Source organism: Rhodococcus sp. YH3-3 (assembly GCF_001653035.1).
GTDB classification, from domain to species: domain Bacteria; phylum Actinomycetota; class Actinomycetes; order Mycobacteriales; family Mycobacteriaceae; genus Rhodococcus_F; species Rhodococcus_F qingshengii.
On the sequence record NZ_BCWH01000002.1, the window covers coordinates 2299190 to 2356860 of the forward strand.

General features: G+C 62.2%; 56 protein-coding genes, 3 tRNA genes and 1 other RNA gene (2 of these 60 running past the window's edge). 37 read left to right on the plus strand and 23 right to left on the minus strand.

Annotation, left to right across the window (positions count from 1 at the left end):
• Positions 1-85, minus strand: the start of a protein-coding gene (locus YH3_RS23695; RefSeq protein WP_154100324.1) for a TPM domain-containing protein. The gene continues 1937 nt to the left of window position 1, outside the view; only the first 85 of its 2022 coding nucleotides appear in the window; it begins with the start codon at positions 83-85; the stop codon falls past the left edge of the window.
• 180 nt (positions 86-265) lie between these two features.
• Here YH3_RS23695 and YH3_RS23700 point away from each other — a divergent pair, with 180 nt between their 5' ends.
• Together YH3_RS23700 and YH3_RS23705 are read left to right on the plus strand one after the other, a co-directional pair.
• The gene (locus YH3_RS23700) at positions 266-844 is read left to right on the plus strand and encodes a YdcF family protein (protein ID WP_128638009.1); all 579 of its coding nucleotides are present in this window, start codon (positions 266-268) and stop codon (positions 842-844) included.
• 5 nt (positions 845-849) lie between these two features.
• The gene (locus tag YH3_RS23705; RefSeq protein WP_007731110.1) at positions 850-2148 is read left to right on the plus strand and encodes a deoxyguanosinetriphosphate triphosphohydrolase; all 1299 of its coding nucleotides are present in this window, start codon (positions 850-852) and stop codon (positions 2146-2148) included.
• Positions 2149-2161: 13 nt separating this feature from the next.
• Here YH3_RS23705 and YH3_RS23710 read toward each other — a convergent pair whose 3' ends face one another.
• The gene (locus YH3_RS23710) at positions 2162-3700 is read right to left on the minus strand and encodes a serine/threonine-protein kinase (protein ID WP_371595318.1); all 1539 of its coding nucleotides are present in this window, start codon (positions 3698-3700) and stop codon (positions 2162-2164) included.
• Between the two features lie 84 nt (positions 3701-3784).
• On the opposite strand from YH3_RS23710, the gene dnaG reads away from it, so the two are divergent.
• Positions 3785-5704: a DNA primase gene (gene dnaG, locus YH3_RS23715; RefSeq protein ID WP_007731115.1), complete on the plus strand. Its 1920-nt coding sequence runs from the start codon at positions 3785-3787 to the stop codon at positions 5702-5704.
• Between the two features lies 1 nt (position 5705).
• Here dnaG and YH3_RS23720 read toward each other — a convergent pair whose 3' ends face one another.
• On the minus strand, positions 5706-5957 hold the full coding sequence (locus YH3_RS23720; RefSeq protein ID WP_003941570.1) for a hypothetical protein: 252 nt from the start codon (positions 5955-5957) through the stop codon (positions 5706-5708).
• Between the two features lie 136 nt (positions 5958-6093).
• On the opposite strand from YH3_RS23720, the gene YH3_RS23725 reads away from it, so the two are divergent.
• Positions 6094-6166: transfer RNA gene (locus YH3_RS23725), tRNA-Asn, on the plus strand.
• A 56-nt stretch (positions 6167-6222) separates the two neighbouring features.
• On the opposite strand, the gene YH3_RS23730 is transcribed toward YH3_RS23725, so the two are convergent.
• Complete coding sequence (locus YH3_RS23730) at positions 6223-6846, minus strand: HAD family phosphatase (protein WP_037126494.1); 624 nt, start codon at positions 6844-6846, stop codon at positions 6223-6225.
• Between the two features lie 131 nt (positions 6847-6977).
• Complete coding sequence (locus tag YH3_RS36840; protein ID WP_003941659.1) at positions 6978-7175, minus strand: hypothetical protein; 198 nt, start codon at positions 7173-7175, stop codon at positions 6978-6980.
• Positions 7176-7352: 177 nt separating this feature from the next.
• Between YH3_RS36840 and YH3_RS23740 the strand changes: the two genes are divergently transcribed.
• A tRNA-Ile gene (locus YH3_RS23740) sits at positions 7353-7426 on the plus strand.
• A 580-nt stretch (positions 7427-8006) separates the two neighbouring features.
• Here YH3_RS23740 and YH3_RS23745 read toward each other — a convergent pair.
• Complete coding sequence (locus YH3_RS23745) at positions 8007-8975, minus strand: HTTM domain-containing protein (RefSeq protein WP_030536588.1); 969 nt, start codon at positions 8973-8975, stop codon at positions 8007-8009.
• Positions 8972-9463 carry a hypothetical protein gene (locus tag YH3_RS36175; RefSeq protein WP_020969946.1) on the minus strand — a complete coding sequence of 164 codons (492 nt, stop codon included), beginning with the start codon at positions 9461-9463 and terminating at the stop codon, positions 8972-8974. The genes YH3_RS23745 and YH3_RS36175 overlap by 4 nt, the downstream gene beginning before the upstream one ends.
• A gap of 366 nt (positions 9464-9829) precedes the next feature.
• Between YH3_RS36175 and YH3_RS36180 the strand changes: the two genes are divergently transcribed.
• From YH3_RS36180 to YH3_RS23770, 4 genes are all read left to right on the plus strand, one after another.
• Positions 9830-10546, plus strand: a complete 717-nt coding sequence (locus tag YH3_RS36180) for an SGNH/GDSL hydrolase family protein (RefSeq protein ID WP_024487644.1) — start codon at positions 9830-9832, stop codon at positions 10544-10546.
• A 158-nt stretch (positions 10547-10704) separates the two neighbouring features.
• Positions 10705-10857 (plus strand): hypothetical protein, encoded by a 153-nt coding sequence (locus YH3_RS36185; protein ID WP_155277928.1) that lies wholly within the window; start codon positions 10705-10707, stop codon positions 10855-10857.
• Between the two features lie 313 nt (positions 10858-11170).
• A complete protein-coding gene (locus YH3_RS35055) occupies positions 11171-11518 on the plus strand; it encodes a hypothetical protein (protein ID WP_082920650.1) in 348 nt (115 codons plus the stop codon).
• A 710-nt stretch (positions 11519-12228) separates the two neighbouring features.
• Positions 12229-12747, plus strand: coding sequence for a DinB family protein (locus YH3_RS23770; RefSeq protein WP_039973216.1), 519 nt, complete (start codon positions 12229-12231; stop codon positions 12745-12747).
• Here YH3_RS23770 and YH3_RS23775 read toward each other — a convergent pair whose 3' ends face one another.
• On the minus strand, positions 12748-14220 hold the full coding sequence (locus YH3_RS23775) for a mannitol dehydrogenase family protein (RefSeq protein ID WP_064444127.1): 1473 nt from the start codon (positions 14218-14220) through the stop codon (positions 12748-12750). It abuts the gene before it with no gap.
• A 7-nt stretch (positions 14221-14227) separates the two neighbouring features.
• A complete protein-coding gene (locus YH3_RS23780; RefSeq protein WP_064444266.1) occupies positions 14228-15238 on the minus strand; it encodes an NAD(P)-dependent alcohol dehydrogenase in 1011 nt (336 codons plus the stop codon).
• 139 nt (positions 15239-15377) lie between these two features.
• On the opposite strand from YH3_RS23780, the gene YH3_RS23785 reads away from it, so the two are divergent.
• The 13 genes from YH3_RS23785 to YH3_RS23845 all read left to right on the plus strand — a co-directional run bounded on the left by YH3_RS23785 (position 15378) and on the right by YH3_RS23845 (position 30217).
• The gene (locus YH3_RS23785) at positions 15378-16376 is read left to right on the plus strand and encodes a sugar-binding transcriptional regulator (RefSeq protein WP_054827191.1); all 999 of its coding nucleotides are present in this window, start codon (positions 15378-15380) and stop codon (positions 16374-16376) included.
• 63 nt (positions 16377-16439) lie between these two features.
• Positions 16440-17792 (plus strand): sugar ABC transporter substrate-binding protein, encoded by a 1353-nt coding sequence (locus YH3_RS23790; protein WP_030536581.1) that lies wholly within the window; start codon positions 16440-16442, stop codon positions 17790-17792.
• Entirely contained in the window at positions 17789-18739 is a 951-nt protein-coding gene (locus tag YH3_RS23795; RefSeq protein ID WP_019748978.1) for a carbohydrate ABC transporter permease, read from the plus strand. Before YH3_RS23790 ends, YH3_RS23795 begins: the two co-directional genes overlap by 4 nt.
• Positions 18739-19605 carry a carbohydrate ABC transporter permease gene (locus YH3_RS23800; protein WP_064444267.1) on the plus strand — a complete coding sequence of 289 codons (867 nt, stop codon included), beginning with the start codon at positions 18739-18741 and terminating at the stop codon, positions 19603-19605. Before YH3_RS23795 ends, YH3_RS23800 begins: the two co-directional genes overlap by 1 nt.
• Positions 19606-19632: 27 nt before the next feature.
• A complete protein-coding gene (locus YH3_RS23805) occupies positions 19633-20727 on the plus strand; it encodes an ABC transporter ATP-binding protein (protein ID WP_042450146.1) in 1095 nt (364 codons plus the stop codon).
• Between the two features lie 47 nt (positions 20728-20774).
• Positions 20775-21692, plus strand: a complete 918-nt coding sequence (locus tag YH3_RS23810; protein ID WP_007731141.1) for a carbohydrate kinase — start codon at positions 20775-20777, stop codon at positions 21690-21692.
• A gap of 95 nt (positions 21693-21787) precedes the next feature.
• Positions 21788-24004 (plus strand): MMPL family transporter, encoded by a 2217-nt coding sequence (locus tag YH3_RS23815; protein WP_058039427.1) that lies wholly within the window; start codon positions 21788-21790, stop codon positions 24002-24004.
• Between the two features lie 18 nt (positions 24005-24022).
• Positions 24023-25225 (plus strand): sensor histidine kinase, encoded by a 1203-nt coding sequence (locus tag YH3_RS23820; protein ID WP_030536577.1) that lies wholly within the window; start codon positions 24023-24025, stop codon positions 25223-25225.
• Positions 25222-25896 carry a response regulator transcription factor gene (locus YH3_RS23825; RefSeq protein WP_030536576.1) on the plus strand — a complete coding sequence of 225 codons (675 nt, stop codon included), beginning with the start codon at positions 25222-25224 and terminating at the stop codon, positions 25894-25896. The genes YH3_RS23820 and YH3_RS23825 overlap by 4 nt, the downstream gene beginning before the upstream one ends.
• Positions 25897-25960: 64 nt before the next feature.
• Positions 25961-27265, plus strand: a complete 1305-nt coding sequence (locus YH3_RS23830) for an HNH endonuclease signature motif containing protein (protein ID WP_064444128.1) — start codon at positions 25961-25963, stop codon at positions 27263-27265.
• 310 nt (positions 27266-27575) lie between these two features.
• The gene (locus YH3_RS23835; protein WP_003941638.1) at positions 27576-28703 is read left to right on the plus strand and encodes an NDMA-dependent alcohol dehydrogenase; all 1128 of its coding nucleotides are present in this window, start codon (positions 27576-27578) and stop codon (positions 28701-28703) included.
• Positions 28704-28739: 36 nt separating this feature from the next.
• Entirely contained in the window at positions 28740-29579 is an 840-nt protein-coding gene (locus YH3_RS23840; protein WP_007735479.1) for a serine hydrolase, read from the plus strand.
• A 128-nt stretch (positions 29580-29707) separates the two neighbouring features.
• Positions 29708-30217 (plus strand): DUF3145 domain-containing protein, encoded by a 510-nt coding sequence (locus YH3_RS23845; protein ID WP_042445731.1) that lies wholly within the window; start codon positions 29708-29710, stop codon positions 30215-30217.
• 110 nt (positions 30218-30327) lie between these two features.
• Here YH3_RS23845 and YH3_RS23850 read toward each other — a convergent pair whose 3' ends face one another.
• From YH3_RS23850 to aceE, 6 genes are all read right to left on the minus strand, one after another.
• Positions 30328-31761, minus strand: coding sequence for an acyl-CoA carboxylase subunit beta (locus tag YH3_RS23850; RefSeq protein ID WP_003941597.1), 1434 nt, complete (start codon positions 31759-31761; stop codon positions 30328-30330).
• 108 nt (positions 31762-31869) lie between these two features.
• A complete protein-coding gene (locus tag YH3_RS23855; protein ID WP_003941591.1) occupies positions 31870-33120 on the minus strand; it encodes a KasA/KasB family beta-ketoacyl-ACP synthase in 1251 nt (416 codons plus the stop codon).
• A 7-nt stretch (positions 33121-33127) separates the two neighbouring features.
• Positions 33128-33403, minus strand: coding sequence for a meromycolate extension acyl carrier protein AcpM (gene acpM, locus YH3_RS23860; protein WP_003941649.1), 276 nt, complete (start codon positions 33401-33403; stop codon positions 33128-33130).
• A gap of 84 nt (positions 33404-33487) precedes the next feature.
• The gene (locus tag YH3_RS23865) at positions 33488-34396 is read right to left on the minus strand and encodes an ACP S-malonyltransferase (RefSeq protein ID WP_064689135.1); all 909 of its coding nucleotides are present in this window, start codon (positions 34394-34396) and stop codon (positions 33488-33490) included.
• A gap of 127 nt (positions 34397-34523) precedes the next feature.
• Positions 34524-35852 (minus strand): CdaR family transcriptional regulator, encoded by a 1329-nt coding sequence (locus YH3_RS23870; RefSeq protein ID WP_003941635.1) that lies wholly within the window; start codon positions 35850-35852, stop codon positions 34524-34526.
• A gap of 99 nt (positions 35853-35951) precedes the next feature.
• Positions 35952-38807 carry a pyruvate dehydrogenase (acetyl-transferring), homodimeric type gene (aceE, locus tag YH3_RS23875; protein WP_042445740.1) on the minus strand — a complete coding sequence of 952 codons (2856 nt, stop codon included), beginning with the start codon at positions 38805-38807 and terminating at the stop codon, positions 35952-35954.
• A 233-nt stretch (positions 38808-39040) separates the two neighbouring features.
• On the opposite strand from aceE, the gene YH3_RS36845 reads away from it, so the two are divergent.
• The 6 genes from YH3_RS36845 (at position 39041) to YH3_RS23905 (ending at position 42198) form a co-directional block, all read left to right on the plus strand.
• Positions 39041-39601, plus strand: coding sequence for a hypothetical protein (locus YH3_RS36845; protein ID WP_228401081.1), 561 nt, complete (start codon positions 39041-39043; stop codon positions 39599-39601).
• 177 nt (positions 39602-39778) lie between these two features.
• Positions 39779-40204 carry a DUF3052 domain-containing protein gene (locus YH3_RS23885; protein WP_003941575.1) on the plus strand — a complete coding sequence of 142 codons (426 nt, stop codon included), beginning with the start codon at positions 39779-39781 and terminating at the stop codon, positions 40202-40204.
• 35 nt (positions 40205-40239) lie between these two features.
• A complete protein-coding gene (locus tag YH3_RS23890) occupies positions 40240-40704 on the plus strand; it encodes a peroxiredoxin (protein ID WP_003941619.1) in 465 nt (154 codons plus the stop codon).
• Positions 40705-40736: 32 nt separating this feature from the next.
• A tRNA-Val gene (locus YH3_RS23895) sits at positions 40737-40808 on the plus strand.
• 92 nt (positions 40809-40900) lie between these two features.
• A complete protein-coding gene (locus tag YH3_RS23900; RefSeq protein ID WP_003941648.1) occupies positions 40901-41125 on the plus strand; it encodes a hypothetical protein in 225 nt (74 codons plus the stop codon).
• Positions 41126-41190: 65 nt separating this feature from the next.
• Positions 41191-42198 carry a cobalamin biosynthesis protein gene (locus tag YH3_RS23905; RefSeq protein ID WP_080961201.1) on the plus strand — a complete coding sequence of 336 codons (1008 nt, stop codon included), beginning with the start codon at positions 41191-41193 and terminating at the stop codon, positions 42196-42198.
• Here YH3_RS23905 and YH3_RS23910 read toward each other — a convergent pair.
• Genes YH3_RS23910 through YH3_RS23920 form a run of 3 tightly spaced genes read right to left on the minus strand, consistent with a single transcriptional unit; the run spans position 42139 to position 44299 of the window.
• On the minus strand, positions 42139-43077 hold the full coding sequence (locus YH3_RS23910; RefSeq protein ID WP_042445745.1) for an SURF1 family protein: 939 nt from the start codon (positions 43075-43077) through the stop codon (positions 42139-42141). The two genes, YH3_RS23905 and YH3_RS23910, sit on opposite strands and share 60 nt — an antisense overlap.
• A gap of 48 nt (positions 43078-43125) precedes the next feature.
• Positions 43126-43617 (minus strand): low molecular weight protein-tyrosine-phosphatase, encoded by a 492-nt coding sequence (locus YH3_RS23915; RefSeq protein WP_064444129.1) that lies wholly within the window; start codon positions 43615-43617, stop codon positions 43126-43128.
• Positions 43604-44299 (minus strand): HAD hydrolase-like protein, encoded by a 696-nt coding sequence (locus YH3_RS23920; RefSeq protein ID WP_042445748.1) that lies wholly within the window; start codon positions 44297-44299, stop codon positions 43604-43606. The genes YH3_RS23915 and YH3_RS23920 overlap by 14 nt, the downstream gene beginning before the upstream one ends.
• Before the next feature lie 56 nt (positions 44300-44355).
• On the opposite strand from YH3_RS23920, the gene cobC reads away from it, so the two are divergent.
• From cobC to YH3_RS23940, 4 genes are all read left to right on the plus strand, one after another.
• Positions 44356-45390: an Rv2231c family pyridoxal phosphate-dependent protein CobC gene (gene cobC / locus YH3_RS23925; protein WP_064444130.1), complete on the plus strand. Its 1035-nt coding sequence runs from the start codon at positions 44356-44358 to the stop codon at positions 45388-45390.
• Positions 45387-46520, plus strand: a complete 1134-nt coding sequence (locus YH3_RS23930; RefSeq protein ID WP_064444131.1) for a Nif3-like dinuclear metal center hexameric protein — start codon at positions 45387-45389, stop codon at positions 46518-46520. Before cobC ends, YH3_RS23930 begins: the two co-directional genes overlap by 4 nt.
• Before the next feature lie 108 nt (positions 46521-46628).
• A complete protein-coding gene (locus YH3_RS23935; RefSeq protein ID WP_019748955.1) occupies positions 46629-47366 on the plus strand; it encodes a zinc ribbon domain-containing protein in 738 nt (245 codons plus the stop codon).
• Positions 47363-48502 carry a bifunctional RNase H/acid phosphatase gene (locus YH3_RS23940; RefSeq protein WP_030537561.1) on the plus strand — a complete coding sequence of 380 codons (1140 nt, stop codon included), beginning with the start codon at positions 47363-47365 and terminating at the stop codon, positions 48500-48502. The genes YH3_RS23935 and YH3_RS23940 overlap by 4 nt, the downstream gene beginning before the upstream one ends.
• A gap of 29 nt (positions 48503-48531) precedes the next feature.
• Here the strand turns inward: YH3_RS23940 and YH3_RS23945 are convergent, their stop codons facing one another.
• Both YH3_RS23945 and YH3_RS23950 read right to left on the minus strand, forming a co-directional pair.
• Entirely contained in the window at positions 48532-49767 is a 1236-nt protein-coding gene (locus YH3_RS23945) for an SLC13 family permease (RefSeq protein ID WP_064444132.1), read from the minus strand.
• 28 nt (positions 49768-49795) lie between these two features.
• A complete protein-coding gene (locus tag YH3_RS23950) occupies positions 49796-50323 on the minus strand; it encodes a DUF1697 domain-containing protein (protein ID WP_058039437.1) in 528 nt (175 codons plus the stop codon).
• Between the two features lie 54 nt (positions 50324-50377).
• On the opposite strand from YH3_RS23950, the gene rnpB reads away from it, so the two are divergent.
• From rnpB to YH3_RS23965, 3 genes are all read left to right on the plus strand, one after another.
• An RNA gene (gene rnpB / locus YH3_RS23955) (RNase P RNA component class A) lies at positions 50378-50792 on the plus strand.
• Between the two features lie 320 nt (positions 50793-51112).
• Complete coding sequence (locus YH3_RS23960; RefSeq protein ID WP_007735457.1) at positions 51113-51298, plus strand: hypothetical protein; 186 nt, start codon at positions 51113-51115, stop codon at positions 51296-51298.
• A gap of 108 nt (positions 51299-51406) precedes the next feature.
• Entirely contained in the window at positions 51407-52816 is a 1410-nt protein-coding gene (locus tag YH3_RS23965) for an RNB domain-containing ribonuclease (protein WP_007735456.1), read from the plus strand.
• 4 nt (positions 52817-52820) lie between these two features.
• Here the strand turns inward: YH3_RS23965 and pip are convergent, their stop codons facing one another.
• From pip to panB, 3 genes are read right to left on the minus strand one after another with little or no spacing between them, the layout of a single operon-like run.
• The gene (gene pip, locus YH3_RS23970; protein ID WP_064444133.1) at positions 52821-53813 is read right to left on the minus strand and encodes a prolyl aminopeptidase; all 993 of its coding nucleotides are present in this window, start codon (positions 53811-53813) and stop codon (positions 52821-52823) included.
• Positions 53813-54250 carry a hypothetical protein gene (locus tag YH3_RS23975; protein WP_007735455.1) on the minus strand — a complete coding sequence of 146 codons (438 nt, stop codon included), beginning with the start codon at positions 54248-54250 and terminating at the stop codon, positions 53813-53815. Before YH3_RS23975 ends, pip begins: the two co-directional genes overlap by 1 nt.
• Before the next feature lie 51 nt (positions 54251-54301).
• Positions 54302-55171, minus strand: a complete 870-nt coding sequence (gene panB / locus YH3_RS23980; RefSeq protein ID WP_007735454.1) for a 3-methyl-2-oxobutanoate hydroxymethyltransferase — start codon at positions 55169-55171, stop codon at positions 54302-54304.
• Positions 55172-55378: 207 nt separating this feature from the next.
• Here panB and YH3_RS23985 point away from each other — a divergent pair, with 207 nt between their 5' ends.
• Positions 55379-56950 (plus strand): alpha/beta hydrolase, encoded by a 1572-nt coding sequence (locus YH3_RS23985; RefSeq protein WP_064444134.1) that lies wholly within the window; start codon positions 55379-55381, stop codon positions 56948-56950.
• A 107-nt stretch (positions 56951-57057) separates the two neighbouring features.
• Positions 57058-57671, plus strand: partial view of a glutamine synthetase family protein gene (locus YH3_RS23990; protein ID WP_003941637.1) — the beginning only. 727 nt of this gene lie beyond the right edge of the window; only the first 614 of its 1341 coding nucleotides appear in the window; its start codon is at positions 57058-57060; its stop codon lies beyond the right edge, outside the window.

Sequence of the window (57671 nt, forward strand, 5' to 3'; positions counted from 1 at the left end):
CGCTTCCCCGACGGCGAACGGGTCGGGTGATTGTCCGACTCTGCTCTACCGAGGACAACTGCGAGAAGTGTGGTGCGAGGGCCATGACGCAAATCTATCCGTTGTGGCGCGTCGGCATCGGAGGTGATCGCCGCGAACTGGCAGAATTGCGGGAGTGAAACCTGCTTTCGGTAACCGCCCCCACGACCCATCACCCTCACGGGCGGGCGGCTTCGGGGCAGGATTGGCTCGCTGGACGCGCCGACTGATCGCCGGTGCCGTGTTGATGGCCGTGGTTCTGGTCGGGGGTACTGCGTTCCGGGTGTGGCAGGTGGCGCGCATCGACGACACGCGGCCGGCCGACGCGATAGTCGTTCTGGGCGCGGCTCAGTATTCCGGCACTCCGTCGTCCGTCTTCGAGGCCCGACTCGAGCAGGCGTACAAGCTGTACAAGCGCGGAGTGGCGCCGCAGATCATCACTGTCGGCGGCAAACAAGAAGGTGACGAGTACACCGAAGCGGCGTCGGGAAAGATGTATCTGACCGATCGCGGAATTCCTTCGAGTGCGATCACCGCGGTGGAGACCGGTTCGGACACACTGCTCAGTATCGACGCGGTGAGCGCCGAGATGTCCTCGCAGGGAATCAATTCCGCTGTCCTGGTCAGTGACCCGTGGCACTCCTTGCGAACGCGGACGATGGCCCGCGACACAGGACTCCAGGCGTGGACCGCACCTACTCGTCAGGGCCCGGCTGTCTTCACCCGCGAATCCCAGTTGCACGGAATCGCTCGCGAAACCGGCGCGCTGCTCTGGTATCAGCTCACGCACTTCTCGGCAGACTTCCCCTACACGGCAGGGCAATAGAGACCATGACAGCTCACACCACCTACGGAGGCGGCACCTACTCCGAACACGACCTCGAACGTCGTGTCGTCGAGGCGCCGAAGCGAGCGGGGTTGCCGGGTTCGCAGATCGCAGCGGCGCAGCATCGTTCGGACTTCTCGCGAGATCGGGCGCGTGTCCAACACTCCGCGGCTTTGCGGCGCTTGGCCGACAAGACCCAGGTTGTCGGCCCGCGCGACGGTGACACACCTCGCACGCGGTTGACGCACTCGATGGAGGTCGCACAGATCGGGCGAGGGATCGCCGACGGACTCGGTTGCGATCCGGACCTGGTGGACCTCGCCGGTCTCGCGCACGACATCGGGCACCCACCGTACGGTCACAACGGCGAGAAGGCCCTCGACGAAGTCGCCAAGGACTGCGGAGGTTTCGAGGGCAATGCGCAGAATCTGCGGATCTTGACCAGCCTCGAACCCAAGATCCTGCGCCCCGACGGTCTGAGCGCAGGCCTCAATCTCACCAGGGCGTCACTCGACGCAGCCATCAAGTATCCCTGGACCCGCCCTGAGCCCGGCGCGAAGTTCGGGGCATACGACGACGACGCAGAGGTGCTCGCCTGGGTTCGCGAGGGAGCGCCCGAGCGTCGGCAATGCCTGGAAGCTCAGGTCATGGACTGGGCCGACGACATCGCGTACTCCGTGCACGACGTGGAGGACGGGGTGATCGCAGGCCGTATCGACCTTCGCTCGCTTGCTGATCCGTCCGAGCAGCGCGCACTGGCAGAACTGGGGGCCTCCGAGTTTCGGGGGTTGGTAGTCGACGATCTGATCGACGCCGCTCAACGGTTGTCCGAACTCCCCGTCGTACGCGGGGTCGGAAGTTTCGACGGAACACTCGGAAGTTCCGTCGCGTTGAAGAATCTCACGAGTGAATTGGTGGGTCGCTTCGCCACCGCGGCGATCGCCAGCACCCGGCTGACACACGGTGACCGACCCCTCTCGCGCTATCAAGCCGACCTCGACATACCCGAGGCCGTCGCATCCGAGGTGGCGTTGCTCAAGACCGTGGCGCTGTACTACGTGATGTCCGACGCCGGACACAAAGCGCGTCAGGATCGGCAGCGTGATCGTGTTCATCGCGTCGCGGAATGGCTGCTGGCAACTGCGCCGGCCGGGCTCGATCCGATCCTGCTGCCCGCGTGGGAACGCGCCGCGGACGACGGTGCTCGGGTCCGGGTAGTGGTGGATCAGATCGCGTCGTACACGGAGAGTCGGCTCGAACGGGTGGACAAAGCGAGCCTGGGCGCGCAGGCCAGCTGGGGCTGAGCCACTTACGCCCTCAGCAAGTCATCCGCGTCGACGGGTCGGTAGTGGTATCGAGCCACTTGCCGTAAGCGTCGCCACCTGCTGCGCGAACGTCCTTGCAGATCTTCGACTCGGTGTTCCCGGATTCGCGATACACCGTGTAGATCGCCGTCCCCGAATCGGAGACTTGACGCAGTGACGGGCAGGACTGGTCTGTGCGTAGGTATTTCGAGCCGGGGAACGCGTCGAGGTAGTTCTGGATCTCGCTGGCGTACGTTGCCGGATCGGTGGCATTGGCCAACACCACGATTCCGGTTCCTTTGCATGAGGGGACGGTGATCGGCTTGCTCACCCCGAGATCGCCGTTCTTCGTGGCGGGGTTCGGCGCCCGCGTGGTCGTGGTTGCCTGCTGTCCGGCGGTGGGTAGCGGCTCGAGCTTCGGCGTTCTGACCGGATCCTGAATGGGCGCCAGTGCCGACGTGGCGGTGGAAGCTGCTACAGCGGTTGGTGATTCGGGGCCCGAATTCCCCAGCGTCACCCAGGCCGCCGTGCCTCCTGCGGCCAGAACGAGTGCAATTCCAGCCGCACCGATCGCGATCGGTGCTCGGTTTCGCTTGGTCTTTGTCACGATGTGCGTGTAGTTCCCGTGAGCGGGATTCGCCGTGGTGTAGGTGGGCTGCCCGACGATCGTGGGTTGCAATCCGCCGGCGGCACCGGGGGTGTGGGTCGTCGAGAGGGCCTGCCGCGCTTGGAGTGCGAGCGCTCCCGTAGTCGGATAGCGGTGTGCGGGATCCTTTGCCATGCCGCGAGCCACGATGGCGTCAAGGCCTTGCGGGAGCGACGGAACCGCCAGTGTGGGGCGTGGCGGCGGAGCGTTCAGGTGCGAATTGACCAGATGCTCGATGCTTGTGGTGTTGAAAGGTGTTGTTCCGGTGAGTGATTGGTAGAGGACACAAGCCAGGGAATAGACATCCGCTGCGGCCGTCGGCGTTTCGATTCCGAACCGCTCCGGCGCCATGTATGCATACGAACCGACTGCGCTTCCCTCGGTGGTGATCTTCGTGTCCGTCTGTGAGTATGCGATTCCGAAGTCGACGAGGTAGGCGAAGCCGTTGTTCGTGAGAATGATGTTGTCTGGTTTGACGTCACGATGGATGAGCCCGCGGGCATGGGCGGCGTCCAACGCCGACGCGATTTGCGAGACGATGTCGACGGCTCGTACAGGCGTGAGTCGGCCGAATTCGGTCAACTCGGCTCGCAACGTATGACCTTCGACCAATCGCATGTCGATGAAGAGAACTCCGTCGATCTCGCCCCAGTCGTGCACCGGGATCACGTGCGGTTCGTTCAGGGCGGCGGTGGCGCGAGATTCTCGGCGGAAACGAGCTTGGAATGACGGGTCGGCCGCAAGCTCTCGATGGAGCAACTTGAGAGCGACCAGGCGATCCTTCGAGGTGTCGTACGCCTCGTACACTTCACCCATTCCGCCTCGGCCGAGGAGGCTACGCAACTCGTACACGCCGAATCGGGTTCCTGATCGCCCTTCGTGCGAGCTCGAGGCGTTTTCAGTCATCGTCGGTCCCATCGCTGCGGTGCAGAGTCGGCCATCAACATATCGTTGTCAGGAGGTGCCGGGGGACCGCCTAGACTGATGTACGTGGCGGGCCGAATTTCTGACAGAGACATCGCGGCCATTCGCGAACGCACTCGCATCGAGGACATCGTCGGTGAATACGTTTCACTCAAGCGTGCCGGTGGCGATTCGATCAAAGGTCTGTGTCCCTTTCACGACGAGAAGTCGCCGTCGTTCCATGTGCGACCCAACCACGGCCTCTACCACTGCTTCGGCTGCGGTGAGGGTGGTGATGTGTACTCGTTCCTGCAGAAGATGGATCACATCAGCTTCGTAGAGGCCGTCGAGCAGTTGGCGGATCGACTCAGCTACACGATTTCGTACGAGGGCGGCGGACCGTCCGTTCAGCGCGATCGCGGCACCCGTGCACGCTTGATCGCAGCAAACGCGGCGGCTCAGGAGTTCTACGCCGCTCGTCTGCGCGAACCCGATGCCCAGGCGGCTCGCGACTACCTCACCGAGAGAAACTTCGACGGTGCAGCGGCCCTGCAGTTCGGGTGTGGATACGCGCCAGAAGGTTGGGACACTCTCACAAAATACTTGATGTCCAAAGGTTTCGAGTTCAAAGAACTAGAAGCAGCCGGGCTGTCCAAAGAAGGCCGGCGAGGTCCGATCGACCGGTTCCATCGCCGACTTCTGTGGCCGATCCGCAGCGTCGCCGGTGACGTCATCGGCTTCGGTGCCCGCAAGCTCTTCGACGACGACACCATGCCGGGTAAGTACGTCAACACGCCGGAAACGATTCTCTACAAGAAGTCTCAGGTCTTGTTCGGCTTGGACCTCGCCAAGCGCGACATCGCCAAGGGGCACCAGGCGGTAGTCGTCGAGGGTTACACCGACGTCATGGCGATGCATTTGGCCGGCGTCAAGACCGCCGTCGCTTCGTGCGGGACCGCCTTCGGTGAGGAGCACCTTGCGATGCTCCGCCGACTCCTGATGGACGACAGCTACTTTCGCGGTGAGATCATCTACACCTTCGACGGTGATGCCGCGGGGCAGGCCGCTGCGATGAAGGCGTTCGAGGGTGATCAGAAGATGGCCGGGCAGACGTTCGTCGCCGTCGCGCCCGACGGAATGGACCCGTGCGATCTGCGTCTGAAGTCTGGTGACGCCGCCGTTCGCGACCTCGTGGCACGGCGCACTCCGATGTTCGAGTTCGTGGTGAAGTCCATCCTCACCGAACACGATCTGGAGACCGCTGAAGGTCGTGTCGAGGCACTGCGTCGTACCGTGCCCGTCGTTGCGCAGATCAAGGAATCAACTCTGCGCGACAGCTACGCGAATCTGTTGTGCGGATGGGTCGGTTGGGACGATCTTCCGTCGGTTCGACGACGCGTGCGTGACGAAGCTCGCAAACGGGCGTCGACGCGTGGATCGTCACCGGCACCCAAGCGTCGTCAGGTTGTCGACCAACCTGCTGCCGATGCGCTTGCGCTGCCGATCGGAATCTCCAGGCCCCGGCCCAACGATCCCGCGCTCTCGACGCAGCGAGCTGTCCTCAAGGCCGCATTGCAGCACCCTGGCATCGCCGGCAGTGTCTTCGACTCGTTGCCGCCCGAGACGTTCACCCACCCCGCCTACGTTGTCATCAGACAGGCAATGGCTGACGCCGGTGGAACGAGCAAGGGACTCGGCGGCGCCGAGTGGATCGAAGTCGTCACCAAGGGCGTCGAAGACATGACGGTGGCCTCGGTTGTATCTGAGCTGGCCGTCGAACCGATGCCGTGTGACGAAGACACGGTTCCGCGCTACATCAACGGAGTGCTCGCACGACTGCAGGAAGCGTGGGTGGGCGAGCAGGTTGCCGACCTCAAATCCAAGCTTCAGCGCGTTTCACCTGCTGCAGCCCCCGAGGAGTACAACTCACTGTTCGGCGACCTCGTGGCGCTGGAGCAGTATCGCCGACAGCTGCGTGAGCAGGCTGTCGGCGACCAAAGCGTCTGACCTAACGGTTTTTCTTCAACTGGTCGTGGGGGACCAGAATCGTAGTCTCCTCGTTGATCGGCTTCATCGGCTCGAGCTTGGGCTGAGTACTCAGTGAGTCGGCCAGCTTCTGCCGTGACGCGTCCAACACCTTCTTGGTGGCCGGACTGGTGGCCACCGCCTTCGCGGCCCGGCTGATCTGCTCGTATCGTGCGCGGCCCGCTTTGGTTCCCAGGACGTACCCAGCTGCAACACCGATCAACAAACGCATCATTCCTGCTTCCCTCCAGCACCGATCGTCCTGACTCCATCCTGCCTGATGACTCGCTGGGCAGGCGATTTGGTACTTCGGTGAAGGATTCGCTACAGTTTCTCAGGCAACGCCGGAACGGGCGAAGCGAGCAAGACAATCCCCTGTAGCTCAATTGGCAGAGCTTCCGACTGTTAATCGGACGGTTGCTGGTTCGAGTCCAGCCGGGGGAGCAGCAAAGCCCCTCACCTGAGAAATCGGGTGGGGGGCTTTCTTGTATTCGTCGCCGCTAGTGCGTTTGCAGCAGACCCACCGATCGAAGTGCCGATCCGACGTCTGCCGCTTTGTTTGCTTGTTCTGCGAGAATTCCCAGCCGTCGAGCGCTGAGGACGTTCACCGGGTTGTCGTCGACGAAGAAGGTCTGCTGTGGACGCGCATCGAGAAACTCCAGCGCAGCCAGGAAGGCCGCAGGGTCGGGTTTGGTAGCTCCGAGCATGCAGGAGAAAACATGCTCGTCGATTGCCGATGGAGTTACGACACTCTCGATGGCGGCCAAGAGAACAGGTCCGTTGTCGGAGAGTGTGGCGACCACGACCCCCTCGCTTCGAAGCGCGATTGCGAGATCGATGACCGCGCGGTCCGGGATGAAGGCCTTGGCCCAGGCTCGGCGTAGCTCGTCGCGGTCACCAGGAAACCCGAGTCGTCGAAAGCGTTCCAGGATCGCGGTTTCGGAGTGAATGCCGAGATCGCATTCCTGGTCGAACCCGGACGCGAACACGAGGGCATGAATCTCGTCTTCCGTGACGCCGATGGCCGCAGCCAGTTCTGCGGCGCGACGGTCAGGCTCGAATCGACACAGCACACCGCCCAGGTCGAACAACACGAGTTCAGGTGGTCCGCTGTCGTTCGCCATGTCGGAGAGGATAGGCGGCATCAGCACCCGTGAACGCGACGCGAAGATATTGGCGACAGATACACCAAAGCCCGACGCAAGTGTCTGCGTCGGGCTTTCGGTGGAACCGTCGAACTGTTTGACCGGTGCGCCTACTTCGCTGCGCGATCCGACGGCTCGAACAGCCGGATGATGTGGCTGGGGTTGATGTAGTAGACACCATTCGGAGAATTGAGAACGAGAGTGTCTTCGGTGAAATCGGTGACGGTGCCGTTCAGTTTCGCGCCGTCGGACATGATGATCCGGATCGTGGCCTTCGAGTTCTTGAATTCGGTCAGTGCAAGCTTCATGTGGTGATCCTGTTCCGTGGGGTGTGCACTCCCACGGTATCGGCTCATCGCGCCTGTGCCGACCAACCTTGGAAGACTCGACTCGAAAGAGTGCAACGCGTCACCGCCTGCCCGATTGTGATCCGCGTCGGATGTGCCGGTAACATTCGGATTCGCCGCGATGCATCGCATCCGGATGGGGCGGTAGCTCAGTCGGTTAGAGCCGTGGACTCATAATCCATTGGTCGCGGGTTCGAGCCCCGCCCGCCCCACATTCAGTTGCCGTGAGCCCGCGGGTCAGCCCCAATGACTTTTGTCGAAGATCATGCTCCAGACGATCGCCAAGGCGACAAGTGCACAGAGTGCAATCACCAAGACATTCGCCCACACATTGTTGGGATTGAATCGCCTGGCAATGCGCCTGCGGTTGCGTCTGAGTCGAGCGTTCGTGGTCACACAAGGAATCGTCGCATCATTATCGTCGATCGCAGATGAGGTGAAAGTCTCGGATCCAGATGACCAATTTCCCGACAGTGTCGAATGTGCAACGCTTCTGGGCGTGACCGAGCAGACAACTGGCAAGAAACCATTTTCGCCTGGTGTTAGTGCAGGCAGTCGAGCCGACCCCCGCGGCTCGACTGCCCCCAACACGCGACGTGGGGTCCGAATGGCGGCGCCGAATTGGCGATTAGGGCGCCCGTCTGCGAACCAAATGTCAGCGAAAGTAGAAGTTCTCGGAATTTCATTGGGAGACAGTAGGTTTCTTTGATCCCCAGGTTGAGGGAGCCTGAGGATCGCCTACCTGTGATTGGGGCACTCCCGAACTGTGACGGAAAGGTCCGCTCCCGGATATTAGATTTTCGGTGCGTCCGAACTGGCCGGAGATACTTGACGTGGAGTTTCCGGCGCCGACGTTCTACCGATATCGGGCCTTCTGCCCAGGGCTCGCTCGGTGACCCATACGGCAGGTGCCGACAGGAACGGCAGATACACGAAGATATAGCTGTCGAACTCGATGCCCAACGCGAGATAAACCCCAAGGTGAAACCCGAGTAAGACGACGATCCCGATTCTGAACAAGACAGGGAAGAGCACGGCAACGATCAACCAGCCTTCAGCAAAGACAGTGGCGTAGTCGAGTGCCTTCCATAGCCACTCCGAATGGATATCGAATAGTTCGTGGGTCAGCGGACCGAGCTTGGTGGGGTCAGCGACGTCTCGCGCAACGTAGCCCCGGGTTGCCTGCAATTCGGGGTTCAGCCAGCCCGACGCAGCTTTGGGTAGTGCCGCTGTAAACAGGGCGTAGGCGACCGTCACTGCCCAGATGAGCATGGGCAGTCCGCGGGTTTGAAGTGCTTTGCGTTGTGTGCGTGAACGTCGTGCGTCGAGGGACCATGCGGCGCCCCATCCAGCGGCTGCCATGGCCACCGGCAAGATTTCGAAAAGAATGAAGTGGTCGACCTTGCCGAAGGAATTGACCAACCCGCTGCCGGTCATGAGCGTGAGGGTCATTGCGATGGACGCGACCGTCGTTCGATATCCGACCAAGATGGCGATCGCCAGGATGAATCGGGCGACTTCGAGTCCGACGAGGAAGTTCTCGGAGGGTGGTGACGACAGCAGGGAGAACGGACCGGATTGCGGATGAAACAGAATCGAGGGAACCTCGCCCGCCCACGTGTAGTCGATGGGAAACGCGATCACATATAGCGCGAAGAGGATTCGAATGACAGCGAGGAACCTCGCATCCCCGCGGTACGCCTCGCACAACTGATCGATGTGGTCGCGCAGGAACAACAGAGTTCCCGCACGGGCACTCATAGATCAACCCTTGTCGTTTCGCACGGGTCAGTTGACGCATCGGTTCCGTCGGTGATGTCGATAATTGTTTTGCGCCAGCAGAACTCGATACTGTCCGGGATGGCACCACTTCCGACTTCGACGCTGCGGTTTCGGAGCCATTCGACCAATTCAGGGTCCGCGGTTCGGGTGTTGCGGTCGCCTGCCCCGCTGGGGCGGAACGCATAATCGAGTGATGCTCTCGCGGATGAGTAGCGAATATCGCCGGCGAGATCCACTGGGTTGGGACTGATCGTGGATCCGTCGGTGTAATGGAGAGTGATATCCAAGCCACTCCCACTGAACTCGCCGTCTGCATTGGGCACGCCACCGAAGCTGGGCATGCGAATTGTCGGGTACGGCTCAGGGCGGACACCGAACGAGTAGGCGCCTTGCACGAGGAGTACGACTGCGAGTGCTGCGATCGCGATCAGTCGCCGATTGCTGCGCTTTGCTTCTGTTTCCGGCATGTCGACGTTCTTCCTGGCACCTGGTGCCGGTTTCTTCGAATGAGAAAAATAGAGGGGATTGCCGAGCGAGGGGACTGGGTGTTGTCGCGCGTCCGTGCAGATGTGCCGAAAGTAGTTGAAGTGTCGACGAAATATAGCTGCGCGATTGCCGCTTGTCGCAGTGTTGATTTGAAAATGGACTTTGGTCCGTCGAATGGGGGACAGTGTGCCCTGAATGCTTTGCCGCGCCTTAACTTCCAGCAAGCTTCGCCCCAGTCTGCTGTGAGAGCGGGATTTCACTCCTTCGTTGATGGCCGATTCAAGCGGAACGACAGATGCTTGACACTCGCTCAGAGGCAACATGATTCGACCCCGTATGTTTACGGGGTGACCAAACCCAACAAGCGAACTGTCGCCGTCATCGGTGCCATGGTTTTCACCGTCGTAGCGGTGATCGTAGGATTTGCGTACGAGCAATCCCGAGACAGTCGGGCAACTGCCTCTGTATCGCAGCCTGACAGTTCGGCGCCGGCGCTGAATGCCCCTACCGACGACTTCGACACGGTCGCAATTTTGGGGGACTCGTACTCGATTCCGAACACGACGGGAGATCATTGGCCGGCGCTGCTCGCCTTCGATCGTCGCTGGTACCTGGCAGATTTTGCGAGCGGTGGCACCGGCTACGTCCAGGGAAACGAGGAAAAAGGCAAGCTACCGTTCGGTGCGAAAATTGATCAGGTCGTTGCGGTGAATCCCGAGGTCGTCATCATCGCCGGCGGTCGGAACGATGTTTCGTACCCGCTCGAGGTGCGAGATGCGACTCGGGAGTTGTATGCGCAGCTACGAGATCGGCTTCCTCACGCCAAGGTTGTCGTCATCGGCCCCATCATGGACAACCGGCCTCCATCCGAGACCGCTGTCAATGTCAACGATCGAATCCGTTCCGCCGCTGAGCAGTACAAGCTGCCTTTCATTGATGCGCTCGCCGAGAACTGGCTGTCTGACCCGACGTTACTCAAGGAAGACGGCATGCATCCCACGCCGGCAGGTCAAAGGCTCATGTTCGAGAAGATCAGCGAGCACCTTCACTCGCTCGGTCTCTAGCTCTGAAGGAAAGCGAAGAGGACCCCGCAGGCGCGGGGTCCTCTTTTTCGTGAAAAGTATTGTCGGACTTAGGTCATCAGTAGCGAGGACTTTGGGCGCAGTCTTGGCTGGCCGGCTGCCTCACACGGTGATGGAGAAGTTCGGGTAAGAAAGCTCTCGTGGACTGTGTCGCCGCCCCTATCCGCGTTGCGGCTTTCGTGCATCGCAGTTCACCGCAGGTGATGCACGCGCGGCGATACCTACGCTGGGAGCTCGTCGGCGGAATGTCGTTCTTGTCCCTTGCCGGTGGCTCGACCATCACTGCAGCCTGAACGGAGATGGCAGGGACGGCGTCGATCATGTCGATAAGTTGGCCACCCCTGATGTTCTGCGCTACCCGTGATCAAACCGGGCAATCGGAACAAAGTGCTGTCGAAGAGTTACAGTTGATGTTAATATGTAACGATAGGTCGCAAATGAACAGCGGCTTCGAGGTCGCGCTACCGGAAGCCGATTGGCGCCGGGGGAGATTCGTCTGCTGTCGATGGACGCGACGCCGTTGGGCGGCACGGATAAAGGCTCTGCGAATTGCGCCGGATCGCACCCCTGATCAACCTGGCAGACCAACGTAACGGAGAACATACTGTGACAATCAAGAACTCGATCGGGCCTGGTGTCGAAGCCGATCATGGAAACAGGCTGTTCGGCAACACTATTCGATCAGCTGAAGGTGAGGAACTGGTCCAGCGGCTGAATGCCATGTTCGAGCGAGCGAACAGCGCAGGTCAGGTGGTGAATCAACGAGAACTCTCGACCGTGCTTTCTGTGCGGAGATCCGAGGGTTCGCCGGGCGACCGGTCGATTCCGGCGCCTGACAGGCTGATGCATGCGATCAAGGGACTCTCGTACGAATCCCTTTCCCTGTTGATTTGTGCGGCCGAGCATTTACTGCGTTCGGAAGGGGTACATGTCGACTCGACGCCCTTCACGTGAGGGGCGACGAGACCCATCGAGGAAATCGAAGTGATCGGTCCGTCGCCGACGAACGAGTATTTTGTCACGAACGGAATGACGTAGTTACGTCGTCGTTTGTAATTCTGTTGTGCGACCGGCGAATCAGGCCTCCGGCGTTGCTCGGTCGCACGATCCCGATTCCGCTGCTTCGAAGGCTTCTTGGTGCGCTCACGCGCCTCAGCGTCGAATCCTCTCCAGTCGTCGTGCGGTCCGCTCATGTCATCGCGGATTCGATCGATCGGCGACGTGGAATCAGTCGGAGTATGTCCAGTTCTTCGGCCGATCCGAGTATCGACCGGCAAATCTTGTCGACGGAGTCAGATGCCGGATACCGGCACCGAAATACGGATCAACATTCACCTCGGGAAGCCGCATGAAGTGAATTGACTAACGCAGTCTGCTGTTGTGGTGTGAACGCTGCCCAGGCGCTGGCGGAACCCACGAGTTCAGGGACATCGTTCCATCCAGGGCTCTGTAGCCGGGCCAACGCCGCCTCGACCGTCCCGAAAACTTCGAGGTACGCATGTGCGTAGTCGCATGTGAAGGCGAGTTCGTGTGGTTCGGCGTCGCCCCCGTCCCCGCCACACGAAGTAAGCATCAGCACGAATGGAATCGCAAGACCGACCATGATGCGCTTCATCGGCCAATCGAAGCAGACCGACTCCGCTCCCGCGGACTATTCTCGATGCATGCCGATCACCCCGGATACAAAGAACTGGACCTGGGTCCTCGAACGCCCTTGCGGCGAGTGTGGGTTCGATTCATCCACCGTCGCATTCACGGACGTTCCCGATCTCGTGCGTGCCAACGCCGCATCCTGGGCTGCAGTGCTCGAACACGAGAACGTGACGGTGCGGCCAGACAGCGACACATGGTCAGCGCTGGAGTATTCCGCCCACGTACGCGACGTGTTCCGGATCTTCAAGGTGCGGTTGGAACAGATGCTCGAATTCGACGATCCGCGATTCGAGAACTGGGATCAGGACGCAACAGCCGAGGCCGAGCGGTACAACGACCAAGATCCGGCAACGGTGGCATCGGAATTGTCCGACGCCGCGGCGGAGGTCGCGAATGCCTTCGAAACCGTGCCAGAGGGTAGCCGCCAACGACGGGGTCTCCGCAGTGACGGATCGGCGTTCACCGTCGAATCGTTGGCGGCCTACTTCATTCACGATCCGATCCATCACCTGCACGACGTCTCGGTGTAGTCAGAGCCCGCGCACCTCCTCGAGGGTTCTTCTGGCTCCGACGGAGTGCAACGAGTCGAGCGTCTTTCGGAAGCTAGCGACAAATCGGCGATCGTCCACGAGATCGCCGAACACTTGGCGGTACCCGATGAAGGCCAACGGGTCGCTCGACTGTTTCTGGGCGAGCGGCACTAGAGTGTCCGACAGCTGATCGACGACGGTGATGGGATCTCCGTTCTCGTCTGTGCCCTCGGCGTAGCGGGCCCAGCTGGCGACAATTGCGGTGGACAGGTTGATCGACCCACCGGTGTCGAGTTGGGTTCGGATGACGGGCAACAGCCACTTGGGAATTCGATCGGACGATTCGGCGCACAGACGTGCAATCGTGTCGCGGACCTGGGGGTTCGAGAATCGTTCGATGAGGGTCTTCTTGTACTGACCGAGGTCGACGCCGGGTACCGGATCAAGGGTCGGCGTCGCTTCCAGATTCATGTAGTCGAGCAGGAATCCTGACAAGAGTTCGTCCTGGCATGCCTCGTGGACCAGACGGTATCCGGCAAGGTAGCCGAAGTACGCGATGCCTTGATGGCCGGCATTGAGAAGGCGCAGTTTCATCAGTTCGTACGGGCGAACATCCGGCACGAGATTGACGCCGGCATTCTCCAGAGGTGGCCTGCCTGAGGTGAACTCGTCCTCGAGGAACCACGCGGTGAACGGCTCAGCTGCGACCGGCCACTGATCGTCCACGCCAAACGTCTCGGCGATCTCGGTGGTCACCTCGGCTGTCGTGACGGGTGTGATCCGGTCGACCATGGAGTTGGGGAAGGCGCCGTTCTCGTCGATCCACTCCGCAAGTTCGGGATCCTTCAGAGCGGCGAACGCTCCGACAGCCGTCCTGGCGACCGATCCGTTGCCTTCGATGTTGTCGCAACTCATGATCGTGAACGGGGTGAGGCCCCGGTCGCGACGGAGTGCGAGTGCCGCACAAATCAGACCGAAGGTGGTGCGGGGGAGTGTTCCCGGCTCGAGATCGTGCATCACATCGGGATGGGACGCGTCGAACTCGCCCATAGTGTGCGAGATGTTGTATCCGCCCTCGGTGATGGTGAGAGATACGATTTTCGTCGATTCGGATGCCATCTTTTCGATCACCGCCTCCGGATCCTCTGGAGCGAACAGGTACTCGACGATCGACCCGATGACCCGGGCCTCGAGGGTTCCGTCGGAATGCTTGAGCGCCAGCGTGTAGAGGCCGTCCTGCGCGCGGAGTGCGTCTTTCATTCGCTTGTCCGACGGCATCACTCCCACTCCGCAGATTCCCCAGTCGAAGCCCTCACCGCGTCGCAGGAGAGCATCGATGTACATGGCCTGGTGTGCACGGTGAAAGCCTCCGACACCGAAATGCACTATGCCAGTGGTGACTTTGCTCCGGTCGTAGTTCGGCACTTCGAGTGCAGCATCGAAGTCGAGCAGGGTCTTCGTATTGAGTTCCATGAAAGTACTAGTCTCCTTCGGCGACAATGACTACGGCTTTGATGCTGCCGGGAATGCGATCGGCCACCAGGGCCTCTTGCGACTGTTCGAGTGAAAAGCGTGCTGTGACCATCGAGTCCAGATCGACGCGCCCGGCAGCGACCAATGCGGCGGCGATCGGCCACGTGTTGGCGTACCGGAACACTCCGGTCAGCATCAGTTCGCGATTCTGAATGATCGGGACCGGCAACGGTATCTCGTCGGCACCCATTCCGACTAGAACGACGGTCCCAGCGGGCCGAACTGCGTGAATCCCGTCGATCACCGCGGCCGTGGCACCCGAGGCGTCGATGAATGCGTCGACGGCCAGCGAGCGTACGTCGCCCTCACGTGGATCAACGACGGTTGTTGCGCCGAATTTCAGTGCCACATCACGCCGGGCCGCGTCGATGTCCGAGACGATGACTTCCGTCGCGCCGAATGCCTTGGCCACCTGCGTCGTCACGATTCCTACCGGGCCGGCGCCGGCGATCAACACCCGAGAGCCGGCAGTGATCCCCGCCTTCTGGGCTGAGGCGATCCCTACGGAGAGTGGCTCGAACAGCGCAGCTGCCTCGTAGGACACGGAATCTGCGATGGGATGGGCGAAGTCGGCACCGATCGTGACGTAGTCGGTCAGCGCACCGTCGATCGGCGGCGTCGCGAAGAACTCCATATGAGGGCAGAGGTTGTATCTGCCTGCCTTGGATTCGAGACTTGTCGGATCGGGCTTCTGAGGCTCGATGGAGACACGCTGCCCGATGCGTGTTGGGTCGACGCCGTCACCGACCGCGGCGATGCGTCCCGATGCTTCGTGTCCGAGAACGAGCGGTGAGTTGACTACGTAAGGGCCGATGCGACCTTCGTGAAAGTAGTGCGCGTCCGACCCGCACACGCCCACGGCATGGATGCGAACGAGGACCTCACCCGCCTTCGGGGACGGTCGTGGTCTCTCGACCATCTGCATCTTTCCGGTCTCGACGAGGACATTTGCCCGAATTGTCGCAGGTAGATCGACGGATTCTCCGGAAACTGTTGTGTGGGTCACAACGTAGATGTTAGCTTAATGAGCATAAGAACATCTAGTGAGCATTTGCTCACGATCGAGAAACTTTGAACCTGATGCACAAGGAGACCGTGTGAACCAGTCGGCTCAGCCCACAGGACTCAAGACGTCGAAGTTGCCCGCTTCCGAAGATGTGCGGCTCGCCTTGCGGGCAGCGACCATGTATCACCTCGAAGGTGCCACTCAGGCGGAGATTGCAGCGAAGTTGGGCGTCTCGCGGCCGACAGCCGGGCGACTGTTGGCCAGGGCGCGGACGCAAGGTTTGGTCAGGGTCGAGATTTTGGTACCGCCGGAGCTCGAAGGTTCGGTGAACACGGAGTTGGAATCGAAGCTGGAGAAGCACTTCGGGTTGGCCGAAGTGTTGATCGTCCCCGAAGCGATTTCGGATGCGGACGACCCGGACTTCGACGCACTCGGTCGACGAGCAGCGGAAGTTCTGGTTCGTCGTCTGCAGCCGTCGAGCGTTCTCGGGTTTACCTGGGGTCCGGAAACCGTTGCGGTAGCAGGGTCTTTGCCAGACAAGGCCGCGAAGTGCTCGGCTGTGGTACAACTTGACGGCTCCATGACGGTGACCGACTACCAAACCGGTGTCGACTTCACCATCGGCCGATGTGCACAACAGTTGCAGGCCAATCCTATTCGTCTCAACGCTCCGCTGTATGCCGACCCGGCGACTGTGGAGTCGATGCGAAACGACTCGGTGATCTCGAAGGCGCTGCAAGCCGGAACTGATTCCGACATCATGGTTTTCGGAGTTGGTGCCGTCTCGACTGCCACGACCTTGTTTGCCGGTAGCTTCGTCGACTCGACCATGCTGGACGAGTTGGAAAGTCGAGGCGCTGTCGGTGAAATCGGCGGCCGTTTCTACACGATCGACGGCAATCCAGTGGAGGGGCCACTGCCTGAGCGAACGGTCTCCGTATCGCTCGACGCAGTGAAATCCTGCGATCAGACGATTCTGATTTCGGGGGGAACACACAAACGCCAGGCCGTTCTGGGCGCATTGCGCGGAGGTTTGGCAAACGTACTCGTCACCGACGTCGAGTGCGCCCAGTGGCTGCTCGAAGGCTAGCGATCTCACGAGTTTCGCGGTCCGAGCGCGCGACTGACACGCAAGTGTGAAGGAAGGTAATCCGTGAAAACAGGAAGACGAGTGTGGGGCGCTGCCGCGGCGGCGCTCTGCCTCCTGGTGTCGGGATGTGCGGGCGCTGGTGCGCTCGGTGGTTCCGGCGAACGAACAGTCACCATCGCGATGGTGTCGAACTCGCAGATGCAGGACGCCATCAAACTGGCGCCGGCTTTCGAAGCCGAGAACCCTGGCATCGACCTCAAATTCGTCAGCCTTTCCGAGAACCAGGCGCGCGCCAAGATCACGGCGTCGACGGCAACCGGCGGCGGTGAGTTCGACGTCGTGATGATCAGCAACTACGAGACACCTCAGTGGGCCGCCAACGGTTGGCTCACGAACCTGTCCGACTATGCAGACACGACGCCCGGTTACGACGAGGACGACTTCGTACCGTCGATCAAGACTTCTCTGTCGTACGAGGACAGTATGTACGCGGTCCCCTTCTACGGGGAGTCGTCGTTCCTGATGTACCGCAAGGATCTGTTCGATCAGGCGGGGATTACAGTTCCCGAAGACCCGACGTGGCAAGAAGTTGCAGGTTGGGCAGCACAGTTCGACAACCCGGACGCCAAGATGGCGGGAATCTGCTTGCGCGGAAAGCCTGGCTGGGGTGAGGTACTCGCACCGCTGAACACCGTGATCAACACCTTCGGTGGACGCTGGTACGACGAGAATTGGAATGCGCAGCTGACCAGTCCGCAGGTCGAGGATGCGGTTCAGTTCTACGTGGACACGGTCAAGGAGCACGGTCAGCCGGGTCCTGCCACAAGCGGATTCGGTGAATGTGCAACACAATTCGCGCAAGGCAACACGGCGATGTGGTACGACGCGACGTCGGCTGTGTCGGTTCTCGAGGACCCTGCGTCGTCGAAGGTAGTCGGCAACATCGGATATGCGAAGGCCCCGAAGGTCGAGAAGTCCGATCCTGGTTGGCTCTACACGTGGGCGCTCGGAATCCCGGAGTCGGCAAAGAACAAAGATGACGCCTGGAAGTTCATTTCCTGGATGACGAACAAGGACTACATCCAGAAGGTCGGAACCGAACTCGGCTGGTCGAGAGTTCCTCCGGGAAGTCGCCTATCGACCTACGAGATTCCGGAATATCAAGAGGCCGCACAGGCATTCGGTCCGATCACCCTCGAATCGATCAACAATGCAGATCCGAAAAACCCGACAGTGCAACCGGTTCCGTACACCGGCGTCCAGTTCCTCACCATCCCTGAGTTTCAGGACCTGGGCACTCGCGTCAGCCAGCAGATCAGTGCGGCCATCGCGGGTCAGAAGAGCGTGAAAGAAGCACTCGAACAATCCCAGCAGTATGCCGAGGTGGTCGGCAAGACCTATCAGGAGAACCGATGACTACGGTTGCCGAGCCCAGAACTACGGTGGACGACGCGCCACCGGTCCGTGTCGAAAAGAAGATCTCCCGCGCCGAGGGTTGGCGTCGTAGAGGTCCCCTGTTGCCGGCGTTGATCTTCTCGATCGTCGTCACCCAGATTCCGTTTCTGTTCACCCTCTACTACTCGACGCAGTCGTGGAACCTAGTCCGGCCGGGATCGCGGCACTTCAACGGGTTCGACAACTACATAGAGGTTTTCAAGGACAGTCAGTTTCGGGAAGTCGCGGTCAACACGGTCATCATGATCGTGGGAACCGTCATCGTTTCCGTGATCCTCGGACTCGCGCTGGCGCTGCTACTCGACCGCGCATTCCTTGGTCGGGGGATCGTGCGGACACTGCTGATCACGCCGTTTCTCATCACTCCCGTCGCCGGCGCATTGCTGTGGAAGACAACAATGTTCGACCCGGTGTTCGGTATCGTGAACTTTGTCCTCCAGCCTTTCGGCGTCGGCCAGGTCGACTGGGTCAGTAAGTTTCCGCTCGCCGCCGTCATGATCAATCTGATCTGGCAGTGGACGCCCTTCATGATGCTGCTCATTCTGGCCGGTTTGCAGTCCATGCCCCGAGACATTCTCGAAGCCGCACGAGTGGACGGAGCCAAGCCGTTTGCGATGTTCCGCGAACTGACGTTGCCGCACCTGCGCCGCTTCATCGAACTCGGTGCAGTTCTGGGTGCGATCTACCTCGTGAACACCTTTGACGCGGTGTACATGATGACCTCGGGTGGGCCCGGCGTGGCCAGCTCGAACCTGCCGTTCTACATCTACCAGCGCGCGTTCCTCGGCTTCGACGTAGGTCAAGCTGCGGCGATGGGTGTCGTGACAGTGATCGCGACGATCATCGTGTCGACACTTGCGCTCCGATTGATCTTCAAGAGCTTCACCGGCAACGAGGAGGCGGCGTGATGACTGCCGTAGAGACGACAAGCGCGACGACCGACAAACCCGTCGTCAAGAAAAAGAAGAGCAGTAAGTTCAGTCCGTGGTCGGTCGTGGCGTGGATCGCCGCTCTCGGATTCTTCTTCCCGGTCTTCTGGATGGTCCTGACCGCGTTCAAGACCGAGGCAGACGCCTACACGGATCCGCCGAAGCTGTTCTTCACTCCCACCCTCGAACAGTTCCGTGCCGTCCTCGACTCCGGTCTCGGCACGACGCTGGCAAACTCCGCATTTGCGACGGCCATGTCGACGATTCTTGTTCTGCTACTGGGTGTTCCGGCTGCATTTGCATTGTCGCTTCGCCCGGTAGTCAAGACTCAGGACGTTCTGTTCTTTTTCATCAGTACCAAGATGCTCCCAGTCGTCGCTGCAATCGTGCCGCTGTACGTGATCGTCAACGACATCGGGTTGCTCGACAACATCTGGGCGCTGGTCATCTTGTACACATCGATGAATCTGCCGATCGCAGTGTGGATGATGCGTTCGTTCTTTCTCGAAGTCCCCGGCGAACTTCTCGAAGCTGCCAGCATGGACGGCGCGAGTTTGTGGACCTCGGTTCGCGAGGTGATCCTCCCGCTGATCTCGCCCGGAATTGCTGCGACTGCGCTGATCTGCGTGATCTTCTCGTGGAACGAATTCTTCTTCGCAGTCAACCTGACAGCTGTTCAAGCGCAGACGATTCCGGTCTTCCTGGTCGGGTTCATCACCGGCGAGGGACTGTACTGGGCTCGGCTCTCCGCGGCAGCGACCATGGCGGCATTGCCCGTCATCCTGGCCGGTTGGTTCGCCCAGAACAAACTGGTGCGCGGCCTGTCCTTCGGTGCAATCAAATAATTCTCCTCACCCTCTCAGGAGTTCGTCATGGCTGAAATCTCGTACCAGAAAGCGTCTTGCATCTACGAAGGTGCCGGGACCCTCGCTGTCGATTCACTCGATCTCGACATCAACGACGGGGAGTTCATCGTGCTCGTCGGTCCGTCAGGTTCCGGAAAGTCCACGGCCCTGCGCATGTTGGCAGGGCTCGAGGACATCGATTCCGGCGCGATCACCATCAACGGCAAGGACATGACCGATGTCCCGTCCAAGGATCGCGACATCGCAATGGTCTTCCAGAATTACGCGCTGTACCCCAACAAAACCGTCGGGGAAAATATGGGGTTCGCGTTGAAGATGCGCGGTGTGCCCGTCGAGGAGCGTAAGAAGAAAGTGGCCGAAGCGGCTAAACTGCTTGACCTGACTGACTATCTCGACCGCAAGCCGGCCAAGCTTTCCGGTGGTCAACGGCAGCGAGTTGCCATGGGCCGAGCTATCGTTCGTGAACCGCAAGTGTTCTGCATGGACGAGCCGCTCTCCAACCTCGACGCAAAGCTACGCGTCCAGACCCGCACGCAGATCGCGGCGTTGCAGCGTCGTCTCGGAACCACCACCGTCTACGTCACGCACGATCAGGTGGAAGCGATGACGATGGGTGATCGAGTGGCAGTGCTCAAGGGCGGCAAGTTGCAACAATTCGCTTCTCCGACCGAACTTTACGATCGGCCGGCCAATGCGTTTGTTGCCGGCTTCATCGGATCTCCAGGTATGAACTTGGTAACGGCGCCGGTCAGTTCGGGTGGGGTGCGTTTCGGCGACGTCGAGGTTCCGCTGGACCGCGAGCAGATGGCGGCAATCGCCGCGGCCGGTCTGGCTTCGGTCACAGTGGGAATTCGGCCCGAGCAATTCCAGGTGGTTGCTGCCGGAGACGGAATCGCAGCTCAGATCGACCTGGTAGAGGAACTGGGCAACGAGTCGTACATCTACGCACACGTGCCTGGTACCGAAGCCGACCCGATCTCGCTCGTTGCACGCACCGGCGGTCGATCGAAGCTGCAGTACGGCCAGACGCTGGGCTTCGAGCGGGTGGACGGCCTCGTTCACCTCTTCGACCCGGCTACGGGCGAGCGTGTGGGTAGCTGAATCCCATCACATCCATCTTCGACTGGTGAGAAGGTTAGGGTCTACCGATGAGTGATACACGCGAACGATCCGTCGTGGTGTGTGGTGAGGGACTGGTTGATCTGGTTCCGGTGGGGGAGAACTTCTCACCCAAGTTGGGCGGTGGACCGTTCAACGTTGCGATTGCACTGGGTCGACTCGGATCCGACGTGGGATTCGTCTCTCGCTTGTCCACAGACGCTTTCGGAGATCGGATGATCGACTCGCTGGCCGCGTCCAATGTCGACACAACTGGGGTCGAACGTGGGCCCGAGCCGACAACTCTGGCCGTCGTGAACCTTGCAGCGGACGGAGGTGCGCGGTATTCCTTCTACCTCGAGGGAACGGCGGATCGACAGTTCGCGCTGCCGAAACTTCCCTCTGCCCGGGCATTCTCGTTCGGAACGCTGTCGCTGGTGCTCGAGCCCGGGGCCTCTGCCTACGAAGCTTTGCTGCACGAAGCACACGCCCGCGGTCGACTCACCATGGTCGACCCCAACATTCGTCCGGCGGTGATCTCCGACCCGGACGCGTATCGACGACGGTTTCGTTCGTGGTTGCCCGCCATCGATATTCTCAAAGTGAGCGACGACGACGCGAAGTGGTTGGGTTCGGTCGACGGCGCCGAGTGGCTCCACGAAGGCGTCGGCGCCGTCCTGCTCACCCGTGGTGGTGACGGGTTGCGGTTGATCACCGAGGAACTCGATGTTTCGGTGCCGGCGCCCGCGGTCGACGTCGCGGACACGATCGGTGCGGGCGATACCGTTCACGGAGCCCTGTTGGCCTACCTTGATCGTCACGACGCACTCGACGTCGCTGTTGTGCGTGCGTTCACCGAGGCAGATTGGTCGGCCGCGTTGACCTTTGCCGCACGCGCGGCAGCCGTCACCGTGTCACGTCCCGGGGCGGATCCGCCGTGGTCAAGGGAGTTGGGCCTGCCCGTCTAGCACTGGGGACCACCGCCCTACTGCGAGCGCAGTACGTCGAACTGCCTACCTGTGCACGATGTGCGACGGGGTCGTGTATCGGCACAGTGACACGCATGTCGATATTCCTGTACAAACTCTCGCGACTCGCGTTTCGGCGCCGTTGGGCAATGGTGGGCTTCTGGGTCGTCCTGCTGGTGGCGGGCGGAGTAGGCGCAGCAACGCTGTCCGGTCCGACCGTCAATACGTTGTCGATTCCGGGCACCGAATCACAAGCGGCGCAAGATCTTCTGGCTGAAAGATTTCCGCAATCGTCCACCGACGGAGCCAGTGCTCGCATCGTCTTCGAATCTCCGGCGGGCACGACGCTCACCGATCCGGCGATTCGACAATCCGTCAGTGACTTGGTCTCTGCGCTCGGGAAGGATCCTGAGATTGCAGCGGTATCGGATCCGTATGCCTCCGGCGGAGTGTCGCCGACTGGGACGATCGGATACATGCAGGTCTCCTATACCGCCGACTCGATGGACTTACCGGACAGTTCGAAAGAACTGCTCGAGTCCGCCGTCCACGACGCCGCGGATTCAGGGCTGGCAGTCGATGTTGCCGGCAACGTGCTGATGGAAAGCAGCGCCGAATCGATGGGAGAGGTGATCGGAGTCGCGATCGCCGCGGTGGTGCTGACCGTCACCTTCGGTTCCTTGGTTGCGGCGGGGCTTCCCTTGATCAGCGCGTTGATCGGCATCGGCATCGCGATCTGCACGATCACAATCGCAACTGGTTTCATCGAATTAGGTTCGAGCACAACCGTCCTGGCAATGATGCTGGGGCTCGCCGTGGCGATCGACTATTCGCTCTTCATCGTCTCGCGCTACCGCTCCGAACTACGTGACGGACATGATCCAGAAATTGCTGCGGGCCGCGCAGCGGGGACTGCGGGTTCGGCCGTAGTGTTCGCGGGGTTGACGGTGCTCATCGCATTGGCAGGACTGTTCGTCGTGAACATCCCGTTCCTGACGAGCATGGGTCTGGCTGCAGCCTTCGCAGTTGCTGTTGCAGTGGTGATTTCACTGACGCTGCTGCCCGCCACACTCGGATTTGCAGGGTCGCGCGTCATGAGTCGGTCTGATCGTCGACTGCTGGCGTCCGGCGGTGAACTGACACACCGGAAACAGTCGGAGGGGGCGGGCTCGCGATGGGCCAAGTTCGTGATCCGGCGTCGAGTTCCGGTTTTGCTCGCGTCAGTCCTCGGGCTGGGATTGCTGGCGATCCCCACATTCGGAATCAACCTGAGTTTGGCGAGCCCACCAGTGCCCGACACAACTGCCGCCAGGGCTACCGACCGACTATCCGAGGGGTTCGGTGCCGGGTTCAGCGGTCCGCTCATGGTGGTCGTCGACGTTGCCGACGCCGCAGATCCGGCAGCGGCATTGAGCGGCGCCCAGGAAAAGCTCGGCGCTCTGCCCGACGTAGCGGCAGTGACGCCGCCAGCACTCAATCAGGCCGGCGATACAGCAGTCATCACGGTGGTTCCCTCGAGTGGCCCGGAAACCGAGGCAACAAAGGCGCTCGTCGCAGATATACGTGAGGTCGCCGGATCACTGACCGACGAGACCGGAGCCACGATGTCGGTCACCGGTCAGACAGCGTTGACGATCGACGTTTCGGATCGCCTGGCCGACGCCCTGGTTCCCTACCTCGCATTGGTCGTCGGCCTCGCCTTCATCCTCCTGATGTTGGTGTTCCGCTCGATCTTGGTACCACTCAAGGCAACTCTCGGATTTCTGCTCTCGATCGGTGCGACGTTCGGTGTGCTGGTCGCGATCTTCCAGTGGGGTTGGTTCGCCGGCATTCTCGGAATCGAAGGTCAAACCGGATCAGTTGTGGCGATGTTGCCCATCTTCATGATTGGCATCGTCTTCGGGTTGGCGATGGACTACCAGGTGTTCCTGGTGACCAGAATGCGTGAAGCGTTCGTCCACGGTGACGGACCGGATGAAGCAGTCGTGAAGGGCTTCGACCAGGGCGCGCGAGTGGTCACGGCCGCGGCGCTGATCATGATCGCCGTTTTCGCGGGCTTCATCTTCGGCGGCGACGCCTTCATCATGCAGATCGGACTCGGACTCTCGTTCGCGGTTCTGTTCGACGCCTTCGTGATTCGTATGACCGTCGTACCGGCCGTCATGTCCCTGTTGGGCTCGAGGGCATGGTGGTTCCCCTCATGGCTGGACCGGTTGGTCCCGAACGTCGATGTCGAGGGGGAGCAGTTGACTGCGCTGCTCGCAGATTCGAAGGAATCCAGTGAACCCACGAGCGACAAGTTGTCGGTGTGACCCGGATACGGTAGATCGATGACTTCGACATCGACGTGGGGTCGATGGTGTGCGGAACACCCGCGCACCATCGACCTGGCACTGGCGATTCTCGTGCTCCTTGCCACGTGGACGGCGCACCGCATCGCGCTCGACGGCAATGACACCCGCGAGGTCACGGTTGTGGGAGTGCTTGTAACAGCGATCGCAGCGGCAACCATCGTGTTCCGAAGGCGCTATCCGTTCTCGGCACTGGCGGTGGCAGTACTCCTCGGCGTATTGATGATTGCACTGTCAGCGCCGCCGAATGCCGGCACAGGTTCCGCAGCGATGGTGTGCCTCTACTACGTTGCCAGCACGAGTGACCGCCGGAGGACCTTCTTCGCAGCGGCGAGCACAGTCAGCTCGCTGATGCTCGTCACGATCTTCCTGGGAGTGGGGAACAATCTCCTGCAGGAGGCACTGGGGTTGTTGGCTTGGTTGCTGATGGCAAGTTTTGCCGGCGCCGAGGTCCGTTCTCGCCGAGCCTATCTGGAGTCCGTCGAGGCGCGCGCGGTGCAAGCGGAAAGAATGCGCGAGGACGAGGCCCGACACCGCGTCGTCGAAGAAAGGATGCGGATTGCGCGAGACCTGCACGACGTTGTCGCGCACCACATTGCCTTGGTCAACCTGCAAGTCGGGGTCGCGTCGCACTTGATCGGGAAAGACCCGGAGAAGGCGACGACTGCACTACGCGGAGTGGAGGAAACGTCCAAGGCGGCACTCGATGAAATTCGGGCCACGGTCGGAGTTCTCCGTGATGCTCAGGACGGTGATCGCTCGATGAAGCCGGCTCCGGGGCTTTCGGATCTACCGGCACTGGTGGATCAATTCGTCAGTGCGGGAATGGAAATCGAAGTGCGCGCTGTGGGTTCGCTGCGCCCTCTCGGGCCAGCAGTAGACCTCACGGCGTACCGAATTATCCAGGAAGCACTCGTGAATGCGAGCAAGCATGCGTTGCCAGGGGCCGTCACCGTGTCGTTGTCGTACGAAGCCGAGGTTCTGGTGCTGTCGGTCGAAAACTCCGGAACGGCAGTGCCTTCGACGTCACCGCCCGGGTACGGACTGCTGGGAATGAAGGAGAGGGCACAGGCAATGGGAGGCGAGGTCTCAGCAGGATTCCGCGCGGACGGGGGATTTCGTGTGGACGCCCAACTGCCGCTTGTCTCGGTGTCCAGGGGTTCGGAGAGTGGGGAGTCGTGAGTATTCGGGTGGTAGTGGCAGACGATCAGGCGCTCTTCCGTCAAACGCTTGCGCTGCTGATCGGTTCGGAAGAGGACATGGAGGTGGTCGCCGAGGCGGCAGACGGAGAGCAGGCATTCCAGGCGGCGATCGAGCACCGACCCGACGTTGTATTGATGGACATTCGAATGCCAGGCACCAGCGGAGTCGAAGCGACCGCCATGATTGCCGATCATCCGGATTTGTCCGACGTACACGTGTTGATCCTGACGACATTCGAGGTGGATGAGCATGTGGCACAGGCGATCCGGGCGGGTGCCAGCGGCTTTATCGGCAAAGGGATCCGGGCTGAAGATCTGCTGGATGCTGTTCGGACGGTCGCAAGTGGCAACTCGTTGTTGTCGCCGATTGCGACCAGTGCGTTGATTACTCGATTCCTTTCCATCCCGTCGCGGGCAGACTCGACTTCTGGGATCTTCGGTCAATTGACGCCGCGTGAACTCGAGGTGGTAACTCTCGTTGCTATGGGGATGTCCAACGACGAAATCGCCGCGGAATTGGTGATCAGCGCGGTCACGGCAAAAACCCATGTGAATCGGGCGATGACGAAACTGGATGTCCGCGACCGCGCGCAACTGGTGGTTCTCGCATATCAATGCGGTGTGGTGATTCCGGGACGCTCGGTGGATTGACTCGTGAAACTCTTGACTCGAACGGGTGTTCGAGTATGATATGGGGAGGGGATCGGGGGATTCAATGAGCGTCTTGTTGTCGGATGTGGTGTCAGGTTCTGCGGTGGGGTTACGCGGACGCCTGTGGCAGTTGACTGCTGCCGAGTTGCGCGCTGCTGCTGTCGAGGCGAGTGCGGAGATTCTGCGCCTGGAAGCCGTTCGTGTGGCGGTGGTGGACGTGTTGTCGTTGCGCCCGGATGATCAGGTGATTGCCAGCCGCGGGGCGGGTGCGTGGTTGGCGGCTAACACGATGCTGCAGGTTCGGGACGGGAAGAAGATCGCCGCGTTGGGTGCAGCTTTGCGGCCGTTTCCGGGTGTGGCGGCTCGGTTCGATGGCGGGGATTGCTCGTTCGAGCATGCCGTGTTGATCGTGGCGTTCTGCGAGTCACCACCTAAAGGCATGCCGGAGGAGGCGCTACCGAAGTGCATCGATTTGTTGTTGGCTGCGGCATCGGGGGTGGAGGCGACGACCACGAAGGTGCGGAACGTAATCGCGACCTTGGAGCGGTTGTTCGAATCGGATGAGATCCCGCCCGCAGAGGATGTCGATCTCAATGAGTTGCGGATCGCCTCGACCTTGAACGGCCGGGTGGTGGTGCGTGGTGATTTCGATGCCCTCACCGGCGAAATGCTGCTCTCGGTCCTGTCGAATCTGACGATGCCGACCCCGGCACCGGACGGGACTCCCGATGCTCGGTCGGCGGCGAAGCGGACCGCGGACGGGTTCACCGAACTGATCCGGCGTTACCTGGACTGCGCGAGGACTGGCACCGACGGTGGTCAGCGCCCGCACGTGAACGTGCACATCAACGCTCGGGATCTGGCGGAGCATCGGGACTGCGCCGCAGCACCCTCCACTGCTGATGACGGAATGGCTGTGTCGGATCTTGATGTCGGGCACATGCCCTGGCTCGGACCCCTGTCGGTGTCGCAGACCAGGCTTCTCGGGTGTGATTGTTTCCTGTCGACCGTTCTGCTCGACGGTCACGGGGCACCGCTCGATGCGCAACCAGGAAAACGGTTGGTCACCGCCGAACAGCGAGTGGCGTTGATTGCCCGAGACAGAGGCTGCGCGTTCCCGGGCTGCACATGCGTGCCCGCGTGGACTGATGCGCACCATATCCGGCACTGGGCGAACGGTGGGCCGACGGTGATGAACAACCTGGTCCTGCTGTGCCGTTCACATCACCGGCTGATGCACCGGAAATCCGGGTTCGTCGGGAAATGGGATATCCGGATCGGTGTCGACAACAAACCGTGGTTCATCCCGCCGCCCTCGATCGACCCCGGGCAGCACCCACGGCCGGCGAACACCACCTTCAAAACCTGAGGGGTCAAACCTCAGATGCACCAGAACATGCCCAGGCCTGTTTCAGACCCGCTGCTCTGTGTCCGACCGATTGGTGGGAGGTGGAGTCGAATGGTTGCGTGCTTTCGGGGCGGCTCTACTTTCGGGTGCCCGTGTGGCCTGTCCCACTCAGTGGGTCGTTATTCCGTTGTTGCCGCGCCGGTTGTGCCAGGTCATTTGGACATCTGACCTGCAGTGCAAAATCTTTCGTTAGAACACGTTCCAATTTCGCAGATTTGTGGCTATGGTCACAGAGATAGATGCGGGTGTGCGAATGAAAGGGTGAAGTGACGTGAAGACCAAGGGTGCAATCCTGTGGGGCCTCAATGAAAAGTGGTCCGTCGAGGAGATCGAGATCGGTGAGCCCGTAGCCGGCGAAGTTCAGATTCGCATGGAAGCGGCCGGAATGTGCCACTCCGATCACCACATCGTCACCGGCGCGACCCCGATGCCGTCGTTCCCCGTCATGGGTGGGCACGAGGGTTCGGGCGTCATCACCAAGCTCGGCCCGGAGGTCAAGGGTCTGGAGGTCGGCGACCACGTCGTTCTGTCCTTCATTCCGGCTTGTGGAACCTGTCCGGCGTGCTCGGCCGGCCATCAGAACCTGTGTGACCTCGGGATGGGCCTCCTCAGCGGCCAGGCCATCAGTGACGGTACCTACCGAATCCAGGCACGCGGCGAAAACGTGATCCCGATGTGCCTGCTAGGGACGTTCTCGCCCTACATGGTCGTGAACCAGTCGTCAGTGGTGAAGATCGACAAGGATATTCCGTTCGAGGTTGCCGCACTCGTCGGTTGCGGCGTCCCGACCGGTTGGGGATCGGCAACCCACATCGCCGATGTGAAGCCCGGCGAAGACGTTGTGATCATGGGTGTCGGCGGCGTCGGTATCAGTGCGCTACAGGGTGCAGTTGCATCGGGCGCCCGGTACATCTTTGCCATCGACCCCGTGCCGTGGAAGCGTGAGCAGGCTCTGAAGTTCGGCGCAACGCACGCTTTCGAAAGCGCTGCCGCTGCCATTCAGCCGATCATCGACGCTACGTATGGCCGCATGGCGCAGAAGACGATCATCACCGTCGGCGAAATGAAGGGTGAGTACGTCGAAGAAGCGATGATTCTGACGGCAAAGGCCGGCCGTTGTGTCGTCACCGCAATGGGGCACCTGACGGACATGGATGTGAAGCTGAACCTGTTCCTGATGGCGATGCTTCAGAAGGACCTTCAGGGCAACATTTTCGGCGGTGGCAACGCTCGCCAGGACGTGCCGAACCTCCTCGCGATGTACAAGGCAGGCAAGCTGAACCTCGACGACATGGTCACTCGGACCTACACGCTCGAAGGCGTGAACGACGGCTACCAGGACATGTTGGATGGCAAGAACATCCGCGGCGTCATCCGCTACACCGAAGCTGACTGGTGATCGGAAGCGCAACCCTTGTGCCAGTAGTCTGATCGGGTGCCCAGTACTCACAGTCTCGACGTAATCCAGCAGTGGCCGGTCGACAATGCGGCAGCGGTCGTCCTCTCCGGAAAGAATCCCGGTGAGGGCGACCGCATTCGTGGTTTCAGTGGCGACCAGGCGCATGTTTTCCCCCTGGCTTCGGTGACAAAACTGTTGTGCGCCTACGCGATTCTCGTGGCAGTGGAGGAGGGGGCGGTCGAGTTGGATGGGCCGGCCGGGCCTGAGGGGTCGACCGTTCGTCATCTCCTCGCACATGCTTCGGGATTGGCATTCGCCGAACGTGTTGTTCAGGCTCCGGTGGCGTCGAAGCGGATCTACTCGAGTGCGGGGTTCGAGGTGCTTGCCGAGTTGGTTTCCCGGGAGACCGAGATCGAATTTGCCGACTATCTGGCCGAGGCGGTGTTCGCGCCGTTGGCGATGACCAGCGCGGCTCTTGTCGGTCCGGCCGGTCACGGTGCGCAGGCATCGGCAGACGACTTGGCCAAGTTCGCGGCTGAACTGCTCTCGCCGACTCTGGTCTCGGCGCAGACGTTCGCAGAGGCGACAACTGTGCAGTTCCCGGGGCTCAACGGAATTCTTCCGGGTTACGGCTCTCAGCGCCCCAACGACTGGGGGCTCGGATTCGAAATTCGGGGCGACAAGCGTCCGCATTGGACGGGTCTCGAGAACTCGGCCGCTACCTTCGGTCATTTCGGCCAGTCCGGGACGTTCCTGTGGGTCGATCCCACGATCGATACTGCGTGCGTCGTGCTTACCGATCGCGATTTCGGTGATTGGGCCAAGCCTTTGTGGACCGAATTGTCGGATGGCGTGGTCGGTGAAGTTTCGCGGTAGAGCACAAATTTCTCTCCTTCCACTGGCGCAACACGGGTAACACAAGGCACACTGTTCAATCGAGCGTGCTGCACGAACTCGACAGAGGTCGTTGGGGAAGACGTCCCTCGTCGAAGCAGGAGGCTCGAGTGCGCGAAATGAATCAATTCGCGGACGTGACGACTGGTGTGGTTTACATCCACTCGTCGCCCGCGGCGCTGTGCCCGCACGTGGATTGGGCTTTGTCCGCCACGTTGGACAGCCCTGCCAAGCTCAGATGGACCTCACAGCCTGCCTACGACGGGCTTCTGCGTGCGACGACGGACTGGACGGGTCCCGTCGGAACCTGTGCCCGCCTGGTCGACTCGCTACGCGCGTGGCCGATGTTGCGGTTCGAGGTCACCGAGGACCCGAGTCACGGCGTCGACGGCGAACGGTACAGCCATGTGCCCGGTCTGGGCCTGTGGCGCGGATCCACCAGTGCGAACGGTGATGTCGTCGTAGGGGAGATGAAACTGCGGTCCATCATGAATTCCGGTGGAGACATCGCCGCGGAAATCGATCGGGCGATAGGTACACCGTGGGACGAGGAACTCGAACCCTTCCGGAGTTCAGGCGAAGGTGCCGAAGTGACATGGCTGCGAAGGCGTGTCAGCTGACCGAGGTCCATCCTGAACCCGGAGTGCTCTCGCGGCTTGAACGACAAAGACTTGAATGACAAAGGTGGGCCCCGCCGTATCGGCGAGGCCCACCTTGCTGTCCAGGGTTGTCAGAGCGGAATGTTCTTGTGCCGCGCGCGGACAGATGGTGCAGACGCGAGGGCAGCGGTCACGATGCTGCGAGTCTTCGCCGGGTCGATTTCCTCGTCGACGACGCCGATTTCGACCGCGCGGTCGACGCCGCCCGCGATTGCCTCGTGCTCGGCAGCGAGTCGGTCGTGCAATGCTTCACGCTCGTCGTCCGGTGCAGCTGCGAGGGCCCGCTTGTGCAGGATGCCGACAGCAGCCTTCGCACCCATCACGGCTACTTCGGAGTTGGGCCAAGCGAATACGGCCGTGGCTCCCAGTGCTCGCGAGTTCATCGCGATGTAGGCGCCGCCGTAGATCTTTCGAGTGACGACGGTGACGCGGGGGACCGTTGCCTCGGCGAAGGCGTGAAGTAACTTCGCTCCGCGTCGGACAACGCCTTCCCACTCCATCGAGACGCCCGGCAAATACCCGGGAACATCGACGACGACCACGAGCGGCACGCCGAATGCGTTGCACAGTCGCACGAATCGAGCGGCCTTCTCTGCACTTTCGGAGTTCAGGCACCCCCCGAGTCGCAGTGGGTTGTTCGCAATGACGCCAACGGTGCGTCCGGCCATCCGGCCGAAACCGGTGACGATGCTCCGAGCGTAATTGCCTTGCAGTTCTTCGAAACTCGACTCGCCTTCGACGTTGTCGAGCATTTCGTGAACGATCGGACGAACGTCGTACGCGCGTTTCGCGGAGGCAGGCATCATGGCGCGCAGATCGCTGTCGCCGAGTTCCGCTGCCCGCTGATCGAATTCGCCCTGCTCGCACATCATCGAGACCAGGCGGCGCGCGCGGTGCAATGCGTCGGCCTCGTCGTGTGCGGCGATGTGCGCGACACCCGACTTCTTGGTGTGTGTGTCCGGACCGCCGAGTGACACCATGTCGACCTGTTCGCCGGTGACACTACGAACTACGTCTGGCCCGGTGACGAACACTCGGCCTTCCGGCGCCATGATCACGACATCGGTGAGGGCTGGACCATACGCGGCTCCGCCAGCGGCAAAGCCGAGCACGACGGAAATTTGAGGTATGAGACCCGACGCGCGGACCATGGCCTCGAAGACCAGTCCGACGGCGTGGAGCGCCTCGACGCCTTCAGCCAGACGCGCGCCACCGGAGTGCCAGAGGCCCACGATGGGGGACTCTTCCTCGATAGCGGTATCGATGGCTTTGACGAGGTGTTTGCAACCGTCGACGCCCATGGCGCCACCCATGACAGTGGCGTCGGAGCAGTACGCGATGGTGCGGACGCCGTCGATGTTTCCGGAGGCGGCGAGCACACCGGATTTGTCACGGGCGTGGAGCGGCACTGTTGTGCCGGGGTCGAACAGATTTTCCAGGCGCGCAAGAGGATCGCGCGGGTCTGTCGATGATTCGGACTTTGTCACGGGGGCCAGGATGGTCATCGCGTCCTCCTTCAGTACGAGCCTTGGGTGGAACGAAAGGTCGGTGTTGTCCGCGGGTGACGTTGTGTTGCAACGACACCCGCGGACAGGTGCAAACCGCGGTTCGGGCTAGGCCCGACCGAAGGCGAGCGCGACATTGTGCCCACCGAAACCGAACGAGTTGTTCAGTGCGAAATCGAAAGAGCCGGTTCGGGGTTCACCCTTGACGACATCGAGATCGATTTCTGGATCCTGGCTGTCAACGTTGAGCGTGGGCGGGATGATCCCGTCACGCACTGCCAGAACCGTGAGGACTGATTCGAGGGCGCCGACAGCGCCGATCGAGTGTCCCAGCGCGGATTTCGGGCCGTACACCGCAGCGTGATTGCCGACTGCTGCGTTGATTGCCTTTGCCTCTGCGATGTCACCGATCGGCGTCGCAGTGGCGTGGGCGTTGATGTGCTTGATGTCGGACTTCGTCAGTCCGGCCATCTCGATTGCTCGGGTCATGGCTCGCGCCGCGCCCAGGCCTTCCGGATGCGGTGCCACGATGTGGTACCCGTCCGAAGTGATTCCGGAACCAAGCAGGCGGGCGTGAATCGTTGCCCCGCGTGCCTTTGCGTGCTCCTCGGTTTCGAGGATCATCAAGGCGCCGGCTTCGCCGAAGACAAATCCGTCGCGGTCCTTGTCGAAAGGACGTGAAGCTGCGGCCGGATTGTCGTTGTTGGTGCTCATCGCACGCATCATGGCGAAGCTCGCGATCGGAACGGCGTCGATGAAGCTCTCGACTCCACCAGCCACAACCATGTCCGCGTCACCCATGACAAGCATGCGGTGAGCGTGAGCAATTGCCTCGGAACCTGATGAACATGCCGACACCGGAGTGATGACGCCACCGCGGGCCCCGAGTTCGAGTCCGACCGTTGCGGCCGGTCCGTTGGGCATGACCATCTGCACCGAGAACGGGGACACCTTGCGGTATCCGCCGCCACGGAGCTTGTCGACGGCGTCGATGAGCGTGTCGCCGCCGCCGAGTCCGGTGCCGATGACAACGGCCAGGCGGTCCTGATCGACTTCAGGGCTGCCGGCGTTGCTCCAGACCGTGCGACTCAACGTGAGGGCAAGGCGTTCCACCCAGCTCATCCGTCGAATTTCGACGCGGGACAAGCCCTCGTCCGGTGAAACCTTCAGGTGCCCGCCGATGCGAATGGGAAGGTCGAACTCGTCGATGAACGGGTCATCGAGGATTCCGATGCCGCTTTCGCCGGCGAGTAGCGCCTTCCACGTGCCATCCACATCACCAGCCACCGAGGTCGACGTCGCGAGGCTCGTGACGACGATGTCGGGGAATTTCCCTTTGCGGGTAGAAGCGGAAGTCACGGTCGGCTCACTCTGCGTTCTTGGCTTCGGCGCCTTCGGCTTCGAGCTTCTGGATGTACGCGACGATGTCGCCGACGGTGCGCAGGCCTGCGAGATCCTCGTCGGGGACCTTCACGCCGTACTTGTCTTCGGTCTGAACGGCGATCTCGACCATGGACAGGGAGTCGATATCGAGGTCGTCCACGAAGGACTTGTCGACGGTGACCTCGGAAGGCTCGATACCGGTGACCTCCTCCACGATCTGGCCGAGTTCCGCGATGATTTCTTCCTGAGTGTGGGCCACTGGTGTGGCTCCCTTCTTGATCGATTGAGGTGGGGTGAAACGTCCGGCCGCCGTTCGGGCTGATCGGCCGGGTGGGCGTCCGAGCTAGGTCAGCTCGGACAGTGCGGAGATATCCTCCGGGTTCTTGAGGGCCACCGTCGGTGTGCCACGCATTTCACGCTTGGCAATTCCGACGAGGGTTCCGGCCGGCGGGAGTTCCACGATCGCGCTGACTTCTGCTGTCCGCAACGACGCGGAGCAGAGGTCCCAACGAACGGGGCGGGTTACCTGCGCGGCAAGCTTGGTGAGGGCGTCGGCGCCCGAGGAGACGGGTGCGCCATCCGAGTTGGAAAGCAGCGTGCGCGTCGGATCGGAAGGGGTGATCTTGGCGGCAGCAGCTGCGACGGCGTCCTGCGCCGGCGCCATGAAGCGGGTGTGGAAAGCTCCGGCGACGGGTAGTGCGCGGACTCGGGCCTTTTCGGGTGCGTTTGCTGCGAGTTCTTCGAGCGCGGTGAGCAGTCCGGCCGCCACGATCTGGCCGGCCGCATTGCGGTTGGCTGCTTCCAGCCCGAGTTCTTCGATTCGTGCGAGCACTTCGGCTTCGTCTCCACCGAGAACGGCTGACATGCCCGTGGGCTCGAGCGCACAAGCCTTGGCCATCTCGGCGCCACGGAGGGCGGCAAGCGCGACCGCGTCGTCAGCGGAGATAACACCGGCGACCGCAGCAGCGGCAAGCTCACCCACCGAATGGCCGGCAGCGATGACGTCGGCGCCGAGGAGCCCACGTGATTCGATTTCCTCGTATGCCAGCAGAGCAGCGGCAACGACGAGGGGCTGGGTTACCGAGGTGTCGGTGATTTCTTCGGCGGTCGCGGTCGTGCCGAGTCGGACGAGGTCCAGGCCGGCTGCCTTCGACCACACTTCGAGGCGGTCTTGTGCTCCGGGCAGTGCCAGCCAGGGGCTGAGCATGCCGGGTGTCTGAGAGCCCTGTCCCGGGGCGAGCAACGAAATCACTTATTAAGAGAACACCGCCGCGAGCGACCTGCGAGATGTCGGTCGCGATGAACTCTGGCGAAGTGTTTTGTAGGATTCCCACAAAATCCCACGTCGCGCTCGGCCATCGAAATTGGACGCTCAGGGGTTACAGGTTTGTTTGTCCGGATGTTAAAGATGTGACTGAAGTAACCGAATTGTTCGATTTGAGATCGATTTGTGTCAATCGGCCCACGGTAGCGGCGATCCGTAGTACATACGCGTCGCGTGGATTCGTTGGATCCCGGCCGGTAACTTCCGCGATTCGCTTCAAGCGGTACCGAACGGTATTTGGATGAACAAACAGAAGACGTGCACAAGTCTCAACCGCACCTCCACAGTCGAGATAACTGTCTAAAGTATCGGTCAAGACTGTGCCGGATTCAGCTAAAGGTGCGACGAGGAAATCGCGAAGAGCCTTCACGGCAGCGGCGTCTCCCAGTAGTGCCCGTTCCGGGAGCAGTTCAGTCGCGAAAACGGGACGAGGTGCGCCGCGCCACCCGGCAACAGCCTTGATTCCCGCCAGAGCTTCGGACGCACTGAAGTGCGCTGCGCTCAACGAGGGTGTCGTCGGGCCGATCACCACCGGCTCGTCGGCGAAACTCATGAGCAGGTCTTGAAGGAATTGGCTGCCTTCCGTCTTACTGCTCAGCTCGCCGCTGACGATCATCACCAGTCGCGGACCCTGCACCACGGCGAGAACAGCGCGCCCGTGCGCGGCGGCAGTCGCGTGGACGGTGCCGGCAACCGAGACCCGCTCGTCCGGCGGGGGAGACCCGACGATGACGGTGGCCGGAGCCGTGGCATCCCAGTTCAAGGTGGCGGCGCGAGAGAGCATGTCCGAGCCGGTGTCTCCCTGCACGACGGCGTCGACGACGAGCGCTTCCAGTCGCGTGTCCAGGGCACCCCGCGACTCGGCAGCGCTTGCGTACACCGTCGCTGCTGCGAAACCGAGTTCACGCCCGTAGCGCAGGACGGCTTCTGTCAGCGCGATCAGCTGCTGATCGTTGCGGGCGAGAGCCGGCAGCCATTTCTCGAAGAACTCCATCGCCACCCGGACCATGTCGACGGTCTGGCGCAGCGTGAGCTGTCGAGCAAGATCCTGAGGGATGACCGGAAACGACTCGTATCCGAAGCTGATCTCCGAGTCGAGTTGCCGCAGCCATTCCAGGAAATTCACCACCGACGTCTGCACCAACAGTTGAACGTCGGCGCGTTGCGAAGCGTCGAGACTGTCGAAGAACGGAAGCTGCTCCTCCATCACGGTCACGGCCTCGGTGGAGAGCCGGCCGGAGAACTGTTTGACGCGGCGGAGCAAGGCTTCTGGAAGTGGATCGCGAACCTGACGACGGCGGGCGAGTACAGCCTGCAACCCGGACGACTGTGGTCGAGTGCGGCGTACGCCCTCTTCGGGTTTCTCGGGATCAGGTTCGGGCATGAGAAAAACCTACGCCCATCGCCGCAGCGGATGTCGAGATGACACCCGCGGCGATGGGCGTAGGTCTGTTTTCGATCGCTGGGACTGTTGCCCTACGACTTAGGCGCTACCGGTGTCCCCGGTCTGCTCGGGAGCAGCATTCACGTCGTCGATGCGGTATCGGCTCGCTGCTTCGACGGCCTTCGACCGCTCGATCGATCCTTCCTTCGCCAAACCGATCAGCACGGCAACGACGATGGACTCGGCATCGACGTTGAAGTAGCGACGCGCTGCAGTGCGGGTGTCGGAGAACCCGAACCCGTCCGTGCCGAGCGTGGTGTAGTCGCCGGGAACCCACTGACGGATTTGATCCGAGACCGCCCGCATCCAGTCCGAAGCCGCGACGACGGGGCCTTGGGCCGAGGACAACGCCGTGGTGACGAAGGGAACCGGAGCATCCTCGGACGGATTGAGCAGCGCCTGACGTTCGCACTCGACGCCTTCGCGGCGCAGCTCACCCCAGGACGTGACCGACCAGACGTCGGCCGAGACGCCCCATTCGTCGGCAAGCAGCTTCTGCGCGCGCAGCCCCTCGGGCATCGCGACACCGGAGACGAGGATCTGTGCCTTCGGGCCCGATGCTTCGGACGTCTTGTAGAGGTAGATGCCCTTGAGCAAGCCCTCGACGTCGAGACCTTCGGGCTCCGCCGGCTGAACGTACGGCTCGTTGTAGATGGTCAGGTAGTAGAAGATGTTCTCGCCACCGAAACCGTCGACGCCCTCGGTGCCGCCGTACATGCGGCGCAAGCCGTCCTTGACGATGTGCGCCAACTCGTACGAGAACGCGGCGTCGTACGTGACAGCTGCGGGGTTGGTGGATGCCAGGAGCAGCGAGTGTCCGTCGGCGTGCTGGAGACCTTCACCGGTCAGAGTTGTACGACCGGCGGTGGCGCCGAGAACGAATCCCCGAGCCATCTGGTCGGCAGCCGCCCACAGGCCGTCGCCGGTGCGCTGGAAACCGAACATCGAGTAGAAGATGTACAGCGGAATCATCGGTTCACCGTGGGTGGCGTACGACGTGCCGACTGCGGTGAACGAAGCCGTCGAGCCGGCCTCGTTGATGCCCTCGTGCAGGATCTGGCCGATCGGGCTCTCCTTGTAGGCGAGCATGAGTTCGGCGTCGACCGACGTGTAGAGCTGCCCGTTGCGGTTGTAGATCTTCAGCGACGGGAACCACGAGTCCATACCGAACGTGCGAGCCTCGTCCGGGATGATCGGTACGATGCGCTTGCCGATCTCCTTGTCGCGCAACAGTTCCTTGAGGATGCGCACGATCGCCATGGTGGTGGCGACTTCCTGCTTGCCCGAACCCTTGCGGATGACGTCGTACGTCTTGTCCTCGGGGAGCTTGAGCGGCGCCGCATCGGTGTTACGGGAAGGCAGGAACCCGCCGAGTGCTTTACGACGGTCGAGCATGTACTTGATCTCGGGAGCGTCCGCGCCTGGGTGGTAGTACGGAGGCAGGTACGGATCCTTCTCTAGCTCGGCATCCGAGATCGGGATGTGCTGCATGTCGCGGAACGCCTTGAGATCGTCCAGCGTCAGCTTCTTCATCTGGTGTGTGGCGTTGCGGCCCTCGAAGTGCTTACCGAGGGTGTAGCCCTTGATGGTGTGCGCCAGGATGACCGTCGGCTGGCCCTTGTGTGCCATGGCCGCTGCGTAGGCGGCGTGGACCTTGCGGTAGTCGTGGCCGCCACGCTTGAGGTTCCAGATTTCCTGGTCTGTGAGGTCCTTGACCAGTTCCTTGGTGCGGGGGTCACGTCCGAAGAAGTGATCGCGTACGAACGCGCCGTCGTTGGCCTTGTACGTCTGGTAGTCACCGTCCGGCGTCACGTTCATCAGGTTGACCAGTGCGCCGTCGCGATCGGCGTGCAGCAGCGCATCCCACTCGCGACCCCAGACGACCTTGATGACGTTCCAGCCGGCACCGCGGAAGAACGATTCCAGTTCCTGGATGATCTTTCCGTTGCCGCGGACCGGGCCGTCGAGGCGTTGGAGGTTGCAGTTCACGACGAACGTGAGGTTGTCGAGGCCCTCGGTTGCCGCGACGTGAGCGAGGCCGCGTGACTCGGGCTCGTCCATTTCGCCGTCGCCGAGGAACGCCCACACGTGTTGATCGGTGGTGTCCTTGATGCCGCGGTCGTTGAGGTAGTGGTTGAACCGGGCCTGGTAGATGGCGTTCATCGGGCCGAGGCCCATCGAGACCGTCGGGAATTCCCAGAAGTCGGGAAGCAGCCGTGGGTGCGGGTAGGACGGCAGTGCGCCGCCGAAGTCTGCGTGCGACTTCTCCTGGCGGAATCCGTCGAGCTGTTCCGCGGGGATCCGGCCCTCGAGGAAGGCGCGCGCGTAGATGCCGGGGGAGGCGTGACCCTGGATGAAGATGTGGTCGCCGCCGCCGGGATGGTCCTTGCCGCGGAAGAAGTGGTTGAAGCCGACCTCGTACAACGCTGCCGAGGATGCATAGGTCGAGATGTGACCGCCGACGCCGACGCCCGGTCGCTGAGCGCGGTGGACCATGATCGCGGCGTTCCAACGGATCCAGGCGCGATAGCGGCGCTCGACCTCTTCGTCGCCGGGGAACCACGGCTCGTTTTCGGTCGGAATCGTGTTGACGTAGTCGGTCGAAGTGAGCGCGGGGAGTGCGACGTGCTTCTCGCCGGCGCGTTCGAGCATGCGGAGCATGAGGTAGCGGGCACGCGTGGGTCCGGATCGATCCAGAAGTCCGTCGAATGATTCGAGCCATTCGGTGGTCTCGTCCGGATCGATGTCCGGCAGGTACGACGCAACACCTTCGCGAATGACGCGAACGCGACCGTCGGTTCCCCCCGGCGTATTCGACGCGGGCGAACCCGACTCGCCGGCGGCGCCGGAATCGGCGTTCTGCCCGGACGCGGGACCCTGGATCAGGTCAGACAACGTGTGCTCCTCATTGGTTTGGGGACGCGTGGTGGGGCGTCCTTACATAGGTGATCGAGGCCTTGTTAGGTCCGACGCACTTCCATCGTGAATATGGCGCGTACCTCATCTTTCACCATCCCGGTCGGTCCGGCACACCTCGCCTCTGGTTACTCTCGGGTAGCGTTTTTCGGCGTGACGCAGGGGTGTGATGGTTCCCCGTAGTCACAGGCTTGGGGGATCGATCGGAACGTATGAAGGGGTGGGAAAAAATAAACAAAGAAATCAATTACGGCAGGGTCGGGGCGTGGGTCTCGGTCGGATCGATCGCAGTGGGACTGTCGGTGATCGTGGGATGTTCGGCGGCGGTGACCGGATCGGCAGTACCCAATGAAGCGCACGTGGCTGCATACCAATCCGAGGTGAGTATTTCGATGGCCGCCGCGTCCTCGTCGAAAGCGGCGGCAGATGCGGCAGATGCGGCGTTCGCGATCTGTGAGGAAGCGGTCTCTCGATCGAAAAACGACGTGGTTGCGTTCAATGCCTACGTCGACGCCGGAAATCATGGTGAGACCGACCTGAGAGCCGAAGCAAGCGCTGCTGCTTCCTCGGCAAGGGAGACGGCCTCGTGGTTCGACTCGGTCTCGAGTGAACTTCCGACGCAACTTTCCGGACTGTTCGCCGAATTGGCCGCGAACCTACGTTCATCTGCTGTCGTGATCGAGAGTGATCATTCGGCCGATGAAATCAATTCGATCAGCGATACGAGCAATTCGATTCGCAAGTCGATCTTCGATGAATGTGGATCCCTGTGACCTGCGGTAATCCGCAGGCGTAAGGTTCGCCGTGTGTCAGAAGACGATCTTTGGTGAAAGTTTTCGGCGTGGTCGGCTTGCGCTAACGCCTCAGACCATGTTCGCTTTCCCTAATTGATCGTCAAACGGTAGGTGTGCGGGGTCGCCACACACCATCAACAAAAGGAGGACCCCACCGTGGTCGCCGCGGCGGATGCCCAGAACTACGCTCAGAAACTCGGGATTACCACTGACATGGTGGTGCAGGAACTGGGCTGGGATGAGGATACCGACGACGGCATTCGTGCCGCGGTTGAGGAAACCATCGGCGGGGAAATGCTCGACGAGGATTCCGACGAGGTCATCGACGTCGTGCTGCTGTGGTGGCGCGACGAGGACGGTGACCTGGTGGACGCCCTCATGGATGCCATCGGGCCCCTCGCCGACGAAGGCTTCGTGTGGGTTCTCACTCCCAAGACCGGTCTCGACGGACACGTCGAGCCCAGCGAGATCGCCGAATCGGCGCCGACTGCCGGCCTGACGCAGACATCGGCAGCCAACCTCGGTGACTGGTCGGGAAGTCGACTGGTTCAGCCGAAGGCTCGTCCGGCCAACAAGCGCTGACCCGGTCCTTTCCGCACTTTCCCAAGGAATCGCACATGCCTCTCGAAGTTGGTGCCCAGGCACCGGATTTCACCTTGAAGGACCAGAACAACCAGGAAGTTTCGCTCGCAGATTTCCGCGGTAAGAAGAATGTTCTGCTGGTCTTCTATCCGTTGGCCTTCACCGGGACTTGTCAGGGGGAACTCTGCAAGGTCCGTGACGAGCTTCCGAAGTTCGAGAACGACGACACCGCCATTCTCGCGATTTCTGTCGGTGCTTCGCCGACTCACAAGATCTGGTCGGCCGAGCAGGGATACACATTTCCCTTGCTGTCGGACTTCTGGCCGCACGGTGAGGTCGCTCAGAAGTACGAGGTGTTCAACGACAAGTTGGGCTTCGCGAATCGTGGCACCTTTGTCATCGACAAAGACGGAATCATTCGTTTTGCCGAGATGAACGGCCCCGGAGAAGCCCGTGACCACGGACTTTGGGCAAACGCGCTTGCCGCGCTAGAGTCTTAGAGCACTCCCGGTGAGGGTCTCACCGGGAGTTCGGGCGTGTAGCTCAGTGGTAGAGCTCTGGTTTTACACACCAGCGGTCGGGGGTTCGAAACCCTCCGCGCCCACCGAAGAATTCAAACCCCGATCTGCATGTCGATGCAGATCGGGGTTTTTCATTTTCGACAACGAATTGTCCGCAATACGCCATTCTGGACGCATGTCCAGTTCTGTGATCGAAGTAGCCGTCGACCCGACGCGCGTGCATCCCACCCGTCCGCACATACACATCGCCGAGATGCCCAGTCTCAGTGTTGCGTTGTTCCCGGGGCAGACGATCCGGGTTCGTTCCCAAAGCGACGCACTGGCGACCGGGATTGCCCGTGTCTGGGAAATCAACCGAATGCACCGCTTGATCTACCTGACGATCGACTGGGACGGGTAGAGATCGGCTCGTGCAGACACGTGACGGTTGGCCAGAGAACGAGCGTCGCTGCTACAACTAGGCTCGTGCAGATTTCGGTTCGTTCGTCCCAGTCTCGATTCAATGCGCGAGCTGCCGGGCTTCTCCTCGGCTTCGTCGCGGATCGGGTCTTCGCCGATCCGGGGCGGTTCCATCCGGTTGCCGGCTTCGGAACCGCGGCTATCGCGCTGCAGAAGATGTCCTACCGGGACTCGCGCGCGGCCGGAACACTTCATGTTGCCGTGCTCTTGGCCGGCACCGCAGGACTTGGGCTCGCAGCCGAAAAAGTGTCGCGCCGGGCCGGTTGGGTGGCCGTCACGGGTACGACAGCGATGGCTACCTGGGCTGTGCTCGGCGGGACGTCGCTTGCACGCACCGGCATCGACATGGCCGCTCGATTGGAGGCGTCACAGGTCGATCGCGACCTGACGAAAGCGCGCGAGCTTCTCCCTTCACTGTGTGGACGCGATCCATCGGTACTGAGCGAGGAGGGCCTCACGCGTGCAGCGCTGGAGTCGGTCGCCGAAAACACCTCGGATGCAAGCGTCGGTGCAATGTTCTGGGGTGCAATTGCGGGCGTGCCGGGTCTGTTCGTCTACCGCGCCGCCAACACCCTCGACGCGATGATCGGCTACCGCTCCGAGAAATACCGCAGATTCGGGTGGGCTGCGGCGAGGTTCGACGACCTGGTCAACATCGTCCCCGCTCGGCTGACAGGTGCGCTGACGGCTGCGTGTGCACCGGTGGTAGGCGGCTCGGTTCAGGAATCACTGGCAGCGTGGAAACGCGACGCAGCGGCTCATCCAAGCCCCAATGCGGGCGTCGCGGAAGCGTCGGCGGCAGGGGCGTTGGGCATTTCGTTGGGTGGTCGGACCGAGTACGCGCACGGGGTGGAGATGCGTCCCGTCCTCGGCCGCGGGACTGTGCCGACGCCGAACGATCTGCGCCGCGCGTCGAGGCTTTCGTCGGCGGTGCAGATCAGTGCAGTTGTGGTGTCAGCGGGTATTGCCGTATCGATCGGCAAGTTTGGCTTCCTGCGCCGTCAGCGGCACTGATTCCGGCTCCGGCTTCTTGCGACGGCTGAAGGTACGAGTCGGTTCGGCGGGGGGTGCGGCAGGCGCGGATACCGGCGCTTCCGGGGTCGTCTCGGTAGCGGCGTCGTCCGCTGCGAAGCCGTCGACAGCTGCTTGAGCTGCCTTCTCCTTGCGACGTTCGCGCCACTCCGCGCGAATGAAGTAGGCCAGTCCGAGCGGCGCCATGATGCCGAACGCCAGCCACTGGAACCCGTACGAGAGATAGGGGCCTGCATCGAGTTGGGGGAGAGGGATCGTCCCCAGGCCGCCGGGCTGGTCGGGTTCGAGTTGGATGTACGCGTCGATCAGGTCCGTTCCGATGAACTCGCCGATAGGTTGTGCGTCGATCGAGTAGACCTGTTTCGCGCCGTCCTCGAACATCGGAACTCGGCCGGGCGCGGTGCCTTCCGACAGACGCACGCGACCGTTGAGAGTGACCGGATCGGTCGGCGGCGCGGCGATGGGCGGTGCCTCGGCGCCGTTGATCGGCCGAACGTATCCGCGATTGACGAGGATCGTGCGGCCGTCGTCGAGAAGGAAAGGCGTCAGGATCTCGTACGACGGTGCGCCCTCGATGGACTGCAGTCGAACGAGGATGTCGGCGTCGGGCAGATAGGTGCCTGCCGCGGTGATGTTTCGCCATTCGTCGTCCGGTGCGATCGTCGAATCGGCGATGACGTCACCGATCGGCACGGTCTCCGCGTTGATCGAGTTCGAGATCAGATCATTGCGGTGCTCGGTCTTCGTGTTCTTGCCGAGTTGCCATGGGGCGAGCACGGTGAAGCACAGGTAGGCGAAGAGCCCGACCACAGCTGCCAGTACCAACCAACCGGGCCGCAACAGGAATTTCAGTCTTCGCACACGTCCACGGTATCCGTTGCCCGAACGGGAGTGAATTTTGCTCCGGGTTCAGGCTCGCTCGCGGATCCAGTCGAGTATGTCGGGAATGGCCGCTTCGATCTGGTCTCGCACCAGTTCGAAGTCCTCCTGGTCCCCGTAGTACGGGTCCGGAACCGATTCTCCGTCCGCCTCGGGGTCGAACGATCGCAGTAGGCGCCGACGCTCGGTGGGCACGCCGAGATGAGCAAGCTCACGTTCGTGCCCGGTGTCGAGGGCGACGACAAGATCGGCGGCGAGACGATCTGCATTGACCTGCGCGGCACTGTGGCCCGTCGGATATCCGGCCGCTCGGAGCACGACGTTGGTCCGCTCGTCGGCCTCGCTACCGGTGTGAAACCCCTCGGTACCTGCACTGCTGACACGGACTCGGTCGGCGAGGCCTTCACGGTCCAGATGCGCGAGCAAGATCTTTTCGGCCATCGGTGACCGGCAGATATTGCCGGTGCACACAAACGTCACATGAAGTGGTTCAGTCACGTGGAGTGGTTCAGTGGCGGCCATCGAGAAGTCCTCCCAGTTCGGATGCCGACGATACGGAGCGAAACGCTTGCCGCGCTTCCTCGGCGGAACCGTAGCCCCATTCGACGACGACGGTGGGGATGCCGTACTTCGCGGCGCCGAGCACGTCGTGATCACGGTCGCCGATCATGAGAACGTCGGGGGTTCCGCCGTCGGATGCGAGGACGGGAGTGATCCCGAGTGAGGTCAGCGAATGCGCGATCACATCGGGTTTAGCCCGACGAGTTCCGTCGTCACTCGCGCCGCCGATGAACTCGAAGTGCTCGGCCAGGCCGAAATGCTCGAGGATTCGAATGGCGAATCGCTCCGACTTGGAGGTGGCGACGGCCAGTCGGGTTCCGCTCGCGCGAGCCTTACCCAGGACGACGTCCATGCCTTCGTACACCGAGTTCTCCTGCCACCCGGTCGCGTCGTAACGCTCGATGTACGCGGCGATCGCCCGATCCACGTCCGCCGGGGCCATACCGAGTGACCTGAAGGTGTCGACCATCGGCGGGCCGATCACCGATGCCAACATCGCTTCCGTCGGCTCCGGATGGCCGACAGTTGCCAACGCATGTCGGAAGCCGCCGTGAATGCCGGGAGCGGAATCGGTGATGGTGCCGTCCAGATCGAACAGAACTACAGGAAAACGGTCGAGGGGTGGTGTCGTCACGGCACTCATTGTCCCGGACGGCAGGGGTGATGTCCGCGCACGGTGCTCGACCGTAGGCTGACCGGGTGAGTACCGGAACGGTTGACCTGGAGAGCTTGCGACATCACGGCGATGTCGAAGTGGAGCCCGGGTTACTCGATTTTGCCGTCAACGTTCAAGGCTCGGGCCCACCGGAGTGGTTGCGGGATCGGCTGGCCGCAGGGCTGTCGACGCTCGGTTCGTACCCGTCGGCCGCAGCGGAACTGAAGGCCCGCGAAACCGTCGCGCAGCGGCACGGGCGCCGGCCCGAAGAGGTGTTGTTGCTCTCGGGCGGTGCCGAGGGATTCGCGATGCTGCCGCGCCTGGGCGCTCGTTCGGCAGCGCTGATCCATCCGTCGTTCACCGAGCCGGAACTGGCACTGCGAGAGGCCGGAGTGCCGGTGACTCAAGTGATTCTGGAGCCGCCATTCGAGCTTCGGACCGCGCAGGTACCCGAATCCGCGGACCTTGTCGTTCTGGGCAATCCGACCAACCCGACGTCCGTGCTTCACCCCAAGGCCGATGTGTTGGCATTGCGTCAGCCGGGCCGGATCCTGGTGGTGGACGAGGCCTTCGGCGACGCGGTCCCCGGCGAAACGGAGAGCATCGCCGGTGTCGAGTCGGCGGATGTACTGGTCCTTCGGAGCCTGACCAAGACGTGGGCGCTCGCCGGATTGCGATGTGGATACGCGATCGGCTCTCCCGATCTTCTGGCTCGACTCAGTCACGGCCGAGCCAACTGGCCATTGGGCAGTCTGCAGATCGAGGCCATCACGGCGTGCTGCGAACCGTTCGCCGTCGAGCAGTCGAGGATCAAAGCCGACGCGATTGCCGCAGACCGCCAAGACATGTCCCGGCGACTGACCGAGATCGGGATTGCCGTGCACGAACCCGCTGCGGGGCCGTTCGTGCTCATCGACGTCCGCGACGGCGCCTCGATGCGAGAGCACCTGCGTGCCCGCGGTATCGCCGTCCGCCGGTGCGACACCTTTCCCGGACTCGGGCCCGATCAGTTGCGCGTTGCCGTCCGTCCAGCCGAGCAGGTCTCGGTACTGATCGAAGCGATGAAGGAGATCTTGTGAGCGGCCCAATTCTTGCGGACGTCATAGCCGTGCTGGAATCCGCTTATCCGCCGGCCCTGGCGGAATCGTGGGATTCGGTCGGTCTGGTCTGCGGCGATCCTGCGGACGCGGTGACGAGAGTGGTTTTCGCGGTGGATCCGACCGAGGCAGTGGTCGACGACGCCATCGCCTCCGGTGCCGACCTTCTGGTCGTTCACCATCCACTTCTGCTGCGTGGGGTGGACACCGTCGGTGCTCACACACCCAAAGGTGCGTTGGTCCACAAGCTCATCAAGGCGGGGTGCGCACTGTTCTCGGCGCACACCAATGCGGACTCCGCCGACCCCGGAGTTTCCGACGCGTTGGCGCAGGCTCTGGGCCTGACCGTGCTGCGCCCGATCGAACCCAAGCCGACGCAGCCGCTCGACAAGTGGGTCGTCATGGTTCCGGTGGAGAATGCATCGGCCGTGCAGGATGCACTTTTCGAGGCCGGGGCTGGGCGGATCGGTGACTACAGCCAGTGCAGTTGGACCGTCACCGGTACGGGTCAGTTCCTGCCCGCCGACGGAGCGAATCCGACGATCGGGACCGTCGGCGCTGTGGAGCAGGTTCGCGAGAATCGTGTGGAAGTGATTGCCCCTCGCGGAAAGCGAAGCGCAGTGCTGGGCGCATTGCGTGCCTCCCATCCGTACGAGGAACCGGCCTTCGATGTCTTCGAACTCGCAGCGTTCCCCAGTTCACTCGGACTGGGGCGGTTGGGTGAGCTCGACCACCCCGAAACCTTGCGGGAATTCACCGCGCGAGTGGCGCGCTCACTGCCCTCGACCGAGTGGGGTGTTCGCGCGGCCGGAGATCCAGAAGCGACCGTTCGTACCGTGGCGGTGTGCGGCGGTTCCGGCGACTCGTATCTCGACGTGGTGGCGGCACTGGGCGCCGACGTCTACGTCACTGCGGACCTGCGGCATCATCCCGCGGACGAGCATCTACGCGCCGGTGGCCCGGCTCTGGTCGACGTCGCGCACTGGGCGAGTGAATACCCGTGGTGCGCACAGGCGAAATCGGTGCTCGACGCCGCGTTTGCCCACAATCCGGAGTGGGAAAGCCGGGTTTCGACAATTCGCACCGATCCGTGGTGTTTGAGTGCGCATTAGTGCAGCGCTCTGCAAGGTACGGTTGCACGAACAATTCAAGAGCAGTTCTTCGAGAGCCGTCCTTCGCGAGCACTGCCGACATCGGACTTACAGCAGGAGTTATACAGCGTGAACGTCGAACCACAGGTGCAATCCAAGCTTCTCGACCTCGCCGGGGTGGATGCTGAGCTCACTCGGATCACCCACCGACGCGGAGCGCTTCCCGAGCAGCAGGAAGTCGAACGTCTCGAGGCCGAGCGAATCAGCCGTAAAGACGCGTCCGTAGCCGTCGAAATCCAGATCGACGACATCGATCGCGACATTCGCAAGCTCGAAGGCGAGGTCGACGCGGTTCGTCAGCGCGAGGATCGTGACCGCACACTCTTGCAGAGCGGGTCGGTCGGGGCGAAGCAGCTCACCGAACTCGAACACGAACTCGGCAGCCTGGTCCGGCGTCAGGGGCTCCTCGAAGACGAGTTGCTCGAAGTGATGGAGCAGCGTGAGGCGTTGCAGGCCGATCACGATCACGCCGGTGCCCAGCTGTCCCAGGCCGAAGAAGAGCTGATCGACGCCAAGCGTCGCCGCGACGATGCCGTCGCTGATCTGGACAAGGCGCAGGAGCGTTGCGCCGCCGATCGTGAACGACTCGTCGGTGAATTCCCCGCCGATTTCCTTGCTGTCTACGAGAAGCAGCGCACCCTGGGCGGACCGGGCGCGGCGCTTCTGCAGGCACGCCGATGCGGCGCTTGCCGGATCGAGATCGACCGCGGCGAGATCTCCCGAATCGCCGCGACACCGGCCGACGTCGTAGTTCGTTGCCCAGAGTGCAATGCAATCATGGTGCGTACCAAGGAGTCCGGTCTGTGACTCTCTCGCAGGTCATCGTCGAGGCCGACGGTGGATCGCGGGGCAATCCCGGTCCGGCCGGCTACGGAGCGGTGGTGTTCGACGCCTCGCGCTCGGTGTTGGCCGAACGCAAGGAAAGCATCGGTATCGCGACCAACAACGTCGCCGAGTACCGCGGACTGATCGCCGGGTTGACCGCTGCCGGTGAACTCGGCGCGTCGACGGTCGACGTCCGCATGGATTCCAAGTTGGTCGTCGAGCAGATGTCCGGGCGCTGGAAGGTCAAGCACCCGGACATGATTCCGCTGCAGCGGCGCGCTGCCGAGCTGGCGACGCAGTTCTCGCGAGTGACCTACACGTGGATTCCTCGCGGCGAGAACTCTCATGCCGATCGCCTTGCCAACGAGGCGATGGACGCGGCTGCCGGCATCGAAACCGGCCCAGTCGCACCTTCGGCCCCCGCACCTGCTGCACCTGCCGCGCCGTCCGAAGAGACGTCGGAGCCGCAGATCGCCGGCTCTCCGGGATGGATCGCCACCACCGGCAAGCCGACACGAATGTTGTTGCTACGTCACGGACAGACAGCGATGTCGGTCGATCGCCGGTACTCCGGACGCGGGAATCCGGAGCTCACGGAACTGGGCCGCGCGCAGGCTGCCGGCGCAGCCGGACGCTTCGGGAACCGAGGCGGTATCGACGCCATCGTCTGCTCACCCCTCGGCAGAACCCGTGAGACGGCAGAGGCATCGGCCCGCGTGCTCGGCTTACCCGTCGTCGAGCACAAGGGTTTGATCGAAACCGATTTCGGCGACTGGGACGGACTCACGTTCCGCGAGGCAGCCGAGCGTGACCCGGACCTGCATCGCGAATGGCTCTCGGACACTTCGGTGCGTCCACCGGGCGGCGAGAGTTTCGACGAGGTACGCGAACGAGTCGTCGCCGCGCGTGACGACCTGATCTCGACCTACGGCGGCGCGACGCTGTTGGTCGTCTCTCACGTCACCCCGATCAAGACTTTGGTGCAGCTGGCCCTCGATGCCGGGCCGTCGTTGCTGTACCGGTTGCATCTGGATCTGGCGTCGCTGAGTATCACCGAGTTCTATCCCGACGGGGGAGCCTCGGTCCGGTTGGTCAACGACACGTCACACCTTCGCTGAAAGAGCCCCGACGGCTGATCAGCCTCTGATCAGATCACCAACCACAGGGCGCTCACGGCGGCGAGCAGCGTCAGTGGCGTCGTGATGACCCCGAGCAGAGTGAATGTCGCCAGCGTGGGCGGTGCGCCCGCGCTGGTGGCGACTCGTCGCCAGAGCATCGTTGCCAGTGAGCCCACGTAGGTGAGGTTGGGGCCGAGGTTGACGCCGATCAACATCGCAAGCACCAGAGCTGGAGGTGCCGCCGTTCCGAGCGCTGCGATCATCAGCAAGGTTGCCGGCAGGTTGTTGACGAGATTGGACGCAACCGCCGCTACCGCGGCGACAAAGAGCAGTGAGCCGTAGCTGGTGTCGCCTGGCAGGATCTGCGCAATCCATTCGCCCACCGGCCCGTTCGCGACTCCGGCGACGATGATTCCGAGAACCAGGACGAACGCGCAGAACCAGAGGTCGGCAGCGTAGAGCATCTTGGCGGCGGTCGTACGGTGCCGAGCCAGAGCGATCGCTCCCAGGACACTCGCACCCACCACCGCGATCCAGGCGGGCTCGATCCCGAAGAAACCCGAAACCGCGAAACCGAGCAGCGTCATTCCGATCACCGTCAGCGGCAGAATCGGCGCAGGCGCAGATCTGGCTGCCACCGGCGGTTCGGCGCTGTCGCCCCGCGCGAGTTCCGAACGGAAGAACAGTCGAAAAATCAGGTACTCGACAGCGATCGTCACAACCCACGGCAACGCCATCAACGCGGTGAAGTGCAAGAACGTCAAACCTGTTGCAGCAAACGCGATGAGGTTGGTCAGATTCGACACCGGCAGGAGCGTCGACGCCGAGTTCGACAGGTGCGCACTGGCATAGGAATGGGGCCGCGTACTTGCTCCGATGGATCGTGCGGCCGCGATCACTGCGGGTGTCAGAAGTACGACGGTGGCGTCGAGGCTCAGGACCGCCGTGGTCAGGGCAGCGGCGCCGAATACGTAAATCAGCAACCGGTGTGGATCGGCGAGGGATTTTTGCTGCAGGATCTGGCTGACCCAGCGAAAGACGCCGAGAGCATCGGCGGCATGAGCGAGAACCAGCACGGCAACCAGGAAGACGACGGTGGGTGCCATGCTCGCCAGTTCGTCGCGGGCTTCGTCGAGAGTTACGACGCCGGTCAGGAGAACGACGACAGTTGCCGGCCCGGCGATGACGATCTCGGGAAGCCCGCGTGGACGCACTATCGCGAAGACGAGGACGAGGGCGACGAGCAGGATCGGTAGAAGAGTCACGCGATGGTGCTCCGTGTCGGGGCGAGCGTCATTTGAGCAGTTTGTAGAGCGTGTTCAGGTTTCGGGTTGTGGTGAACGCCTTGAACTTCGGTTTTCCGGTGTTCCTGCCGAACGCGCTCTTGACGGTCTGCCCCTTCTCGACCTCCCAGTACAGGACTCCGTCGCCTGCCGCCACACGCTCGACCGAGGCATCGAGTTGCGCTGCCGCAGTGCTCAATTCCTCCAGGATTTCCGGCTCGGAGGCAACCATCGCATAAGCATGCCAACCCTCGCGTTCGCGCTCGAACGGGTAGTTGTCCACGATCGCCTGCAGTGTCGGAAGGTCGAGGACGAACACCCAAGCCTCGTAGCCGAACTCGCGGACAAGGGCGGATTCGATCTGTTTCTTCAGCGTCGGGATGTCGGTGTTCGGACTGTCGAACAGAACGTTGCCTGAGGCCAACACGGTTTTCACCCCTTGGAATCCGAGGTCACCGAAGACTCTCGCCAGGTCCGCCATCTTGATGTTGATGCCGCCCACGTTGATACCGCGTAGCAGGGCCACGTACCGAGTCATACGGTGACCATAGTGCCGGCCACCGACAGGCGCCCGGTAGCATACGGGGGCGGACGAGTTGGCCGGGCGGCCGCGGCTTCTGGAACCAGCGCGTATCGCGCACAGGCCTGGGGCCGAGGAAAGTCCGGACTCCACAGAGCAGGGCGGTTGTTAACGGCAACCCGAGGCAACTCGCGGGACAGTGCCACAGAAAACAGACCGCCTGCCTTTCGAGGCAGGTAAGGGTGAAACGGTGCGGTAAGAGCGCACCAGCACCTCGGGTGACCGGGGTGGCTAGGTAAACCCCGCCCGGAGCAAGGTTGAAGGTCGCATCGCTCGCGGTGCGGCTGCGCAGGTGTTCGAGGGCTGCTCGCCCGAGCCTGCGGGTGAACCGCTCGAGGCACCCGGCGACGGTGTGCCCAGATGGATGGTCGCCACTCGGCACTTCGGTGCCGCAGGACAGGATCCGGCTTACACGCCGACTCGTCCGCCCGCGATCTGCAAGAGAGCACAAAGAAGACCCCCACCGGATCGGTGGGGGTCTTCTTTATGGTCGAAAGCTGTCAGACAGGCTTGATGACCAGCAGCGTAGCCCAGTACGTTGCCGCGTCATGGCCCATGAGCGGGAGGAGGTAATCGTAAAGAATTGCGGACATGCGCACTCCATTTTCTGTTCGTAGCTTGTGTTGGGCATTCAAGCAGAACTCACCGTTCGAATGTCCGGTTCTCACCTGCCAGGCCAAGTAGAAAGAATATCAGTCTCACAGCGATCTACAAGCTTCTATCTCACTCTGATGTCACACTGTGGATATGACTGATGAAGATCGACTCTGGTACTTCGACGTGTCCGACGGTTCCGTCACGCAGGGAAAGGGTGCGTCCTCGCTGACGAGGATGGGGCCGTACCCTGATCGGGACTCTGCCGAGCATGCATTGAAGATCGCTGCCGAACGCAACAAAGCCGCCGATCGGGCAGACGAAGACTGGAACAACTGAGACTTGGAATAACTGAGACTTGGAACAGCCGGGACTCGAACAACTGGGACCGGTACTGCTGCTACACCGGCCCGAACCGATCATGGAGGATGCGTGCCCGCAAGTCGAATGATGGTGCAGGGAATCGACTTCGGAGTGGTTCGGGCGGAGTTCGACTTGCCAGGAGCATTCTCGGCTGCGGCGCAGGCCGAGGCCGAGAATGCCGTGGATCGTTTCGGTGCCGGGCGTGTCGACGAAACGGGTATCGCCTTCGTGACCATCGACCCTCCCGGATCGATGGACCTCGACCAGGCAGTGCACATCGAGAAGATCTCGACCGGGTACGTCGTGCACTACGCGATCGCCGACGTCGCGGCGGTGGTGACGCCGGGTGGCGCTCTCGACATCGAAACCCGCAAGCGGGGCCAAACCTTCTATCTCCCGGACGGTTCCGTCCCGCTGCATCCCCGAGCGTTGTCGGAGGGATCGGCGAGTCTGCTGCCGGACGTGGTTCGTCCCGCCGCGCTGTGGCGGATCGAACTCGACGCGCAGGCCGAGCCGACGTCGTGGCAGGTGAGACGCGCTCTGGTGAAATCGGTGGCACGTCTGGACTATTCGACCGTGCAGCGCGATGCCGACGCGGGAACCTTGCATCCGTCCATCGCCGCACTACCGGAGTTCGGACGATTGCGCAGTGTCTCGGCGGTTGCCAGGGGTGCCATCGAGCTGAAACTGCCCGAGCAGTCAGTGGTTCGGGATCAGCCGGAGGACGAGTCCTCGGCTCGCTGGCGGATCGAACTGGAGCCACGCACCGAAGCGGACGACTGGAACGCAGAAGTGTCGCTGCTGACCGGAATGTGTGCCGGCCGCATGATGATCGACGCAGGTATCGGGTTGCTTCGCACGCTGCCGCCGGCCGAGGAGTCCGCGGTTCGGACCTTGCGGAGAACTGCAGTGGCGCTGGGTATCACGTGGCCGGAGGGGCAAAGCGTCGGGCAGATTCTTGCCGGACTCGATTCCAACGAGCCGTCGACGATGGCGCTGATGTCGGTTGCACCGTCGTTGCTGCGCGGCGCAGACTACGCGGCCTTCGACGGCCGACTACCGGAGTTGACGGTGCATGCGGGGATCGGAGCGCCCTACGCTCACGTGACTGCTCCGCTGCGCCGACTGTCCGATCGTTTCAGCACCGAGGTGTGTCTGGCGATCACAGCTGGTACGCCGGTACCGGAATGGGCGCGCACTGCACTTCCCGAGCTGCCCGACATCATGAGTGGGTCCGACTCGCTGGCGAACAAGGTCGACCGTGCGTGCATCGATCTGACCGAGTCCACGCTGCTCGACGGCCGGGTCGGCGAGGTCTTCGACGCAGTGGTGATGCGCGCCAAGGACGGAAAGCGCTCGGCGGAAGTGTTTGTCCCGTCGGTCGCGGTGATTGCGAAATGCGTCGGAACGCCCGACGACGGTGAGCGCGCAAAGGTGCGACTCACCGCCGTCGACACCGTCAAACGGACGGTGGAATTCACGTTCCCGGCGTAGGGAGCTACCGGTAAGAATCGGTGGCTTCCACCAAGTGATGTGCGATGCCGGGCTCCATGGCGGAGTGTCCGGCGTCGTCGACGATCACGAGCTTGGATTCGGGCCACGCCTTGTGCAGCGCCCACGCGCTGGTGGCGGGGCAGACGACGTCGTAGCGGCCCTGGACGATCGTCCCCGGAATGCCGTGCAGTGCGGAGCTTTTGCGTAGGAGTTGGTTCTCGTCGAAGAACCCGCCGTTGACGAAGTAGTGGTTCTCGATACGGGCGAAAGCCAAGGCGAACCGGGTCTCGGAGTTCTGTTCGATCTTGTCCGCCTGTGGGTACAGGTAGCTCGTCGATCCTTCCCAAGCCGACCAGGCGATGGCTGCGCGGGCCGCGACGTCGGGGGCTTCGGAATGGAGCAGTTGGTGATAGACCGCGACGAGGTCTTCGCCGCGCTGCGCCTCGGGTACCGGTTCGAGGAATTTGTCCCAGCGCTCCGGGAAGATGTTTCCCGCGCCGCCGTTGTAGTACCAGTCGATCTCGCTACGACGCAGGAGGAAGATCCCGCGCAGGACCAGCTCAGTGACGCGCGTAGGAAACGTTTCGGCGTAGGCGATGGACAGCGTGGAACCCCAGGACCCGCCGAAAACCATCCACTTGTCGATCGAAAGATGTTCGCGCAGGGCTTCGATGTCGGCCAGCAGCTTGTCCGTCGTGTTCACCGACAGGTCGGCGCCGTCGGCAACGTGAGGGGTGGACCGCCCGCAGCCGCGCTGGTCGAGTAGAACGATGCGGTATGCGGCCGGATCGAAGAACTGGCGTACCGCCGGTTGCGCACCACCGCCGGGGCCACCGTGCAGGAACACCACCGGCTTGCCGTCCGGATTTCCGCTGACTTCCCAGTACATGCTCTGGCCGTCACCGACATCGAGGAAGCCGGTGACGAAAGGCTCGATCGGGGGATACAGACTCCGGAGAGTCGACGGCTGCCCTGAAGTGGCTGACGTGTCGGTCATCAGAAGCCCACCAGGCCGGAGGCGAGATCGGGGATCTCGAGTGCGGAAATCGCGCCGCTCCGGACGTCGGGGCACGCGGCTGAGGTTGCCGCGTCGATGCTTTCGCGGTTCTGAGCGAGATCGAGCAGGTTGATGCCGTTCTGCGTCGCCCACGTGATGACGATCGTGTTCAGTCCGCCCTTGCCGAGCGTCGGGGTGACGGTCCGCCAGTTCTGCAGCTGCCCTTCCATATCCGAGCACAACTGCTGGACCTGAGCGTCGGTGAACGTCGAACCGGACGCGGTTGTTGCCGGCGCCGTCGTGGTGGAACTCGCGGGCGTAGTGCTGCTGGGCGCGGGAGAGTTGGTGGACCCTCCCGCGCATCCGCTCAGCACCGTGACGAGAGCTGCCGCACCGACTACAGCTGCGGCAGTAGAACTTCGACGGTTACCGATCATTGAACGCACCCCTGGCTGGTTGAGAGACAGGCGGCGTTCGCCGGTCTCGGATCAGAAACTGTGTTCTGCGGCCGGGAAAGCGCCAGTGCGAACTTCTGATGCATAGGCTGCGGCTGCGGAACGCAGTTCGTCACCGACGTTACCGAAACGCTTGACGAACTTGGCTGTCTTACCGCTCGTGTAACCCGCCATGTCCTGCCAGACGAGTACCTGAGCGTCGCATTCGGAACCGGCCCCGATGCCGACGGTGGGGATGGTGAGTTTGCGGCTGACCTGGCCCGCAATCTCGGCCGGAACCATTTCCATGACGACGGAGAACGCCCCGGCTTCCTGGACTGCAATGGCGTCCGCCACAAGTTGCTCGGCCGCGTCGCCACGACCCTGGACGCGGAATCCGCCGAGCGAGTTCACGCTCTGCGGGGTGAATCCGACGTGTGCCATGACGGGGATGCCGGCCGAGGTGATTGCCGCGATCTGCTTGCTCATCCGCTCACCGCCCTCGAGTTTGACGGCGTGCGCGAGGCCTTCCTTCATGAACCGTGTGGCAGTCGCCAGGGCCTGCTCGGCGGAACCCTCGTAGGTGCCGAAGGGGAGGTCGGCGACGACGAGTGCGTGCGGCGCGCCGCGAACGACGCCACGCACGAGCGGGAGCAGTTCGTCGACGGTGATCGGCACGGTGGTGTCGTAGCCGTAGACGACGTTGGCGGCAGAGTCGCCGACGAGCAGCACCGGGATGCCTGCGTCTTCGAAGATGCGTGCCGTGGAGTAGTCGTAAGCGGTGAGCATCGACCAGCGTTCGCCGTTCTGCTTCATCTCGGCGAGGTGGTGAATGCGCGTCTTACGCTTCGGTGCATCGGTAGAGCTTGCAGTGGGTACAGAAACTGCACTGGGTACAGAACCGTAGAGAGGTGTTTCGGACATCGTTGTCCCTTTCTGGCCTCGAGGCCCTGAGCGTTGATCGCCTTCGGGTCCCCGGGTGTGGGTGATGACGTGTTCAGTCTGCCACCGGACATCGCCGACACGAATAGTTGACGGGGTGCAATGGGTCACATCACCGCGCGCGTATCAGGTAGGTGCCGAGACGAGGCGAACCGCTGGCTATCGCGGTTTCCTGGCACCATCGATGGCATGTCGAAGTTCGTTCGCCTCTCCGGTGCCCTCGCCGGAAGCGCAGCAGTGCTCGTGTTGGTTGTCGGTTGCACCAATTCGGAAGGCACGCCCGAATCAGTGGAACCTGCTGGTTCTGCCGCGTCCGCGGTGCCGTCCGGCCTCGAGAAATTCTACGAGCAGACGCTCGACTGGGGTTCGTGCGACCAATTTGTCGAAGAAGGAACTGCGCCGCTGGGGCGTGGGATCGACTGCGCCGAGGTGAGCGTTCCCGTCGACTACGCGAATCCGAACGGCGACACCGCGAAGGTGGTGATCTCGCGTTCGAAGGCAACCGGCGACCGCATCGGCTCACTGTTGCTGAACCCCGGCGGGCCGGGTGGGTCCGGGCTGTCGATGGCGACCTCGGGTTCGGGCACCGAATTGCAGGAACGTTTCGACATGATCGGCTTCGATCCGCGGGGGATCGGGGCGTCGACCCCGCAGGTTCGGTGTTTGACGCCGGAGGAGACCGACGCGGAGCGTGCGGAGGTCAACGTCGACATGACGCCGGAGGGCATCGCTCTCGCCGAGGCGGACAGCAAGGACTACGCCGCCAAGTGCGCTGAGCGGACCGGTACGGAGTTCCTCGCTCATGTCGGTACCTACGAGGTGGTGCGAGATATGGACGTCATTCGGGGCGTTCTCGGCGATCCGAAGATGAACTACCTCGGGTTCTCGTACGGGACCCGGCTCGGATCCACGTACGCGGAAACCTTTCCGCAGAACGTCCGAGCGATGGTCCTCGACGGCGCGCTCGACCCCGAGCAGGATCCGGTCGACGAAGTGGTCTTGCAGGGGCAGGGCTTCCAAGGCGCGTTCGACGCCTTTGTCGCCGACTGTGTCTCGCGAACGGATTGCCCGCTGGGTGATGATCCGGCGCAGGCGCAGGCACGCTTTCAGGCACTCGTCGATCCGTTGATCGAGAAGCCGGCACAGACCACCGATCCGCGCGGGCTGAGTTATTCCGACGCGATCACGGGCGTGCAGCAAGCTCTGTACTCGCCACAGTTGTGGACGCCGCTGCGTGGGGGTCTGTCGAGTCTGGCCGACGGACGCGGCGACTCGCTGCTCAATCTCGCCGACATGTACGAAGGCCGTGAGGATGACGGCAGCTACTCCAACATCAACGACGCGTTCAACGCCATTCGCTGCGTGGACGATCCGGCAACCACCGACCGCGCCGAGGCCGGCGAATCCGACACTCGGTACCGCGAGGCGGCGCCGTTCCTCGACGACGGCCGCGGGACGGGTCAAGCGCCGCTCGACCTGTGCGCGTTCTGGCCCGTTCCGGCTACCGGCAGCCCTCACGCGCTCGACCCCCAGGCGCTCGCTGACGCCGGTCTGCCGCAGCTGGTCGTCGTGTCCACGACGCAGGATCCGGCGACCCCGTATCAGGCCGGAGTGGATCTCGCGAAGCAGTTGGGCGCTGCTCTGATCACGTTCGACGGAACCCAACACACGGTGGTTCTGGACGGAAACTCCTGCGTCGACGATGCCGTCGTCGACTACTTCGTTTACTTGAAGGCTCCGGAAGAGGGTCTGACATGTTAACCGGCGCGACGCCGTACGCTGCGCCTATTCGATGGTGACCAATCACTCTGCTAACCGGGACCACTGATGTAACACAGATTTAACGTGGCTTGCTTAGTCTCGCGTGCATGGATCGCCAAAAAGAATTCGTGCTTCGTACCCTGGAAGAGCGCGACATTCGGTTTGTCCGCTTGTGGTTCACCGATGTTCTCGGGTACCTCAAATCGGTGGCGATCGCCCCCGCCGAACTCGAAGGCGCCTTCGAGGAGGGAATCGGATTCGACGGTTCCGCCATCGAGGGATTCTCTCGAGTCTCCGAAGCCGACACCGTCGCTCGGCCCGACGCCTCGACATTCCAGATCCTGCCGTGGGCGCACAAGGACGGTGCGCAGCATTCCGCTCGCATGTTCTGCGACATCACGATGCCCGATGGTTCGCCGTCGTGGGCCGATCCGCGCCACGTACTGCGTCGCCAGCTGAGCAAGGCCAGCGACTTGGGCTTCAGCTGCTACGTCCACCCGGAAATCGAGTTCTTCCTTCTGGAGAACGGCCCGATCGACGGCACTCCACCGATCCCGGCCGACTCGGGCGGATACTTCGACCAGGCCGTGCACGATTCGGCTCCGAATTTCCGCCGCCACGCCATCGACGCACTCGAGTCGATGGGCATCTCGGTCGAGTTCAGCCACCACGAGGCCGCGCCGGGTCAGCAGGAGATCGATCTGCGCTACGCCGACGCACT

What these genes read in the sequence shown, in the direction of transcription:
- YH3_RS23730 (WP_037126494.1), bottom strand. Translation starts at nt 6,846, where the DNA reads ATGGCGAACGACAGCGGACCACCTGAACTCGTGTTGTTCGACCTGGGC.
- YH3_RS23985 (WP_064444134.1), top strand. Translation starts at nt 55,379, where the DNA reads ATGTCGAAGTTCGTTCGCCTCTCCGGTGCCCTCGCCGGAAGCGCAGCA.
- YH3_RS23810 (WP_007731141.1), top strand. Translation starts at nt 20,775, where the DNA reads ATGAGTGATACACGCGAACGATCCGTCGTGGTGTGTGGTGAGGGACTG.
- YH3_RS36175 (WP_020969946.1), bottom strand. Translation starts at nt 9,463, where the DNA reads ATGCCGGAAACAGAAGCAAAGCGCAGCAATCGGCGACTGATCGCGATC.
- YH3_RS23960 (WP_007735457.1), top strand. Translation starts at nt 51,113, where the DNA reads ATGACTGATGAAGATCGACTCTGGTACTTCGACGTGTCCGACGGTTCC.
- YH3_RS23805 (WP_042450146.1), top strand. Translation starts at nt 19,633, where the DNA reads ATGGCTGAAATCTCGTACCAGAAAGCGTCTTGCATCTACGAAGGTGCC.
- YH3_RS23890 (WP_003941619.1), top strand. Translation starts at nt 40,240, where the DNA reads ATGCCTCTCGAAGTTGGTGCCCAGGCACCGGATTTCACCTTGAAGGAC.
- YH3_RS23830 (WP_064444128.1), top strand. Translation starts at nt 25,961, where the DNA reads ATGAGCGTCTTGTTGTCGGATGTGGTGTCAGGTTCTGCGGTGGGGTTA.
- YH3_RS23950 (WP_058039437.1), bottom strand. Translation starts at nt 50,323, where the DNA reads ATGACTCGGTACGTGGCCCTGCTACGCGGTATCAACGTGGGCGGCATC.
- panB (WP_007735454.1), bottom strand. Translation starts at nt 55,171, where the DNA reads ATGTCCGAAACACCTCTCTACGGTTCTGTACCCAGTGCAGTTTCTGTA.
- YH3_RS36840 (WP_003941659.1), bottom strand. Translation starts at nt 7,175, where the DNA reads ATGAAGCTTGCACTGACCGAATTCAAGAACTCGAAGGCCACGATCCGG.
- YH3_RS23775 (WP_064444127.1), bottom strand. Translation starts at nt 14,220, where the DNA reads ATGGAACTCAATACGAAGACCCTGCTCGACTTCGATGCTGCACTCGAA.
- YH3_RS23720 (WP_003941570.1), bottom strand. Translation starts at nt 5,957, where the DNA reads ATGATGCGTTTGTTGATCGGTGTTGCAGCTGGGTACGTCCTGGGAACC.
- YH3_RS23800 (WP_064444267.1), top strand. Translation starts at nt 18,739, where the DNA reads ATGACTGCCGTAGAGACGACAAGCGCGACGACCGACAAACCCGTCGTC.
- YH3_RS23820 (WP_030536577.1), top strand. Translation starts at nt 24,023, where the DNA reads ATGACTTCGACATCGACGTGGGGTCGATGGTGTGCGGAACACCCGCGC.
- YH3_RS23850 (WP_003941597.1), bottom strand. Translation starts at nt 31,761, where the DNA reads ATGACCATCCTGGCCCCCGTGACAAAGTCCGAATCATCGACAGACCCG.
- pip (WP_064444133.1), bottom strand. Translation starts at nt 53,813, where the DNA reads ATGACCGACACGTCAGCCACTTCAGGGCAGCCGTCGACTCTCCGGAGT.
- YH3_RS23900 (WP_003941648.1), top strand. Translation starts at nt 40,901, where the DNA reads ATGTCCAGTTCTGTGATCGAAGTAGCCGTCGACCCGACGCGCGTGCAT.
- YH3_RS23870 (WP_003941635.1), bottom strand. Translation starts at nt 35,852, where the DNA reads ATGCCCGAACCTGATCCCGAGAAACCCGAAGAGGGCGTACGCCGCACT.
- YH3_RS23975 (WP_007735455.1), bottom strand. Translation starts at nt 54,250, where the DNA reads ATGATCGGTAACCGTCGAAGTTCTACTGCCGCAGCTGTAGTCGGTGCG.
- YH3_RS23795 (WP_019748978.1), top strand. Translation starts at nt 17,789, where the DNA reads ATGACTACGGTTGCCGAGCCCAGAACTACGGTGGACGACGCGCCACCG.
- YH3_RS23915 (WP_064444129.1), bottom strand. Translation starts at nt 43,617, where the DNA reads ATGGCCGCCACTGAACCACTCCACGTGACTGAACCACTTCATGTGACG.
- YH3_RS23815 (WP_058039427.1), top strand. Translation starts at nt 21,788, where the DNA reads ATGTCGATATTCCTGTACAAACTCTCGCGACTCGCGTTTCGGCGCCGT.
- YH3_RS23965 (WP_007735456.1), top strand. Translation starts at nt 51,407, where the DNA reads ATGATGGTGCAGGGAATCGACTTCGGAGTGGTTCGGGCGGAGTTCGAC.
- YH3_RS23920 (WP_042445748.1), bottom strand. Translation starts at nt 44,299, where the DNA reads ATGAGTGCCGTGACGACACCACCCCTCGACCGTTTTCCTGTAGTTCTG.
- YH3_RS23700 (WP_128638009.1), top strand. Translation starts at nt 266, where the DNA reads ATGGCCGTGGTTCTGGTCGGGGGTACTGCGTTCCGGGTGTGGCAGGTG.
- YH3_RS23745 (WP_030536588.1), bottom strand. Translation starts at nt 8,975, where the DNA reads ATGAGTGCCCGTGCGGGAACTCTGTTGTTCCTGCGCGACCACATCGAT.
- YH3_RS23705 (WP_007731110.1), top strand. Translation starts at nt 850, where the DNA reads ATGACAGCTCACACCACCTACGGAGGCGGCACCTACTCCGAACACGAC.
- YH3_RS36845 (WP_228401081.1), top strand. Translation starts at nt 39,041, where the DNA reads ATGAAGGGGTGGGAAAAAATAAACAAAGAAATCAATTACGGCAGGGTC.
- YH3_RS23710 (WP_371595318.1), bottom strand. Translation starts at nt 3,700, where the DNA reads ATGACTGAAAACGCCTCGAGCTCGCACGAAGGGCGATCAGGAACCCGA.
- YH3_RS23770 (WP_039973216.1), top strand. Translation starts at nt 12,229, where the DNA reads ATGCCGATCACCCCGGATACAAAGAACTGGACCTGGGTCCTCGAACGC.